Here is a 43,480-nt window from a genome sequence, read left to right on the forward strand (position 1 = left end):
CTAATGTGCCTGAATATTGTGGTAATTCCAGAAATTTACGCTCGAATGAATAACCAAATTCAGCAACTAAATCATCAACTGCAAACCCTAAGTCAAAGTAATTGCTAAAAGTATATGAGCGATTTGGGTCTAACAATGGCGGGCGGCTCATTGAATTCCTCCAATCAAATAAATTCAGTCAAAATAATTCATAATTAATAATTACTAATTTATAACTATTACCCCACGCATAAATACGCTTTCTTGAAAAATGATGCCAAAATAATTAATATTTAATAATTATTAATTATATTCATAAATCAAGGGGCTTGTACCTGAAATTATGAATTATGAATTATAAATTAATAATTATTTAGTCATCTTCAGATGACTTTTACTATGAGCAAGGAACTTCAGTTCCTTGCTGGACATCGGTTTTTAAGTTAAATTAACATCGATGTATAGCTGTACACCCCTACAGCCGATTATTATGTTGCAAAGATTTTTTGAATTGGTATATAGCGCTTGGCAATCAAATGAAGTACAGAAATTGGTAGGGGCGCAAAGCTTTGCGCCCCTACCAAGTACCTCACTAAAACGGGAAATGCTATAAGTTCAAAACCTTAAAATTTCTCGCTCGTAGCCTTCTGGTGTTGGTTCAATTTCCCAGACTAAGCCTTCTCCTGGCTCTAGTTCTACATCGACATAAAGCCGATCGCTCGCTTGTGTTGCTGTATCCTCATTATTAATAAAGGGTTGCAAATCTTCGGTTAATAGTCTGAGTTTAAATCCAACTGGAATGGTTTCATCTGGATTGGCATTTTGCAATTCAAAACGCCATACATTGTCTGTTAAATTACCTCTAGTAAATACGCGCAACTCGTAGGTATAACCAGCGATCGCCAACTGTCGCGACAAACATATATTTGATTCTGCGCTTTCTCGATTCCGCACGCCACTAGGAGCTAATTGCAACCTAGTCGTTCCCCAACCAAGTTGTTGGGCTAAATTTGATACTCCTGTTTGCAACCATTGTTGAATTGACCACTGTGGGGATAACCCTTGGCGGCGTTCGTACAACTGCTGACGCCAACCACCATGTGCTAATAATGCTCCCCAAAGTTCAAAGGGAATGGCTAAACGCGGAAAAACTACTTCTGAATTACCCAGGCGTTCTAGTAGGTTTTCTGCCTGTGCTAAAGGTAACTCTGGTAAAGCTGCCACTGACGCACGTAAAATTTCCTCTGGACAAAGTTGACGAGTAATCCACAAACCATTAATGTCTTTGATTAAGCGATCTTCATCCAAAGAGTAAGTGCGATCGCCCCCATCATAAACCCCTTTGGTTTTCAATTGACGATGAGTTGTGTATCCCCAAACACTCACCCAGCCCCCATTAGGATTAACTTGTACTCCGATATAATAATCAGCAACCCAACTGGGAATATCCACCCATTCCTGGGGTACACGCAATTCTGGTGTGTCAATTGTTGTTGTCGGAATTAATACCAATCGAAACCCTTCACAAGCGATGGCACTTCCATTAACAAATTCCCAAAAGCTAGGTAGTGCAGCTATTTGAGTCGAAAGTTTCGCACTGGGAAATTGCTCCTCTCTCAACCAAGGTAAAAATGCATCTAGGCACATTTGGTTAACTGAGGCTAGCCACCGTGCGCCAGATGTAGAAAAAGCTGCTGATTCCTGGGTTTGAGAAGATAGGGAAATTTCTAGGGTCAGCTGTTCTGGAATTGGGGATACATCAAAAGTCATTGTCAAGACTCCACTGGCGACGAGAGAATAATAGGGCGATAGTGAGCAATTAACCATTCTTCTAGAGAATTGCTCATACTGTCGATTACGTCAGATGTCACAGAAATATGCAGTGTTTTTTGGCTCCACTGCGCTAATTCCATTAGTAAAGTCTTTTTGATTTTAGTTAATTGCCGAGAAACTGTATATTGTTTAACTCCTAGCTGTAGGGCAATATCTTGCTGGGTCAATCCTTGCTTGTAGTAGGTTTGCAGAAGTGCTTGGGCTGCGGTATCTAATTTTTCTAATGCATCGCTTAAAATTCGGTTGATTTCGGTAGTTCGCTGTGTTAAATGTTCTGTTTCTTCTTGAAGAATTATTTCATTTAATACCGATTCTTGAACATCATTTGTCAGGAGATCGAGCAATTCACCTGTTTCTTGTCCGGGTACGGGGACATCAAGGGAAACAGAGGCGGGATATTCATAGAAACGCACGGCTTTAGCAGTAGCAATTAACCAAGATTCCGCATTTTCTGGAGTGCAGGCTGGATGAGAACTAGGCTGACTCAGGCGTTCAGTGTTGTAAAGCTTGGCGATCGCTTGTAATGTTGCATTATCTGGTTTGGTAAGTTTGTGAGCAGTTGCAGCATTATTGGGTGCGTAAACTTGCAAGAAACAATTCCAAGCCAGAACATAACGCGCGATAATTTGTGATGGATAACCCCCTTGTTTGAGAGATTCCACTAATCGCTTTTGGCTGATTTTGTGCAGCAATCCCCAATCGCTACAAATATCGACTTCTTGCTGCTGACGTAACAAATCTTTGATTAAATTACTAAAAGTAAATTCAGCATAAATTTTCAAATTTGAACTTAATTGTGGGTTAAAGCCTCTGAGAACTTTGTCAATGCGAGCGATGGCTGTTTGGAAAAAGTCGGCGATGGAATGTTGACTTAGTACATTCATCTTCATTTTTCTCGCAACCCAATAGCAGACTTCCTGCAAATAAGCTGTTATATGAGCAACAGCGATGGGACTTGCCTGGGTTTGCCAAATACGATGCCAGTAAATAGCCCAAAAGGTTTCAGACTCTTGAAAAGAATATTGTTCTAAACAATTTTGCATACTTCGCCGCAACTTACTATCAGTAATCCAACGGTCAAAAACATCACCTTTAAACAGCACAAATGTGGAAAAAATTTCAATGATATGTTGTCTTGAATACATAAAATTTTTGGTTTGATAAAAATAACTAATAAATTTAAAATACTTTCTAGTACCGAGATTTTCCTGAAATTTAACCTCAACCCAATGTAATTTTCTTCTTAGCCAAACCGTGTTGCTTTATAGTAGAGTGCATTATGTCTATGTGAGATTATTGAGAAAAAATTATGTTTCTTGCATAAATATAATAATTGGAGATGATATCTAATGTGTGCCAAAGTTACATATTTTATGATTAAGACCGTCATTACTCATTTGCCTATTGCCTAATGCCTATTGCCTATTGCCTATTGCCTAATGCCTATTGCCTAATGACTAATGACTAAATTGGTAGTTTTAAAATTTGGTAAAGGTAGCTTTGATGCTGGGTTTCCAGTTACTCTCCAAATTGGAGAAGAAAATAGCCGTGCTGAAACTGAAGTTATCGGCGAACTACCGCCAGACGAAGAATTACCGGTAAATTTTAATTGTTGGCAGACGATTTATCGAAACCTAGATTTTTCTGCTCGTCCCAAAGGACTACCAAAACTCCAAAAAGTAATTTCAACCGATGGAGAGTGTTTACAAGCGGCACAAAAATTGCGCGATCGCTTGAATCAATGGCTGCAATCACAAACCTTTCGCAATATCCGCGAGAAGTGGCTCGAAAAACTTCAGAAACATGACCAAATTCGAGTAATTTTACAAACGGAAGATTATCAACTTCAAAAGCTTCCTTGGCATCTTTGGGAGTTAATAGAACGCTATCCAAATGCAGAAATCGCTTTAGCTGCCCCTAGCTATGAGAAAGTTAGCTTTTTGCCAAAATCGGCGACAAAAGTTAAAATTTTAGCATTATTAGGTGATAGTCATGGAGTCGATATAGCTACAGATCGTCAACTTTTAGAACAACTACCTGATACAAACATTCACTTTCTTGTAGAGCCATCTTGTGAAGATTTAACAGATAATTTATGGCAACAAAATTGGGATATTCTTTTTTTTGCAGGACACAGTTCAAGCCACACTACAGGAGAAACAGGCCAAATTTATATTAACCAAACAGAGAGTTTGACAATTAGTCAGTTAAAGTACGCTTTAAAGCAAGCCGTCGATCGCGGTTTAAAGTTAGCAATCTTTAACTCCTGCGATGGCTTAGGACTCGCAAGGGAATTTGCTTCTTTGCAGATTCCGCAGTTGATTGTGATGCGCGAACCCGTTCCAGATAGGGTAGCGCAAACATTTCTCAAACATTTCTTACAAGCATATTCTCAAGGCCAATCTCTTTATCTAGCAGTCCGTATTGCCAGAGAACGACTGCAAGGGTTAGACGGACAATTTCCCTGTGCCAGTTGGCTACCTGTGATTTACCAAAATCTCGCAGAGATACCGCCAAGTTGGGATGAGTTGGGGATGGGGCATGGGGCATTGGGCATGGGGCATGGGGTATTGGTTACTTCTGCTTCATCTCCCTCATCCTCCACACAATCAACTAACAAAGTCAAACGCTCAAAATTTCATCTTCTTTGGCTCATCTTTATAAGTTTAATAACTGGTGGTTTAGTTGTGAGCGTGCGATATTTGGGAATGCTGCAAAAATTGGAGTTGCAAGCATTCGATAGATTGCAGCAGCTACGCCCACATGAAGAGCCTGAGTCTCGGTTGTTAGTTGTGACAATTACTGAAGAAGATGTGCAATCACAGTCTCAAGAAAGACCCCAAGGTTCTCTTTCAGATGAATCTTTATTGAAGTTGTTGAAAAAATTAGAAGCCTATCAACCGCAAGCAATTGGATTAGATATTTACCGCGATCGCCCTGTCAAATCAGACTTACCAGAACTCCAAAAACATCTGTATAATAACAAACATTTAATTTCAGTCTGCCGAGTTAGCGATCCTCTATCCGAGCATCCCGGAATTAAACCTCCTCCAGAAATATCCCTAGAACGCTTGGGTTTTAGTGATTTGGTATTCGATGCTGATAACATTGTCCGTCGCCATTTACTAGCATTAACTCCACCCCCTTCTTCACCTTGCAAAACTTCGTATAGTTTCAGCGTTCAATTAGCATTGCGTTACTTGGCTGCTAATAATATCTCTCTCAAATTTACGAGCGATGGTGCTTGGAAACTGGGCAAAACTACTTTTAAACCGCTAACAGCACACACAGGAGGATACCAAGGAATTGATGCTTCGGGACACCAAATTTTATTAAATTACCGTTCTCATCATTCGCTAAAAACATTTGTGCCCCAGGTAACGCTCACAGAAGTAGTAACAGGAAAAGTTAACGCTAGCACAATCAAAAATAGAATTGTTTTGATTGGTACAACAGCCCAAAGCTTTCAAGATTATTCATCCACACCTTACATTACAAATGAAGGTGCTATCGAAAAAATACCCGGTGTTGTCTTGCAAGCACAAATGATTAGTCAATTGTTGAGTGCGGTTCTTGATGAGCGATCGCTGTTATCAACTTGGTATCTTTGGCAAGAAATTATCTGGATTTTAGCATGGTCAGTAACAGCTAGCCTACTAGCTTACTACATCGAACGGCTATTTTATTTAACTATTGTAACTGGAATTACAATCGCCAGCCTCTACGGGATATGCCTGATATTTTTAATTAAATTGAGTATTTGGATACCCCTTGTTCCCCCAATTATCAGCTTTATGGTTACTCTTATTGTTACTACTTATTTTATGAAGAATTATCTAAATTTCTCGAAACCTGCACAGATTTTAGTGATTACTAAAAACAGAGATAAATAAACGTTAGGAAAAATGAGGTATGAAAAAATTTCTTCAGCGGCTAACTTCAATTACTACATTCATCATTTTGATGAGTTACCTGAATACTTCCCTAGCAGTAGCAGAAAAATCCAACCCAATTAATTTTAATCCACCTCCCCCACCAGCCGATCGCGGCGCACCTGGAAACCGAGGAGAAGGAGCTTCACGGGGAGAGTGTACTCAAACTGGTGTACCTTTAACTGCTCTCGTACCTAGCTACGAACAGCAATTGCAACAAGGCACAAATCAAACAGCTACCATTACGGAAGTGTGGGGATTAACTAGTAAAGAACAACCTAGCTTTTGGTTTTATATTCCTTATGAAAAATCTTCCATTAAAACCATTGAGTTTGTTTTACAAACTGATAAAGATACAATAATTTATCGTCAAAATATTACAGCACCTCCAGTACCTGGAATTGTGCGAGTGCAATTGCAAAATCAAAAGAGTATTCTGGAAGCTAACAAACCTTATCATTGGTTTTTTAAGGTTAGAGTTGCTTGTGACTCTCAACCAGCAACATCAAATTATGTCGAAGGCTGGGTACAGCGCGTAAATTTAGATGCATCATTACGCGAACAAATCAAAAAATCTTCGCCACGTCAGCAAGCAGCAATTTACGCAAAAAATGGCATTTGGTTCGATGCTTTGACAACCATAGCCGAACTCCGTTTGGCAAATTTGGATGATTCACAACTGACTGAAGATTGGAACAATCTACTCAAAGTAGTGAAACTAGAAAAACTGGCAACAAAAGTTTTAATTGGAACTAATCAATCCCAAATTTGACATCCAAAATAATCTGATTCCCAGAGCGATCGCTGATTGCTAATTCGAGTAATTTGATTATAGAATAATATTTTTTAGCAGAATAAGCAATTTCAAATTTACTTTTTTAGCAAAGCGATCGCAGTCATATCCGTTGTGCTAGACTAACTCATACTGAATATAGTAATTGAAACATAGTTGAGCGTCATAAACTGAGCCTCAAACCCCGACAAACAGACACTTTCAACACTATTGCCTATTGCCTGCTATTATTAACTAATTAACCAATAAAGCTGATATTCTTCAATTAAAAATGTTCCACTCTTAGAAGACATCTTGAAAAAGAAGTAATAATCTCCTGATTCCCAAATACTAAATTCTTGCTCCTGTTCCTGAACCTTAACTGTAGAGCCACCGTTGGGAATAGTCATATTAGCAACCTGTGTTTCAGTCTGTGCATTCATCAAAATAATTTCCAGCAAGCAGAAATCGTTGAGTTCAGCAGAATAACGAACCTTGAATCGGATTCTACCTCCATCTCTGAGGGTTTTTTGAATAAAAAATTTTTCCGTTTTCACGTGATTCCCAGACAGTTGAACGCCTTTACCTTGTGTTAACGTTTGAGTTTTCCTATGGTTTAATGAAGTCATAATTTTTACTCCTCAGAAAAGAAATTCACTTGAAAAATAGCGCTACTATGGAATTTGTGAACTTAGCTTCAAGGTAATCAATAGGCAAGAGATATCGTCACAATAGGTAAACATTAACTACCTGTTGTCTACTACCTTAATACCTATATAATTTGTTTCCAAATTAAATCGGATTCCTGTAATTGGGAAGCCGATAAATGTCTTTTGTGTTGCTAATTTTTTATCTTCTCATCATTGCTAATAAAACGCAATGCCAGTTAAGACACTAAAAAACTAGTCAAAAAGACAGTTAAGACAGTTAGGACATTTAAGACAGTTAAGGCATAAATCGATGATTTGCTAATGACCAATGTGGTTAATTGTCAAGACAAAATAGGCAGATTTTTTTGCTAAATTCATATAACAATGAAAGATTTTTAGGAAAGAACTTTGGTTAGCAAATAGTATATTTTCTGAGGCAAAGTAACAGATACTACTAAACTTATTGTCAAAAATATTTATAATTATTTAATGATTTTAGCCGAAAACTAAATTATTAAATAAAGGAATAGGGACTGAGGGAGCAGAGATGGGGAAACAAAGGGACAAGGGAGACAAGGAAAGTAACTCCTCACTCAACAGTCATCAATCAACACTTTCAACTCCCAGTGTCATTAAATTGTCTATTCTAGATTCTCCTCACATGAGATACCAAGTTGGCGGTAGCCTCCACACCAACGATCCCACATACGTCGTGCGTCATGCAGACAAAAAACTTTATACAAATTTGAAAGCTGGTAATTTTTGCTACATATTTAATTCTCGCCAGATGGGTAAATCATCCTTATTACAGCGAACTAGTCATCGCCTTAAAGAAGAAGGCTATAAATGTGTTTACTTAGATTTAACGCAATTGGTGAGTGAGGGTATCACACCAGCGCAATGGTACAAGAGCATCATTATCAGCTTGTTATACGGCTTAAATTTGGCAGAACAGGTTAAATTTAAGCAGTGGTGGGAGATGCAAGCAAGTCTTTCTCCTGTGCAAAAACTATATCGGTTCGTTGAAGAAGTTTTATTACCAAATATTAAGAACTATTCTCAAACAGACGGTAAAACTAAAGGCATTTTCATCTTCATTGATGAGATTGATAGTGTGCTGAATTTGAATTTTCCTGTTAACGACTTTTTTGCCTGGATTCGTTATTGTTACGAACACGCACATAACCCAAATTTCCCATGTCTGGGATTTGCATTATTTGGGGTAGCCAGTCCGTCGCGCTTAATTGCAGACAAACACCAGACACCTTTTAATATTGCTACGTCTATCGAATTATTCGACTTTGAATTAGATGAAACTAAACCATTGTTAGAAGGGTTGAAGACAGCGATCGCCCAACCAGAAATTGTATTGCAAGAGATTATTTACTGGAGCGGTGGGCAACCTTTTTTAACTCAGAAACTTTGCCATTTAGTGATGCAAACTGCTTTAAAGGCATCAACTGGTAAGATTGATTTATCTCCAAAAGCCGAAGCGTGTTGGGTAAAAAAATTAGTGCGATCGCGCATTATCCAAAACTGGGAATCACAAGATGAACCGCAACACCTCCGCACTATTCGCGATCGGTTACTTTTCTTCAACCAACAACAAGCAGGACGATTACTAAGTCTTTATCACCAGATATTGCAAGCAGAGGAAGCACAGGAACACAGAAAAAATTACAGTCACTCTTTGCCCTCTACCCACAGTCCCCTCTGCTCCCCTACCTCTTCCAGTGCGCTATACCCAACGCCTATTGACGATAGCCCAGAACAAACAGAGCTTTTACTATCGGGATTAGTCCAGAAGCGCAACGGCTATCTGAAAATCAAAAATCCCATCTACCGCACTATCTTCAATTCTGAATGGGTGCTAACCTACTTAAACAATACTTCCACAACTAAAGTTGGATTTTAAAATCATAACCACATAAACTACAAGTCCCTGCCAGAAGCATGACCCCACAAAAGTAGTACTGGCGTCAGAAAAAGACTTGATTTTGGATAGTCTTCTGTGATAACCTGCTTTTGCTTTATAAAATACGGTTTATCGATAAAGTTACTGTATTTAATATAAAATATTGTATTTTTGATTTGACAAAGGGATACTTGACAGGATTCTAAAACTGTTTTGAGAGAAAACTCATGGTCATTACAGAAAGACGTAAACTTGGACGTTCACAACTAGAAGTTTCACCAATATCTTTTGGTGGTAACGTTTTTGGGTGGACAATTGATGAAAATACTTCATTTGAAATATTAGATAAGTTTGTAGCCGCAGGAGGTAATTTTATTGACACAGCCGATGTTTATTCTAAATGGGCAGCAGGAAATCAAGGTGGAGAGTCAGAAACAATTTTAGGAAAATGGCTCAAACAGCGCGGTCATCGCGAACAAGTGGTGATTGCAACTAAAGTTGGTAGTGATATGGGTGTTAAAGGCAAAGGACTTTCTCGCAAACACATCCAAGAAGCTGTCGAAGACTCATTGCAAAGATTACAAACTGATTATATCGATCTCTATCAATCGCATATTGACGATGAAAGTACTCCCCTTGAAGAGACTCTTGAAACCTACAGTGAATTGATTCGTCAGGGAAAAATACGTGCGATTGGTGCTTCCAACTATAGTGGTTCTCGTTTGCTACAGGCATTAGAAATTAGCCGCAAACATAGTTATCCTCGCTACGAAAGTCTTCAACCCCGTTATAACTTGTATGACCGAGATAGTTATGAACAGGATTTACAACAAATTTCCCAAGAACATGAAATTGGTGTAATTAGCTATTCTTCCATAGCTAGTGGTTTTCTATCTGGTAAATACCGCTCAGAACAAGATTTATCTATTAGTGCCCGTGGTAATTCCATAAAAAAATATTTAAATCCTCGTGGTTTTGCAATTTTAGAAGCAATAGACCGCGTGGCAAAGTCATATAATTCTACTCCCACCCAAGTTTCTCTAGCTTGGCTGATTGCTAATCCCACCATTACCGCTCCTATTGTTAGTGCAACAAACCTCGAACAACTCAACGATATTATCCAAGCTGCTAATTTGAAACTCGATGCAGGCGCTATTAATCTTCTCAATCAAGCCAGTTCTTGATTAGTTTTTGATAATTTATAATTCAGAACTCAGAATTTATAAAACTTTATTTGGTTATGGCTAAAGCTTGAATAAAGAATAAGATTTAGATTTTTTATTCTTTACCAATAACAAGATTTCAAACGACTAAGTAGAACAGCGTAAAAAAACCAAAATATGTAACTAAAAGTAAAGTTGCCCAAAAAACTCTTCCCTTCTGCCTTCTGCCTCCTGCCTTGTCATAACGACAATTTTCAACACCGACCTACTTAATATTCAATAGTTAAGCCTGGAAAATTCAGCTTGAGTTTTGACTAATGAGTTCTGAATTATTCTTGAATAAATACTTAAAAATATCACCATAAAAAAACAAACGTGAAATTAGTTTTTGCAGCTTTTAATCAATTCCCAAGTAATCTAAGAAATTTATGAATACAGAAACTTTTCACATATCGCCAGCACAGAACGTAATTACAGCTGATGTTTTAGTTTTAGGTGGTGGCCCAGCAGGCACTTGGGCAGCCCTTTCTGCCGCCAAACAAGGTGCCCGTGTCGTCCTAGCCGATAAGGGATATTGCGGTACCTCAGGAGCAACAGCTCCATCCAATACTGGCGCGTGGTATCTTCCGAAAGGCGTAGAACGTGATGCAGAAATTGAGCGTCGGCTGTCGAGGTCAACAGGACTTGCCGATCGCCATTGGTTGCAGCGTGCGATCGAACAGGCAAAAAAAGGTTTAGATGACTTAGGCAATAGCGGCTATCCCTTTCCTTTTGACGATGAAGGCAATCCCTACCGTGCTAACTTACGGGGGCCGGATTATATGCGCTTCATGCGGCAAAGAGCGATCGCAGCTGGTGTACGCATTCTAGACCATCATCCCGCACTAGAACTACTTGCGGCCGATGGTGCGATCGCTGGTGCCGCAGGTATCCATCCCCGCAGTGGGAATCGTTGGGAAGTTAGGGCCGGTGCTGTGGTACTAGCTACTGGCGGCTGCGCTTTTCTCTCTCATGCACTGGGTTGCGACGGCAATACCGGCGATGGTTATCTCATGGGGGCTGAAGCAGGCGTCAGACTATCTGGCATGGAGTTTTCCTCCCAATATGGCTTGGCACCCGCTCATACTTCAGTAACCAAGGGGCTAACATTCTCCTTCGCCAGCTTTTATCTTGAAGACGGCTCACCTTTGCCAGAGACTGGAGAAGATCGAGCTGTACGCATCGCCCGCCAGCTGATAGCAGGTGAGAAAGTATATGCCCTAATGGATCGCGGCAATCCCGTTGAACATGATTGGTTGCGCCAGGGTCAGCCCAACTGCTTTTTACCATTTGAGCGCATCGGATTAGATCCATTTAAACAGCGCTTCCCAGTCGCACTACGTTCAGAAGGTACTGTTCGCGGAGTCGGCGGGCTGGAAATCATCAACGATGATTGCGCTACAACAGTGCCCGGACTTTATGTTGCTGGCGATACAGCCTCTCGTGAAAATCTTACAGGGGCTGTGTCAGGGGGAGGAAGCCCCAATGCGTCCTGGGCTATTGCTAGCGGCACTTGGAGTGGTCGTGCAGCAGCCCTTTTTGCAGCCTCTCTTGGCGACAAAGCAGACACACGCTTAGTTCATGGTTTAGGCAAGGCGGGTTTGCGTCCCCGCAAACATCAGATAGAAGATGGACTGATCTCGGAAACTATCGGTGCTGTTCAGGCTGAAACTTTGCCGCTTGAAGTCAATTTCTTTCGTTCTGGAGCCAGGATTGAATTGTCACGCCAACGCCTGGATGCAGTATGGCAGGATATTCGCGATTATCTCGTAGGCGAAGGCCGCAATGCCGTCCGGGCACGAGAAGCAGCAGCAATGACAGCCACAGCTCGCTGGATCTGGGCGAGTGCAGCCGCACGTCAGGAAAGCCGAGGAATGCACCGACGCACAGATTTCACAACAACCGATGTGCAACAAACACGACGAATTTTGACTAGTGGTATCGATGATGTTGTGGTTGTTGCCCAAGAAAATCAGTTGAAAGAGGTAGCGTAATGATCGAAATTGTAGATAGCGATCGCTGTATTGGATGCGATATCTGCGTGAAAGTTTGCCCACGCGATGTATTCGATTCCGGAGACGACGGATTAGCCGTAATTGCTCGGAAGTCAGATTGTCAGACTTGCTTTTTGTGCGAACTGTATTGTCCTGTGGATGCTCTTTATGTGTCCCCTCACGCCGAACTGGATGATGAAGTTGACTCAGAACAGTTAATCGCCCAAAACTTACTGGGAAGTTACACCCGTAACATGGGTTGGTCTCGCGGCAAAATGGGAGGAACTGACAAAGATCCAACGCGACAACTGAGGATTTTGAACAGGGTAGGACGGGAGAATACACAAGAGGCAGGGGGGCAGGGAATAGGCAATAGGCAATAGGCAATAGGCAATGGGCAGGCGTTTGGATACAACATATGGTAGGTAGCACAGCTGTGCTAACCTACGAATTTACTTAGGGGTTAGAACTGGAGAATTGAGAGAGTTTACCTGTGAATACACGTTCTGCTGGGCCTGTCATGTAAACTCTTTGGTCGATTTCTGACCATTCAATTTGTAACAAGCCACCTGGTAATTCTACGGTGGCAGTGCGATCGCATTTTCCAGTTAACACACCAGCCACCAAGGAAGCACAAGCGCCAGTACCACAAGCCAGGGTAATCCCTGCGCCTCGTTCCCAGACGCGCATTTTCAAATAGTCGCGGCGCACTACTTGAATAAATTCAGTATTTGTGCGTTGGGGGAAAACTGGGTGATGCTCAAATTTGGGGCCTATGGTTTCTAGTTCAATTGCGGCGACATCTTCCACAAAAGTAATACAGTGAGGATTTCCCATACTTACGCAGGTGACTTCCCAAGTTTGCCCCGCCACTTCTAACGGCTGACTAATTACTTTTTCTGGGGCGGGTGTCAGGGTAGTGGGAATTTCAGCAGCGAGTAACCTGGGTAAACCCATATCCACCTTCACTTGACCATTAGGCAGGATTTGGGGTGTAATCACACCAGCCAGGGTATGAATGCGATATGAGTCTTGATTGCGGGATTCACCCTCTAACTCTGCCAAAAATCCAGCTAAACAGCGAATCCCATTACCACACATTTCCGGTTCTGAACCATCAGAATTGAAAATCCGCATGGTGTAATCAGTGCCGTTTTCTCCAGGTAGGGCAAAAATTACACCATCAGCACCGATACCAAAATGGCGATCGCACAACTTGATGGCTTGCTCTGGAGTTACTATAGGCAAAGAAGACGAGCGATTGTCAATCAGAATAAAGTCGTTGCCTAGACCATGATACTTAGTAAATTCGATTGCCATTTCCAAAATCAATAAATTATATTTGTGTTTTGTCATTGGTCATTTGTCCTTTGCCATTAGTCATTAGTCATTTGCCATTAATGAATCACCAATGCCCAATGCCCAATGCCCAATGCCCAATGCCAAATGCCCAATATCCAATGACTAATGACTATGATTACTGAATTTGACACCTCTTTGCCTAGTATTAGACAAGTTCAAATCCTGATTAAACAAACAATACCAGCAGAGTTCAAGTTGCTGACTGGCGATATAATCACAGGGAGGGTTTTATGGCAAGACCCACATTGTGTATGTATTGTAGATGAAAACAGCGAGCAAACCACCGTTTGGAAACAAGCGATCGCTTATATTAAACCAAAAAGTTAAGACTCAGGCATAAAAATTACAACTCATCACTTCTAGTTGAGAGGTGAAATTAGTCTTTGACATTAACTGTCTGGGAACGCCTAAATTACTGGGTAGCACTAATACTGCTCCCAGTAATTTATTCTTGCCTACTTCGGGCTAGACACAATCTAAAATAACCTAAATTTAATCGCATTTTCCTTATCTGTTTCTCGAAATCTAAAAAATTTAATACAGACTTGCATTTGATCAAACATAAATTGGTTTAATACTAACCAAAATAATTTAAAATTATGCAGCAAAATCAATGTAAATATTCGCTCAAATATTCTTTTTTAGGAAGCATAATATTATTAGTTACTTTTAATTTAGAGCCATCTACTTCTTATGCTACAAGCAATATATTTATTTTAGATAATTCAGGTAGCATGGGTTGTGCCCGTGATACAAAATTTTCCGATAAAGTTGATAAAATTCATCCAGATAGATGTGAAAGCTCAGTCAAATATCCTGTTGATATAGGTCGCCTATCAATCATCGAGCAAGTTGATAAATTAAGTATCAGTAATTCTGAAGTTGCTCTAATTGAGATGGGGGGAGTGACTACAACAGATCCCAAAGAATTAACTCAAATTAAAAAAGAAACATGTCAAGTAAGGACAGCCATTGAATTAACAAAAAATATCACTTATTTCAAAGACCAAATCAACAACAAAGAACTAATCATTCCTAATCATAGTGGTTCTACAGGAACTGGTAAAGCTCTCGATCTAGCATGGAAGATGGTCAAGGATAAGCAAGGTGAGCGTCGATTAGTCATCATAACTGATGGCGAACCCAACTGTGGTGTACCAGTATGTGAAGTTGTGGATGGTATAGATAAAGAAATCAAAGCCGCACCTAATAAATTTAAGATTTTAAAAGAAATTAGAATTTTATATGGAGCAAAGCCAGAAGAACTCAATGAAGATAAAATTAAGAAAAGTTATAATTGTCAATCAGTACCTTTAAATAAAATTGCAACTCAAGTAAACTTTCAAAAAATTAATATTTCAAAAAAAACAAATTCTAATCCTCAGTTTATTAACCTTATTTGGCTATTATTACTTTTGCCATTCATTTTTGCATTTATTATATTTAAATTCAGCAAATTTTTTAGCGATATTCGTCAGGATACACTGATATTTATATTAGATGCTTCTCAAGAAATGTCTACTGAAGTGGATGTTATTTGGGATGGCTCAGAGAAACATATCAGAAAAATTGATATTGCAAAAATGATAATTGAAAAACAAATATTTGGTGCTCAAAATAAATTTATAAAAATAGGACTAGTTATTTTCGGCCCAAACTATAATTCTAATCCATATATTATAAAACAACCTGCTTGTAGCCAACACCTTGAAATTATTAGAACTTTAATTAAAACTTTTCCTGAAGGAGAAGCACCACTAGCCGATGTCTTAGAAAAAATATTAAAACAAGAAATACTAGAGCGCTATTTTGATGATATAGCTAAAGAAATACTTAGGGAAGAAATACTAAAAGAAGAAATTAAAAAAGAAAGACAAAGAGAAACACAAGAAAAAGAAAAGTTAAGGAAAGAAATAGAACAAAGAATAAAAGAAGAAATACTACAGGGACATGCCGATAATATCTCCCAAGAAGCATTAGAACAAAAAGTAAACGAAGAAATAGAACAACGCTACACTGCTAGGATTTCCCAAAAAGAATTAGATCAAAAAGTAGGAAAAAGCCTAGAAAAAGAAATACAACAACGCTATTCTAATAAACCTATTAAAAAACTTATATCTCAGATAAAAAAAACTAGCGTACCTCATATTATTTTACTTACAAGTAGCTACGATACTTGTGATGGTAGTCCTATCTTGATTATCAAGAAACTTCAAGAATATATTAACTTTTATATATATATTATTGATTATTCAGAAAAAGATTCTCTTACTAGCTCTAGTTTAGAAATATTTGCCAGGTCAAGTGAAAAAATTCGTTTATTTAGATATGACGAACAAGACTATTTTGATGTAGTTGTAAAAACAGTTGATTTATCGTTTAACAAAAAAGACAAAGCGAAGAATTTAACTAAGTCAACTGATAAGAGCAAAATTATAATAAAACAACAAAATAATATTCGCGGATGGCTGATTGTTGAACCAGGAGTTCAGCAACTTGAGAACCACAAGCTTGCCAGACGTGATGATAATCTTTGGGGTGAAAATGACTTAAAAGCTGGTTCTTATGACTTGTATATAGAATATGTAGATTCTTCTGTGGCTAAGACAAAAACTAGAATAACTATTGAGAAACTGGAAAGACTAAAGAAAGAATACAAGGCTAAAGAAGAGGCGTGGGATATACGAAATGAGAAAATAAGAACATTAGGAAACAGTCAGGCATATATGGCAGATCCTAGTCAGAAATTTCAGTTAGAGCAACAAATTAAAGAAGAAGAAAAAAAGCAAGAAGCATTGGCAGAAGAATTAGACAGAATTGATCGGGATATAATAACTTTTAAGTTTAATTCAATTTATCAAAATTATTCTTATGCTGAGAGTTTTGAAATTAAAGAAAACGAGACTAAAATTGTGCCAATACCAAAAAAAGATTACAAACCCCTTCAGGGTACGGAACAGGCAAAAGGGAATGGGGAACAGCCACTGCCACCGGAAAAACGCGATCGCTAGTGGTAGGGTGCATTATGGAGGCAAGTCCTAACGCACCGAAATCATTAACAGTGCGTTACGCTGCCGCGATAACGCACGCTAACAAACTACCATCAAAGCGATGGGATATTTTTTAATTGGAAGTCCCTTACAGGGATACTGAACTTGTGATGCCAAATAACTGTTCCAATTGACTCAGACCTGTCAAATTACCGCACAACAATACTTGGTCGCCGACTCGCAAATCCATGTTGCCATCAGGATAGCGGATAAATTTGCCATCACGCCGAATTGCCTGCACTTGTACGCCATATTGTTTGGTAATATCCAAATCTGCAAGAGTTTTAGCTAGTATTGGGGAGTCAGTGTTCACTGTCACCCATTGACAAGCGCTATTTTCTCCGGGGACAGCTGCTTGTCCCTTAGCGAATTCTGCTAAAGCTGCCAGTTCTTCATCTGCTCCCACCACCAGCAAGCGATCGCCTTCTTCCAAACGAGTTTGATTACTGGGATAATCGATTTCATCCCCGTTAGCTCGGCGAATTGCCATCAAACTGGCTCCTGTTAAGTAGCGCATATCTGCTTCTTCTAAACTCATGCCAATTAAAGGCGAACCAGATGGTAGAGGATACCAACGCTGATTTAAATCCTGAGTTGCTTGGCGCAAATCCTGGGCAACTTCAGTAGCAGAACGTTCTGGTCGTAATTCTAAATAATGATCCTTGCGGATTTGCTGCATTTCCCGTTGGATTACAGGCTGGGAGAAGCCTAAGCTAGTTAATAAATGAGTCACCATTTCTAAACTCGCTTCAAACTCTGGTTGCACAACTTCCCTGGCTCCCAGTTGATACAGCACTTCAATATCTCTATTGTGGGTAGCGCGAACAACTAAATCTAATTCTGGGCACAATTCCAAAGCACGTTTCAAACAAAGACGACTACTCATAGGGTCAGGAAGTGCGATCGCCATTCCTTTGGCATGATTGACTCCGGCAGTTTCCAGAACGTGTAAACTCACACAATTGCCATAAACATAAGATACCCCAGCTTCGCGCAACTGCTGAATTCTACTTTCTGATTGATCGATTACTACCACAGGTAGGTCGTGTTGCTGCAACAATTTCACTAAATTTTTGCCCACTCGCCCATAGCCGCAAACCACCACATGATCTTTTGAAGGTAAATCTTCTGACATATCCCGTGGCTGCTCTTCTGCTAAATAGGGTTTCAACCAGGGTATGGATTCGGCGAAGTTAAATAAAAATGGCACTAACCGCAAAACAAATGGCGTTAGCACGAGGGTAACTGCTGTGGTTCCCAAAATCAGTAGATATATCCTTCGGGACACTAGCCCCAAAGACTGCCCTTCACTGGCGAGAACAAAGGAAAATTCCCCAATTTGTGCCAGTCCCAAACCAGCGATTATGGCTGTTTTCAGAGGATAGCGAAACAGTTTCACTAGGGGCGTGATAATCAGAAACTTCCCGACAAAAACTATTGCCACCAGCACTAAAATCAATTCCAGGTTCTTCCACAAAAACACTGGGTCAATTAACATCCCAATGGCAGCGAAAAACAAACTGGCAAAAATATCTCGCAATGGTTCCACGTAAGTCAGGGTTTGGTCGGCGTATTCCACCTCAGAAATCATCAACCCGGCGACAAACGCCCCCATTTCAATGGACAGCCCCAAATGCTCTGTCAGCAAGGCAATGCCCAAACATAAAGCTACAACGCCTAACAAAAATAGCTCTTTGCTTTCAGTACGCGCTAACAGTCGCAACAAAGGCGGTATCAGCCAAATCCCCGCTGCGATTGCGCCGGCGGCAAATAAAGCAATGTACCCCAGTGCTGTGAGTACGGCGATGCCAATAGTTTCTGCGGGTTGGTTGAGGGCTGGTAAGACTGCCAACATCAATCCCAACGCCAAATCCTGCACAACCAAAATACCCAACATTACTTGTCCGTGGGGCGTTTCCGTTTCATTGCGCTCCATCAACGACTTGAGGACAACCGCCGTGGAAGACAACGAGAGGATGCAGCCCAAAAACATACCCTTGGCAGGTAACGTTCCCCAGGCACCCGTTAACCCGCATACCGTGACGGTGACCAAAATTGTTAAAGCAATCTGGAGTCCACCGCCACCCAGAGCGATCGCTTTTACCTTTTTGAGTTCGGCAAAAGAAAATTCTACACCCAAAGCGAATAATAAAAACGCCACCCCGAACTGTGCCAGAGTCTCAACTTGAATAACTTCTTTAATCACTCCCAGTCCGGCTGGGCCGACGATCATCCCGCCAATGAGATACCCTAGCAGCACAGGTTGTCGCAAAAGTGCCGCTAAAAGTCCGCCACAGGCTGCAACCGCCAAAACTGAAACTAAATCAACAATTAACCTAAAATCTTCTTGCACCAGTTTAAAAAAATTATTAAAGTTTATTAAAACTAGGATACAAACTTTTATATATCTCAGGATAGTTTATTTTGGGCATGGGGCATTGGGCATGGGGCATTTGTACTGAGCTTGTCCTGAGCGTAGTCGTTGGCGCAGCCTCTCGTAGAGAAGTATGGGGCATGGGGTTGAAGAACGAAACCTAACTGACAATTTTTGATTTCTAAGTATAAAAGGTAGATTAATCCAGTTCAAATACTCGTTAACTTAATATTTATATTTCACGTATTCAGTGTTTATCCAGCTAGGTGCAAGATATCAGTTAAGTAGAACTTCTGTCATAAAATCGAGCCATGCTTTTTTGGATACGCAAGTTTGCCTCTCCTGAAGCCAATTCTTCCAATGTCAAACAGGTGAGAGCGATTAAAATCAAAGTTTGGCGATTAATATCTGTTAATTGGTGTGAAGTAGTTGTGTCGGTTCGGTCTAAATCAGCATCAAAACGCTGCAAATTTTCTGCGGCATTCTTCACTAAAATCTGTAATATCTGAAAAGCTCCATCTGATAGTGGCGGTTGACCCCGATAATTTTGCAGTCTCCCTCCCTCCCGATAATTTGGAAACGACTCCAGCCCCAAAAACCGCAAGAACCAGTCAGCCCGATAATGTCCTATCCCCGCCACAATGCCTCTGTAGTCGGCAATCAATTCGTCAAGCAGGTTGTTACGCATTGAATTAAACAAGCGACGGGTGAAGTAATGAGTACATTCATGTTCCAGCCGAATTGTTAGCGATAGACGCCGCCATTCGTCTTTTGATAGTCCCATGTCGCTGGCTGAAATATTGCTATAATCACCGTCACTCAAAATTATGAACTCATCCTGATAAAGTTCCTTTTGTGGGATGAGCCGTTTAAACTCTGCTGTCCATTCGGCTTCAGAGCAATTAACAAAATTTTGTTGCCATTGTTTGCGGTAGCGACGAACTCGATCCCAGTTGTTGAAACCAGCAACTATGCAAGCTCCCATAGAAGCAGGGACTAAACTCGGTTCATTCCGCATTGTTAGCGCCTGTACCAAAGATACAAAATCTTCCCGGTTTTCAGTCAGCAAAACTGGAATGGCTCCTGCTAAACTTTGATGCACCGTTAATTGCAGTTTTTCTGGTTGCTTTAAAAGCAAATTAGTTGCTTGAGCCATATCATCCACCGATACACCTTTACGGGTAGCAGAACGATATGCCTCAGTCTGGCTGATACCTTCTTGGATGGGAAATCTTAACTGAACCAATACGCGTCTGAGTGCTGCAAAAGCTCCGATCTCATTCCCAGCAGTTACATATTCCTGCCAAACAGCTATATGGGGTTTTGATGGAAGCGGAAACTTGAGGGGAAGTTTTAAACAGCTATGGTCAAAAATATTTTGATTGTAGGCAAGCAGCTCTTGTGTCTGTTGGGGATTAGCGCCGTAGTCGGCTAGTATACTAGCACGAAATTCCTGTTGGTTCAAGAGCGATCGCCTCCCATAATTACCTTTTCTCGTTCAGCAAAAATCTGTCCATTACTCAAACGCCGAAATCGATTGAGCACGAGCGGAATGTACGTTCTACTTCTAATACTAGCGATCGCGTGCGTTTATACCTAGCATCAATCGGTTAATCTGGCACTTGTTTTTTATCCTCATCTATGCAAATCTCATAAGAGAGTACAATAAATCTACCGATTTACCGTAGAATTACAATCAGGTACAAAAATAAAATTTCAGTGCCTACGACAAAGGTTCTAGAAAACTATGTCTGAACCACGCTATGGGATTTGGATTTTTGTTTACGGCAACTGCGGTGTGATGACCCATCCTCTTGAATTTCGTGATGCTAGTTACTCACGAGCCAAGAATTTAATCCAATTGGCCCAAAGGTGCGGGTTTACCACAACTTTAATAGCGAACGCTGTTGTTAATTGAAATAGGCGATCGCATGAAATTTTACATCAATACTAAACGTCGATTCTTTTTAATAGCCTTTACATCATTTGCGGCTTATACAGTATTTTATAGCTGTAGTTCACCTCAAAATAATTCTGCTGCTAAAGGGGACGATCGCACCTGTATTTTAAACTTGATACGGAGGACTAATGAGCAGATCGAAGCAATTAAAACTAGGTGCTTTTATGCGCCCGGTAAGCATACATACAGGCGCTTGGCGCTATCCTGGGGCTTTGCCTGACGCTAATTTCAACTTTCCAGCGCTGAAACGATTCATCCAAAAATTAGAGCAAGGCAAGTTTGACGCATTCTTCATGGCTGACCACTTAGCGGTGCTGAATATGCCAATCAACGCATTGAAGCGCAGCCACACCGTCACATCCTTTGAACCTTTCACCCTGCTTTCTGCCCTTGCCAGCGTCACCGAAAACATTGGGCTAGTAGCCACCGCTTCCACAACCTATGACCAGCCTTACCACATCGCTCGTCGCTTCGCGTCTCTCGACCATATTAGTGGCGGTCGCGCTGGCTGGAACATCGTCACCACAGCTAATCCAGACGCAGCGCTCAACTTTGGATTAGAAGAAGAAATAGAGCATGATGAACGCTATCGGCGGGCTAGAGAATTTTATGATGTTGTCACGGGTCTTTGGGATTCCTTTGCTGACGATGCGTTTATTCGGGACGTGGAAGCAGGGATTTATTTTGACCCCAAAAAGCTTCACGTTCTGAATCATCAAGGAAAATATCTCTCGGTGCGAGGGCCATTGAACATTGCCAGACCTGTCCAAGGCTGGCCGGTAATCGTTCAGGCAGGCGCATCTGAAGCCGGACGGCAACTAGCAGCCGAAACTGCCGAGGCTGTGTTTACACCTGCTGGTAATCTGGAAGGTGGCAAAGCTTTATTTGCAGACATTAAGGGACGGGCGCGGGCAATTGGCCGTGACCCAGACAGTATAAAAATCCTTCCAGGTGCTTTAGTCATCGTGGGGGAAACCGTCGCCGAAGCACATGCCAAGCGTCTTCATTTGGACAGCCTAGTACATTATGACAGTGGAATTGCTAGCCTCAATAGTGCGCTTGGCTACGACGTTTCTGGTTTTGATCCCGATGGACCCTTGCCAGAAATCCCACTGACTAACGCTGGTCACTCTTCACGAGAAAGAGTAATAGCCTTAGCGCAACGCGAGAACTTGACTATTCGACAACTGGCGCAACGCATTGGCAGTTACGGGGGACTGGCCTTCGTCGGTACACCCCAAAGCATCGCCGATGAGATGGAGCAATGGCTGAGTGAGGAAGGTTCTGACGGTTTCAATATCATGTTCCCTTTTCTTCCTGAAGGATTGAATGATTTTGTCGATAAAGTTGTGCCAGAACTCCAACGGCGTGGGATTTTCCGCCAAGAGTATGAGGGCAAGACGCTACGCGAAAATCTCGGACTGTCACGCCCTGCTAATCGCTTCTTTGAGACTAGTTTGCTGTAAGCTGCGATCGCATCATGAGGCTTCTAGCGATCGCTCTTCCGGAGAGTGACACAAGAGGGGTAAATAGGTGTAATAAATATTTTTAATGTACTCAAGCTAATTTTTAGCGTAGGCGCAGCCCCCCGCAGGCATCACTTTTTTACCCGACCTCACAAAATCGCGTTGCTCCCCATTGGCTCGCTTGTGTTGAAAATCTCCTTCATGATTTGTTATTAGCCGGTTTTATAGTCACCTTTTAAGAGGAACTTGTGTGAAGCTGTAAGAGAGTGAACAATCAAACTGTGTTTTACTTATTAGTTCTGATTTGTTTTTTGTAAATATGCCTTCAATTACCTATAACCGCACCGATAGCCAGCAGCCACAAAGCATTACCATTCAAGGTTATGTTATCCGTCCTGGATTACACATTCTCACTTACGAGCAACTCAAGTTGCTGCGAGAGCAAACACAGCACCATTCTCAGCTTGAATATCTAGTGAGCCAAGGTGTTATTAAGTTGACTGGTTAATAGTCGCCAGCATAAAAATCCTAACAGGCTACATCTAATTCCCAGGGCATCTGCATCATGTCAATAAGACTACTATATTCTCAATAGGCTGGAAAATTATCTGATTAACTCCTACTTATTAAGGACGATTTTAGCGTTGGTGTAGCGGTCGTAGACATCGCATTGAGTCTTGCAAAGCAAATCCGTTAAATCCTGATTTTTTCGTTGGTTCTTAATCTTGGCTGCGATCGAGGGTAATTTAGAGTTGGGTCGATGGGGGGTATTATCCGGCGCACCTCCCATTTACATCGGGACGTGCAATTAGCACAAGGATTGATAAATAGGTATAATATCATGTCCGGTTGATTAGTTATGATTAAATCTCACGCAAAGGCGCAAAGGCGCAAAGAAGTCTGCAAAGTTTTTATCGTAAGTAATTAGACGAACCTGATATAATTTGTAGCAATTAAATAAGTAGCGATCGCTTGTTGGATTGCACGCAAAGTTTCAGTCCCCTTACGGGGTAATAGTCTGTGGAAACTCCAGTCCGCCGCGACTGCGACGGGTATTTTGAGGTGCGCCAAACATCATACGCCGATTACTGAGGATTGTCGATAGCCCCCTCATCTTTTCCCTTAAGAGCTTTTCGAGCTAACTTGACGTAAGTTTTGACCGTCTCAGATTTCATTTGCAAGTCTTGGGCGATCGCCTGCAATGACTCTCCATTATCCCGACGAGCCAGGATTGTTGCCCAAGTAACGGCAATCTTATCGGTACGATCGCCGCCCTTGCGTTTGCGTTGGGCAGTAAATATTTCTGTGAGTTCTTCAATCCTTTGAGCCAACGTATCCGCCATCAACTGTTCGGCTATAGCTGACTTTTGTTGTGCCAACCAGCCAGAGCGCGTTTGTCCCAAGCCAAAGGTAGTTTTATGACCTGTTCCGCAATATGGTGCAAGCCTGAGCAAAGCATAGAATAGCTGGGTGAATTCAGTATTTGTTAAAGCTTGTTTGTTCAAACCCAAGGAAATCGCACCCGTAAAACCTGTGACTGACCCTTGCTTGCCTGCTGACACTTTCATCGATTCCAAACGGTGCTGATGAATAATGACAGTTTCATCAATCCATGTAAGAAAAATGTCTTGTTCGACTGGCTGGTGCGAAAAGTCATTCCAGCGCCGCAGATAACTGTGGAACAGATTTTCGGGAACTGGTAGAGGGAAATGATGACCTTTGCGGCGAAAACTCGTTGGCGAAACAAAACTGAGATCTATTACAGATTGTTCGCTTGGCGATCGCAGCAATTGTGCATAAGTGGTTGGGGCATGAGCAATACTCACCTGCTTGATTTGTAAGGATGCTCCTCTTAAGTCGATAACTTTTGGTAAATTGGTTATCCACTGTTTGAGAAACAATGCCACCCTTTGAGACAACCCGTTGATATGCCAATGATAGATTTGGTTGGCTACTAATTTCAGTTGCTTGCCGCTAGGAAGCAGTTGCCCTTCTAGTGCGGAGATAGTAAAAGCTTTTTCCGACTCGCCATCATGGAGATAAGCTGATAAATCTGGGTCAACTTGTCGCACTTGGTCGAGAAACCAAGCATGAAGTCCAATTGTGTACTGCGAGTAAAGAGCTGCCGTTGCCGTTGCCTCCAAATCAAACACCAAGCCTACTAATTCAGTCTCATCTGCCCAAGTCTGAACTGGGGATGTGAGCGTTGATTTGACTCTAGGCTTGCGTTTGGGGGCGGTGGCTGCTCTAGGCATTGATTGATTTGGGTCGAAGAATGTTCAATATTTTAGGCGATTTCTATCCCCCTGTGGGGAACATTGGGAACGGGCAGAAGGCAATCCGGGAGTAGGCGATCGCTTGTTTCAACTCTAGTGAGGGGAATTGGTCAGTAGAAAGCTGATTGAGGAGTTTAGCGATCGCTTATCGTTGAAAGTTGCGTGGAGGGAAGCTAGTCAGAGTTTGGAAGTATTCATCAATCATGATTGATAAAATTAGGACTTACGCACTGAAGCCTGAAACCTCGATCCCCCCTAGCCCCCCTTAAAAAGGGGGGAATTCTAAAGCCCCCTTTTTAAGGGGGTTGGGGGATCTGAGTGCGTATGGCAAATGCTGGTGATTTGAGGAGGAGACTGCTTTTCAGCTTTTATTAGTTTTTTCAAAATCTGGCGATCGCTTCAGCATAACAAAACAAAGGTAGCTACTAGTTGCAAAGCAGTTACCTCATGAAAATATTTTTGATGAGTTTTAGTCCCCTTGCGGGGAGGTGGTGAAAACTGAAACAACTGTTCAATCACCATACTAGAGGAGTGTTTCAATCCCCTTGCGGGGAAAACACTGTTTCTCTAGTCATTAAAATCGTAGCTTGACATTTTTGATTAGTCAAGCTATTATCAGTAACTCTCAAAATAACTAATACTCACTCAAATTGAGCGAGAACAATTTCCTCTTGTGGGAAATCAGCTATTATTTTTAGATTTCCACCAAGAGCTTTGATATAGCGGGAAAGAGTGGAAACTTGAATGTCTTCTTGGTTTTCTAACTCCGAAACCGTAGATTCAACAGCACTGAGTTTTTTTTCCAAGTCATCCTGTGTCATCCCCAAAGATTCTTGCAGCTCAATTAAAGCAAGATGAAGTAGCGCGATTTGAGCGCGAGTTTTATTTCTTTCCCTTCGCTCCGGAGTCATCCGGTTTCGCAATTCACTAAAAGGCTTTGTCTTCATATCAATCCTTCATCCTCTAGCTCTTTTAGCAATTCGTCGTAGAGTCTATCAGCTTTTGGTACATTCTCCTCATACCAGCGGTCGTTACCTTTTTTGTTACCTGCTAAAAGGAGTACCGCCATCCTACGAGGATCGAAACAATACAATATTCGGTATGGTTCTCCCTTATGTTGTACTCGCAGTTCTCGCATATTTTTATGACGAGAACCCTTGATATCTGAGCTATAGGGAGAGCGGAGATTCACACCTTTTTCTTCAAGCAACTCTACTACAAAATCAATAGAGTCTTGCTCTGCTTCATTAAGCGTTAAGTACCACTGCTCGAACTCTTCTGTGTACTCTACTTCGATTGCCATGTGTGATAATTGCCTATTTATAAAAAACTGCCTGCTGTATGTTGGTTGAAAAGTTGATTCAGTTGAGCTTGACTCTAGAAGAGGGGGTGATTCACCCAAGTATGTGGTTATTTGTGAATTCATGTTTTGTTCCTAGAAAGATTGCTGGCTAAGATAGCCTTACTTTATATACTATTAGGCTTAAGAAGAAGTTAGTGGTAAGAATTCATTATTAATCAATAAATTTCCCACTTTTAATACTTGCATCACCCTTCAGAGCAGTAACACTAAGGGTGTGAACAACAGTAAACACATCACATTCTACAAAAATTACTGTATTTCTGAAATTTCCATCTCGTAGTAAGCACTTCAGTGCTTAATCCAACTTATTTTAATCCCCTTCCGAGGTAATGGTAAGTATAACGGGTTTTGGATAGATGCTACCCAAGAACAAGACGAGTTTCCATCCCCTTGCGGGGTAAGAGTAACTGTAACCCATGAATATCTTAGTTCTGAATCCCAAACAATTAGAGTTTCCATCCCCTTGCGGGGTAAGAGTAACTGTAACTTATTCACCCTCCTTACCTACTTTTAGTATTAAGTTTGAGTTTCCATCCCCTTGCGGGGTAAGAGTAACTGTAACGACTTATCTTCTCTCTTGGACAAGGTATTGGAAATCAACGTTTCCATCCCCTTGCGGGGTAAGAGTAACTGTAACAGAAGAAGACTATCAACAAGCATATTTACAAGCTAGGTTTCCATCCCCTTGCGGGGTAAGAGTAACTGTAACTGTAATTAAAGCGATCGCTAAGGAGACAACTCATGAATTGTTTCCATCCCCTTGCGGGGTAAGAGTAACTGTAACTAGCCTATCTCTGGACAAGTCAAGCTCACCCAAGAGGGTTAATGTTTCCATCCCCTTGCGGGGTAAGAGTAACTGTAACAAGAATCTGAATCAGAGAATCTATTAGCTGTAGCGTGTTTCCATCCCCTTGCGGGGTAAGAGTAACTGTAACTTAATAGTCATGACCCTTTAGTTAAGAATTTTAGTGGTTTCCATCCCCTTGCGGGGTAAGAGTAACTGTAACGTTACAATCAACGGTGCTGAAGTTGTTACTGAAGCATCGTTTCCATCCCCTTGCGGGGTAAGAGTAACTGTAACCCCTCGCTTTGAAACCCTTAGTACCTATGGATTCTAGAGGCGGTTTACGACCGATACCAATTTTATCGCTCTCCCGTCAGAAAAATATGGAGAAAAAATCTCTGAAAGCCTTACAGGATAAGCAAGCGGCCGATTCCACGAAAAAATAGGGTTTCAGCCATTTGGCGAATCGGCCGCACAATAGATTTTCCGTTCAAGAGTAGTATGGAAACCTACCCTTGCAACTACTATATTTATTTACTTTTCAAGGTTCTGTACTCTATCAAGCCTAAATAAAGCACGTAAGATTTAATAGAAAATTTGCAATTTAAACAACATAATTTACATACACATTTTCGTCAAGGCTTGCCTATCAAAAACTTAAAACATCAATACTGAGTTAAATTACAAACTTGACACTTTTAACGCTCCCATCATCCTTAACAGATAAAATTTTCACATTCACCATCTGTCCTTCTTGGAGAGAAGCAGCTTGCTTCGGTTCCTTCTCCGTTAACTTAATCGTTCCCAAAATTTCATAGGTGACTTTGTTTCCATTGATTTTGGTAACTTTAGCTTCGATAATTTGCCCAACTTGAAAGTCTTGCGCTTGGGCTACTTTAGCAATTTCCGCTTGACGTGCTGACTCGACAACAGGCGTTGTGGGAGTAGAAATTTCCCCAATTGGGACACCAGCATCTTTGTAATAACGCATCAGGCGAGATACCCAGCCTAAAATTTGCAGCATGGTATGAGCATCGCTCACACCTTTAAGATAATCACTACAGGCTTTCTCGATGCTGCGGTAATAATCTGTGGTTCTACCACTGTGTCCAATTTGCCTACCATTACTGACTAGGGTTTTCAGGTAAGTGAAAAATCGGGATGTTGCATTTGGTTGTTGAACGGAGGCGCGCAGATAAGCAACTGCTTTTCCCAATTCGTTGACATCTGTATTTTCTTTGACTAGGGTTTGAGCGATCGCATGGGCAATTTCCCACTGTGCATCTGTTAGAGATTCTGAGGAGAATTCAGCTATTGTCATGATTAGTACATTCCAGATGGGGGTTCGCGGTCGGTTGGATAACGCAAAATAGCAGCGAGTTCTTCTAGTTGCTGTTTTTGAATCAGGCGTGAATGTGCTGCTTGAATATTTTTTTGGATGAATTGTTGTAATTTTTCGCCAATCAGTTCATCAGATTGATTGAGATTATAGGAAGAATAACGCTGTTTGAGGTTTTGCGGCTGATGGATTTTGTCAATTTTGATAGTCATTGTTCCCATACCTATCGGTTTACCACCGCCCACTTTTAAAGCCATAGGATATTTAGCATCTTGTCCTAAGACAATTAATAAAGTTCCTAATTCTTCGGCTGTCAAATTTTTAAATTGTAATTGAGTGGTAAAAATATATTCCCTACCAGCTTGTTGTACAGGGATGCCCGAATTTTGACCTTTATCAATTGCTCTAATAGTGTTGTAATAAAACTTACGTCCGGCAACTTTACCTCGAACAAAGTATGCACTACGTTCATCTGGGTGAGGACGATACAACGAAGGCATAAACCCTGTAGAAAAGCCCATACTTTCACACTTTGCATCGTTAAAATCTATCAAACCTTGCCAATCTAATGCACCGAAAACTCTACTCGCGGGACAAAGTTGTTCTTTATGGCGACAAGGTAAACGTTCTTGAGGAATTTTATCTCTATATCTATTAGTAATTACTGCTAAAGTACTATTAGTAATCGCCTCATATACAGACCGGATGCAACCTTTAAGGGAACTCCCTTGAATAGAGAGTTTTTGCTCAACACCCTGTACCATTGTTTTAATTAAGGGAATACGGTTGTTACCAATATCGCTACCCATAACCACCACCCCAGTAGAGACGTGAAGAGATGTCTGCACTTTCAGGCTGAGGAATAATGTACCATGTAGGCGATCGCTCAAATATTTGTGATGTCCAGCCGGACGCTGTAAGTTAGGGCGTTCTTGCGGAAACGAAACGAATTCATAAGGTTTTGGCGGAAGTTCTGGTGATGAACCCCCACCACTAGGACGGTTAGGTTTACTAGGTGGTTGAGGTCTTGATGGACGATTTGCAGTCATAATTATTGTTTAATTGTCAAAGCGACAAAATGAACTGTAGAGGTTTGTTTATCGATAAAATAACGCTGGGCGATATCTGATTCTTTCTCAGGAAATCCTTTAGGAAAACGGGTTTCTGTGGGAGAATGTAAATGAGCATTTCTGTCTTGAGTTTCCCAATCTTTACCCACAGGTTTAAAATCAGAGTATTCACCCGCAACACTCAAAAGCAAAACTTCATAACTATTTTTGTGTTTGTACTTCCACCTCAATTCACAATTTTGATTAAACATCTGTCCCTCAAGCATAGGGAAATCATCTTTTGTAGGTTCTTGTCTCCAGTTATTGCTAACTTTATGATTCCAACGTAAGAAGTAGTAACTAGGTTCAATTGTAAATTTTTTAATTAAATTTAGCAATTCTGCAACTGATAAAAGTTCTTGTTTCACACCAACAAAAGCTGTCATTTTGACACCCCTAATAAATTACTCCAAGACCGAACGGCTCGTTCAAATAAATCTGTAACAGTACCATTTCGCCAAGTAAGTTGCACTCCAAAGCCTAAATCCATTTCTTGTGCAGCAACAGGAGTATCTTGATAATCTGGTTGAGAGAAACCATATAATTGTGCATCTTCAGGTTCTAAAAACTCTCCCGCACCTAAAAGGAAAGTATTAGACCATTGTTTTTGACTTCCAATAGAGTGAATTTGTCGTTTATCTTCCGACAAAACACAACCAGGATATTGCACAACTGCTGAGTTGAATTTCACCTGTACAGTACCCAAACCGCGAGATTTTGCAAAACCTAAACCGAACCAACCATCATCTAAATCTCGTAATACTAAACCAATTAAACCCAACTGTGAAAGAGTGAAATTTTTTAAATGAATTTTGGTATGAAATTCACCAGCCGTGCAAACTTGATAATTAAAAGGCCCAACTGCTACAGAACCAAATACTCTATCAATTGCGACACCATTACGTTCTTCAATTTTGAGAGGCTGAGATTTATCTGGATAAGCATCTTCTATTCTTAATCTGCTGGCGATAGAAGTATTACCAAATATTTGCGAGATAAAGCATGATTGATTGTAAATTACAGCACCTGGATGAGGATGTTTATCTTCAGGTTTCTTGTTCTTTTCGTCATTTTTCCATTTTGTTAAATAGAAGTTGGGATTGTTATCTTGATTTGTTTCATCCAACAAGTTACTAGCCCAAATCTTTTGACTATTTAATTTGGGACGTTGTTCACCTCCTATCGTTCTAACAATCCTTTCTGCATGGGCGCGGATTGCACCTTTTAAACTACTCCCAGGTAAATATATAGAACGCCCCCCAGCATGATAGGTTTCGACAAATTCCATATCTGGCTTTGTGGGGTCTGCTCCTTCTTTACCTGATTTAATAAGAATCGGCCCGTCAGGAATTAGGGTTAAATCAATAGTGCAGTGGTTAACAAATCTTTTGTGCATAGTTAGATTCAGTTGAAGAAATATTGCAGATTAGGCAACGACTAAATTATTGAGTTGCAATTCACATTGTTGAAATACAAAATTAACAGCCGCAAATAATTTATCGAGTTCTTGAATAGTATAAAAAGTGCTATTTCTGGTAAATATTTGTGCTTCTAGCTTGCCAAATTGCCAGCGATCGCCATTGGAAACAATACCATAAATCACTATTTGATATTCTCCATTCAGTCTTTGAGCAGCAATCATTTCTGCCAAACATTGCGCCCAGCCAGTTTCAAAGTTATCTTGCTTGGCTTCGACTAATATGAAATATGGCTTGTCAAATACGACTTTCCCTAATGGTGAACGTTTAGCCAAAATATATTCAGGAAAGCCGGATAGTTTTTCGTCATAGTTCAGAGAATAATGACTCCACAAAATAAATTTACTGCTATATAGTTTCCAAACTTGTTTTAATATCGGTGATATCAAATTTTCACATATAGCAAATTCAGAACAGTCAACAGCACCTTCTCGCATCGTAAATTCTAAATCTTCACGAAAGTAATCAGGAATATTGAAATTAACTTCACCAATAAAATTTGCTTCAGTATAGATGACTTGAAACTCTTTAATAACTTCACCGATAGTTTTGAAACTGCTGAAAGCCATAATTACCCTCCTGAAGCAATTGATTTGGTTGAATTTTGACCTAACTTGTCACTTAAATGATTTATTAAACACTGTGTCCAAGTATTTTTGAATTGCTTACCATCTTCATAGATTGATGTATCGCTAGTATCTTCATTGACTAATGTCTGCAAATATTTCAACAACTTTTCTGGGTTGTTATCAACATCAATCCATGTCATCTTGTCAATATCTAGTTTAACGACACCCAAGCCACGCGATCGCCCTCCACCCAGAGGTATTTGTTCGGTTTCAAATTGGTGTAAACCAATCATCAATAAACCCAATTCCCAAGGTTCTGCATTTTCGACTACAGCCTTAAACTCAAAGTGTGTTGCTGCTGGAACTACTTGAAAATCGTAGAGTTTCCCATCGGCGGCGGTTTCAGTGTCTCTGTCTATAGCTACACCGTCTCTTTCTTGGTATTGTTCAAACCAAGTATTAGGGACTACTGTTAAATCTCTGACTTGGAATTTGCTAGCAATCCAGGGTGAACCAAAGAGGCGAGATGGTAAATCAGTATGCTTAAGAATTTCTTCAGTTAAAGCTTGGTCATTATCGTAAGTCTCTTTTAACTGTTTGATTTCTTGAGATGTAAGTGACCATTCATCCTCAATAGCTGGATTTGCAACGAGTTTGCGATTATTTCCTACAATACCTCTGAGGAAACTTTCGAGGCGCGATCGCATTGCACCTTTGAAGCTAGAACCTGGAATTAATGGATTACCCAAACTATCTTTAATTACAGGTAAATCCGATCCAATTGGTTCACTAGAACGACCTGCGCTGATGCATAATGCTGTAATTGTGGTGAGTGTACCTGTGATTTCTAAGCGATTTTTGAATGTATCAAACATAATAATTTATCTGCTTTTAATTCCTTCACTTCGTTCAACATGAGCATGAGTACCGTAATATCGCAGTGACAAATTACTCCCTACGATTTTGCAACTAACTCGCAGGCTGAGAGTAACGCGAAAATGGTCAATGACGGTATTTGTGTAAGTTTCTAGTTGTACACCACCATCACCTTTAAGGGGAGCCATATCACCATTATTTTTAACAAGAAGATATGATACTTTAGCGATAGTTTCCTGCAATTTCAATCTTTCTTTTTTATCTGTTATCTTCTTGTAGTCTTTTTCAAAAGAAGTTTCATACTTTATTTTGGGAAAATTTAACAAATCTTCAGCTAGAAAATCTTCTTTACTACGATTCCAAATTAATCTACCCCAGGTAGTTAATATTGCTTTGTCATCAACTGGAAATATCAGAGTTTCTGGAATTCCCTGAAGTTCAGATATATTAATCCATGCTCCTTCTGCCATTAGTGCAAATTGAATAGGTTTAATCACTGAAGTATCAATTTTGATCGGCAACCGAGGAATAGTAATAATTTCATTACTCCCTTCAAATATGTAAATAATTTTATCGGCATAGAACATACCAATAGTATTAGCAAAGCCCTGAATAGCTTTGAAGCCACCAACTAAATTAAAGTAAATTTCATAACCGCTATCTTCATAACCAGGAATTGTATCTTCAAACCAGTTAAGAAGTTCATCAATACCATTACTAAAAGCTTCATTACTGCTTGTTGAAAATTTTTCATGTGGGGAAATAACGGAAATATTTAACCCCTTTTGACTTAAAAATAATTGCAATGCTTCTGCTGCTATCTTGTCTTGAGCAGTATCAGTAATAATTAACCAATGGATATCTTTTTCACCTTGACTTAATTGATTATTATATAGTCCATATATGCCATTAAGTTCTGCACTTGCTTCTCGAATATCATCAACGTCACCCTTAAGTTTAGCATTGGCTCTATCTTTTAATGTGGCAATGATGTCTACAACATCTTCATAATAATTATCAATTTCTTTAAGTGTACAATTTGCTGTATCTCGTAAACGAATAGCCCAATTTTCTTCATATTCTCTATCAATTTGATTTGTGAGCAGACTTGTACCTACTGTAGAAATGACTAACTTAGGCATAGAATTACACTCCAGTAAACAATTAAACGTTAAATTCACCGTCACGCTTATACTTTAAATGACGAGCGCCATAGCCCAAATAACGACGGGTTAGCTCTAGTAAAATTGCGTTCACATCTTCAGCCTTAGCTTCTTGGGCAATCTTATTAGCACGTTCCTTAATTCGTGTCTCAATATCTTGAATTATTTTTGCAGCTAGAGAATCTTTACCTCTACCCCATTTTTTATCACGCCCAACTTGATAGCGTAAGAAATTTTTGATCACTTCTGTACTTTCAGTTGTGTCAGAAACTCTGAGTAAATTACGAAATTGTGATTCTTCTAAGTCACCATAAGATTTTTTGTCATCTAAAGCATCCTGAACCCAAGTTACTAACATATCTTCAGCCTGACGGATGCCTTTTTGAATCTTAAGTTGTTTCTGTTGTTCTAATAAGTTACTCATACAGCATTTTCTCTCAAAACTAAATGAAACTCATTACAAACCTGCAATTGTCCAAAACCTTCATAAGTGCGATCGCCTAATCCTTTTATTTCTAAATCCTCTAAAGCTTTTATCCATAAGTTTTCTTCAGCCGTACTGAATAAATACACAGAACCCTTATTTGTAATCAACTCCATATCTTTCATTAATCCCCAAGCAGAATTCCAGCCAGAACGATAGTCATAACTACTATAAGCGGCGTGAAGTTGCAGGGAAGAATCACTAACACTGGTGAATTTCTGAAGCATTTCTTCTGAAATTACAGTTGTATATCGCCAGTTTTCAGTTAAGATAGCATCGGCTTGTAAATCTAGGGTAAAATAGGTGCGATTTTTTGGCAAATCTTGTGTAGAATTGCCAAAGATATTGTTCCATTCATGCCAGCGATCGCGCAATTTATCATTAAACAGTTTTATTTGGTTAGTAACTCTTGGCTTAATTTCTAAAGGTGGCTGTGCTGTAATCTTGACTCTTCCTAATCCCCGTGAAGTTGCACCACCTAAACGTAGGTCTTCTTGGTGAGAATCAATAAAGGTTTGTAGAGATTCTGCTAATTCATCTGATACGAAAATACTCCCTGTATATATGATAGGTTTTTCTCGGTTATCTTGGGATTCATTTAAAACTTCAATGCTGTAGAGAACTCGTTCTTCTGAAGTCACTCTGCGTCGATTTATCCCAACCCGCGTTAACAATCGAGTATTGGCAGAATTGCTGTAATATTTATTTTGAATTTGGTAAAACCCAGTGAATGTATCAACTCTACCACCATCTACAGGACAATTTGGATCGTAAAGATGACCATAACCTTCAGCACAGAAGCGGTCAATCAAAGTATCAAACACACCATTATGTTTAGGGTCATTTGATTTTGGCCTGAAACCTGGCTTATTTTTGGAACTTAATGCAGTAGCAGGTACAACTCTCACATCTGACTTAACTTTAAAATTTGCAGGATAGGCATTTTGAAAAATTGCCGGATTTTCACCTAAAAATAGTGTGTGGAAATCATCACCATCACTAATAGATGTATTAGCACTTCTCAGGATTTGAGCAGCGATCGCTCCACGAATTACAGAACCAGGAATATAACTATCTGCCTCACTGACTGAGCCACCTGGTTTCTGTCGTCCAATTGCTAAAGGAGATAATGCCTTAATTTTTAAATTAATCCGTTTCATTGCACACCCCCTTTTGCCAAAAAATCCCAGGCTGCTTGTTCTAATGGTAGGTTAGGAAATTCCCAATGCAACCAACCCAAACCGGCTGATTTACTACTACCTAAAGCATGAATGTGTCGCAGTCCAGCTAAAATTAACGCCCCTGTATAGACTGGTGCACCAGATAAATGAATATGCCCCGTAAACCTGAGTTGTGTATTTGCTGGAGATGTTTCTAAAAAGTAGAGTTTTTGTTCTTCACCAGTGCGACGACGGCGATTAATTGTGACACATGGACGCAAAACTTCAGGTAAATTATCTGGCTCTTCTGTGCAAATTAAGTCATCAAATATCACTCGTGATGGCAAAACTGGATTCCCAAATATTTGACAAATTAGACAATGATGCTGGTCTTTATAACCGGATATTTTATATTCTGTACGCTCAAAGTTACCAGTTAAACCTGCCCTTTGAGGACACATAGTTTGCGGATTGGGAGAATCACAAATTACCCATTTCAACCCTCTCGCAATTTTTTCGCACTCATGGCGTAAGCGTCCTTTGAGTTGAGAAGCAGGAATTAATAAGTTTTTTTCTGAGTTACGGACAATTGGTTTATCTGCAAGTGAACCAGAAGAACCACCTGCACCAATGCATAAAGCCGTGTCAATTACAGCTGTAATTTCGTATGAAGTGATGGGGTTGGATAATTGTTGCAGATTAATCAAGATTTAGCCTCCGTTGTCAATAAATGAGTATCAATAGCATCATTATCCTCATCGAAGGAAGCAACAAAATCATACAAATCTATTATTTCTCGCCAAATTGTTTCGTAGAATGGATCTTCTGGATTTTTAGGGTCAAGCTTTCCGTCGTCATACATCCACGGCGCTAAATTACCTCCATTATTTTCGTCTTTAGGCTGACACCAAGCTTCTTCAAACTGTTCTTTTAATTCGTGTTTTCCTTGCTTAAGTCGCACTCTAAAATAGCGATAGTTGAGAATAGCAGTGTGTTTACCTCGTTCTAACAAATCCCGAATTTGGTAAAGTTGCGATTTAGGAAACTTGGCATTTTTCAAAGTTTCTATTGCACTGATTAAGCCTCCTAATTCATATAATGTGTAAGGAGCAGCATAAAGCTTTAACTTTTGTGTGAGTTTTTTTGTCAAGCCCTCTTCACGAAACTCCTTAATGTTGGATGAAATCATAGTTACTGATTTCAGAGTTAAAAAATCAACTGTCCCACCACAATATCCAGCTTTCTTCAATTTCTTGGCACGGTCTTTGGCTGATTTGAGTAACTGTTCCATCAAATCTTTAGCGTAATAGATGGGGGTGTTATATGACGTAATTAGTACACCTATAGATGTGCTAAGTAGACATTGCGAAGGTTCAGCTTCAGTTGGTTTGTAGCGATGGCATTTTTTAAAATCTACTGGTTTATTTGGCGGTTTAATTTTATAATCACCAACAATATATTTAACTTCTCTTTCTGCTGTTTCTTGTTCAAATAATGGCACTTGTTTGAGTAGGATTTTTTCAAATTTTTCGCCGATAATTTTAGCGATTTGTAAGGCTTTATTAGCAGGTACAATCAGGATAATGTCATCGCCACCAATGGTAATGATTTCAAAAGGATGGACTAAATCACCATTATCGAGAAAAGATTCTTCATCATTGAGGTTTTGCAACTTTTGAGGATGCAAATGCTCTGCCAATGCTTGATAAACAGCGTATTCTGTCGCTAATTCTACATCTTTACTGAAATCTTTATAATCCTGTGGCGTTTTAATTTTTTTCTGAATATAGCCACCCATATTATTACCATCAGCATAGATATAGGCAATGAAACCTTTACTTGCATTGGCAATATGGCTGAGATTTTGGGCAATTTCAACCTCATTATATTCAAATTCTGTGTAGTATTTTTGTTGAAGAGTAGGATTCTCTTTGAGAAATGAATTAAATTTATCTACCCAGCCTTCAACTCTGATACTTTCCCAAGTCAATTGAGAGTTTCGATACCATTGAGGTATATCTGGATTTCCTTTCTTAGCTCCATAACCAACTAAATGTTTACGCGCTGAAGCTTCAGAAAAGCTCGATTCTCTAGGTAGTTCTGGTGGTTGGACAATCATCACAGCAGATCTACGTTCTCCCTCATCACGCATCAAATAAGGATGGGTTTCAAACATGGGAGGGTAACGGCGACTGGGACGACTGGATAAGTCATGACCACTGCGACGTTGATTAAATAAAATTGCTAATTTAGTTGTCAGTTCATTAAAACTTTTGCGTTCTGCAAAAGCATCTTCAACAGAAACAGCAGATTCAGTACACCTTTCCGTTTGAGAATTTTCTAGATTCTTCTCTAGATCGCCAAAGTAAGCTTGTACTAATGGTTTTTTATATTGCTGACGATACCAATCTAACCATAATGTATTTTCAATCGGCTGTCGTAGCAAGCCAAATCGTATTTCTAGAAGTCTAAATGTATCCCCAACCGCACAGGAGTTAGCAGTTAATGTTTCTTCTGTATAACGTTTTTCAATAGCATTTGCTAAATCATTAATATATGCAGATGGACAAAAAGCGAGAATATTACCGCCTGTAGAATAAATAATAAGTTCAGGAATTAATACATCTGAGAGTTTGTAGTCAACATAAAAATTAGCATCTAGCCATTGTCGAACTTGATTACACTGAGCATTATAACGATTAGGATTATTTTTATCAGGTTGATAATTTTGATTGAAAAATGCTGGTAAATCCACCTGATTTATTCTGTCTAATAAGGTAGATGCACCGCGAATATCTTGAATTTTAGCTGATTCAAATACATATTGTTTAATTTTAGTTGCACCACCGTAAACTAAGCCAATGCGAGTAGTTTGATGCCATAAATCAGGATATTTATTCTTTAATTCATCTAGAGTTTTCGGAAAATAATCTTTATCAATACCTTGTAATTCCTGAGCCTGCTTCACTAACGCCTGAACTTCCTCTGGTACTTCTTTCCCCTGATTCAAAGCCTCACGCATTTGCCGCAACACTTCCAAGCTATACTTAGGCTGTCGCTCATCACCCCAAGCCAAACACCAAGCGATCGCAGTTGTAATAAAATTTTTATTCTGCATCTCTACTTTTTCCATTTGTGCGTACTCCTGCAATTACTCGCCTTTACAAAATCCCACCAACAACCGCGCTAAAGCCTGCACCATTGGACGTTGCGATACATCCTCACCTCGCTTTAATCTATGAACACTACCGCATACAATTGGTAATTCCGTCTCAACCACATCATTATTCCCGTGAAAGTCGCTGAAAATTATCGCAATAACTTGCAATTTCAACTCAGCACACAACTTTTCCCAAGGCGCAATCTCTGACTCATCTTTCACCAAAATTACTGCATGGGAAGCTTCCGCCATAATCAAGCGGTTCTCGTCTGATATTTTCCCCCCAATATCAAAGACGAATATCGGAGTATTTATCCCTCTAACCTCCTGCGCCTTGAGTTTGGCGAACTCTGGGGTAAATCCTGCTTTGTATTGGGCTTTCAACTGGGCGGCTAAATCAGGATCGCGCCTAGCGGTTTCGCTGTACCAAGAACCATCGCCGTCAGGACAACCGGAAATAAAGTACGATTCTGGCGCGTCGGGAATTTGCAATAGTGCTTGTTTTAATCCATCCCGTAAGCAAGTCTTACCAGTATTAGCAAAGCCACATAAGACAATTTTTAAGTTAGTTTGCGCTTGGGACTCTCGCACCACATCTAAGGTATTTCCTACTCGATAGTCTGGATGTCTGCTAATGGTAACTACATATCTATCAAGCCCTTTATCTCCAATCTTCGGATCGAAGATGGCGATCACATCATACAATTTCCCTAACTTATCCCCTAATACTTGACTAACTAATACAGATATCCGCCCGTTGATTTTAATCAGCGAACCTCCGGGTATCTCTCCCGTAGCAATCATTTCATCTAGTTTTTTTGCTACATCGCAAACAATACGATCGCCTGTAGCTTGCGTACTGCCAAATCCTACTTTGAGAATGTCACCCTCTAACTCTATACGATAAGTAGTCATGATTATTGCAGGTTTATAAAACCAATCTACTCCTCTGGCTGCTTCGCCCATCAAATATCAATCAATTAAGTCTCCCAATTTATAACTAGGATTGTGTGTGATACAAATCACATATTTACCTAACTTAGGATCGTAAAAAGCAACTGCTCCGTATATGTGAGCCAGCTTGTGTGCTAAAACAAATGCTACAGGTATAGAAATGGGCCCATTAATCTTGAGTAGCTGGCCTCCTGCTAATTCACCTGATGCTGCCATTTCCTCTAACCGAGCTGCGGCATCACGTACAATCCGATCATTTTGAGCAGGTTCGCCAAAACTCACTCGTAATAGGTTGTCTTTAATCTCAATCTTGTAAGTAGACATTACCATTACCTTGATTTACTTGGTACATCATACACGCCGTTGGAAAACATATCTTCCAAAAGGATGTATCTTAAAGAAAGTTATTTATCGAGATTCGGCTGTGTCTGAATTAGTATTTCAAGACGTTCCTCAAGTTGAATTACTGCAATGGTTAGCACGCGGTTCGCTCAAGCAAAAACTGTTGCGGACAATTCGATTGTGGGTATGGTTGCGCTCTCTGTATGGCGATGCTCAAGAACGTTTAGCTTTAGACGATTCGTTTACTTATGCCGAATGGCGGGACACATTTTTTAGTTCTAGTCATACTAAAGGAGAACAAATTCCCAGCTTGCACGATCCTGATTGTCCTTGTGCTAAAACAACCCAGCAGTGGTTGTTTAACGAAAAAACAGGCATTGTTGCTCACCAATGGCAAGAATCGTTAATAGCTCACACTGGGATAACAGATTCTAGAAAAGTATTAAAGCGAAGATTGTTTGGTATAACTCGTCGTTCTTTACAAGGTGATTTAGAAACCTTAGCAGATTTGGGTTGGTTGTCTTACAAAAATGAAAAATATTACCGTGTCAGCGAGTTTCCACAACGTCCAGTTACACCAAAAGATGAAGCTGAATCTAACAAACTGAGTGTTTATGAATTAAATTTCCTTCACGATGATTTGGTGGGGTTTGCTCAAAATCATTTTCAAAAAATTAACGGAGTACAACGCTTTTTTTTGAAAGTAGACTATGTTGTACCTCGTAGTACCTTGGACGCTGTTGAAGATTGCCAGTACCAGTTAAAAGAGCTTTGGGCAAAAACTCCAATTCCACCAATTAAGCTAACTTACACAAGTGCCAAAGTTGGAAATAAACTTGATTGCATTGTTTATCCAGTCTGTATTTACTATGTACAGAGGGCAGTTTATTTGTGTGCTTACGGCGAAAGCCCGGATAAACAAACCGAATGGTATAACTTCCGGCTTGACAGGATTCAAAAGATGATTGCTTTGAGTTGGGATAACTCCGAGTTGCCTTTAAATTTACGCCAACACTATCAAAAGCATAGTTTACCCAGCCCAGATTACATTGCTTTAGAAATGTCTAAAGCATGGGGATTCGATTTCTATTTACCTTTGCAATTAATGTTGTTGCGGTTTGATAGAGATTTTGGCGATCGCTATGTTAAAGGAACTGAACGCCATGAAACTTTTGAAGAAATTTCTTACGAGCAAACACAAAAATTAATTAAACAAAAAATCAAACAACCAGAACAACAGACTTTGCTCAATATTCTGGCTAATCGTTCACCTCAAGATGCTTACTATCAAGTATTTATTCGTTATCAAGACGAAAAATATAGAGATAACAACGTAATCATGCGTTTACGTGCATGGCGGCCTAAATGCGAAGTTCTCTTTCCTTACGAACTAAGACAAAGTATTGCCGCCGATGTAGCCAAAGAATTTCACCTTTACCATCAACATTGATTTTTCCTATGAATACATTACAGTTAACACCAAAATTTGAAGAAGCATTAGTCTATGCAACTCGTCTTCATGCTCACCAAACACGCAAGATTAGCGGCGTTCCTTACATCGCTCACTTGCTGAGTGTGGCCGCACTTGTACTAGAAGCTGGCGGAAGCGAAGAAGAAGCGATCGCTGGTCTGTTGCACGATGCGGTAGAAGACCAAGGGGGCAAATCCACTCGTGAGGAAATCCGTCAACGTTTTGGTGAAACAGTCGTTGCAATAGTGGATGGCTGTACCGAATCTGACACATACCCAAAACCACCTTGGGAGGAACGCAAGAAAAGGTATTTGGAAAACCTGCGTCATGCTTCAGCCTCAGTCCGGCGGGTGTCTTTGGCAGATAAGCTGCACAATGCAAGGTCATTATTGGCTGATTTACGACAACATGGCAGCAGTATTTGGAAAGAGTTTAAAACTGGTAGGGAAGGAACTTTATGGTTTTATCAACAGTTACAGCAAGTCTATAGTGCAACTGGTTGTGACTTGATGAGTGAGGAGTTTTTACGAGTCATTGAACAATTGTATAACCAAAGCTAATTACTTGCGAAAAGCAGAGAAGTGGAGATGGCGCTCTTACGGACTGTAGCTTCAGAAGGCAGTCCCAATGAAACTTGTTTCATTGTGACTGCCTTTCTTTGTGAAATTACTGAAATCCCAACATATTTATGCTGCGGCAGCGGTGTTCAATTGTTTGATACAGTGATGCTTTGTCGATTGCTAGCCTTTTTATGCCCCTGGTATCGCTTCCTCAATCAGTTCACCCAAATTTACCCCTCACCGCTCTTGCACCCATGCAAGATGTGACAAATCTAAAGTTTATGAAGGTCATTGCCCACTACGGCAGTCCTGATTACTTCTTTACTGAGTATTTTCGCGTCAATGAAACTTCAAGGCTCAATCCCAACATTCTGGCGGCAATTACCGAAAACAATACAGGCCGTCCCGTTTTTGCTCAAATGATGGGTGAAAGCATTCCCGACTTGGTAAGAACAGCAAAACAACTCTGCGCTTATAATATTGCAGGCATTGACTTGAATATGGGTTGTCCCGCACCCAGAATCTATCGTAAACAAGCTGGGGGTGGATTGCTCAAAGAGCCGGCAAAAGTAGATCGCATTTTGGCTGAACTCAGACAAGCAGTCCATGACAGACCTTTGACTGTCAAGATGCGTCTAGGCTTTGAAAATGGCGATACTTTTTTTCAAATTCTAGATATCATCAATCGCTACAGCATTGATTTGTTGAGTTTGCATGGTCGCACAGTTTTAGATCGCTATCACGGCTCAGTCAACTATAATTTAATTGCCGAAGCAGTCAAACGGGTTAATTGTCCAGTCCTTGCTAACGGCAATATCTACTCAGCGGCACAAGCACTATCGGTACTTTCCCAAACAGGTGCGGCTGGTGTGATGGTAGGACGCTGGGCAATTGGCAATCCCTGGATTTTTCATCAAATTCGCCAAGCCTTGCTCTGTGAGACGATTACCCCTGTTCCTTTAACAGAAGTACGCCACTACATTGACCGTTTATACCAAACTCCAGAAGCACCCAATATTCCAGAGCGTGCGCGTTTAGGCTACCTCAAACTGTTCCTCAACTATATTGCCTTGAATGTTGACAGCCAAGGTCATTTCCTGCGCCTGATGCGACAAGCACAGACTGAAGTTGAACTTTTTAAGGTTTGCGATCGCTTTCTTGTTGCTGACACTACACAGACTTTAGCCTTAGCTCCTTACTCTGGTATATAAATTATGTCTACTGGCTGGGGCTATATAAAATTATGGCGTTGCTGAATAATGGGATGATTTAGGCTGACGCGGGGACACGGGGACACGGAGACACGGGGACTATATCTTGATGCAAATTCTCAAATTATCCCGCAATTATGCAACGCCAAAATTATTTATTCTCCACAGGTGTCATATCATGTCCGGGTAATTAGTTATGATTTCGGTAATCATTAGACCCCTCCCCGCTTGCGGGGCTACGGTGTACACACAAGTCTCTTGCCCTGCACCTTTGTTGCATCGCCCTGCACCTTTGTTACATCGCCTTGCACCTTTGTTACATCGCCTTGCACCTTTGTTGCATCGCCCTGCACCTTTGTTGCATCGCCTTGCACCTTTGACGATCCACAAGACCTTGCCAAACCTCGCGGTAAGCAAGATTGGCAATTGCAACCCCACAGTATTTGGTATCCTCGCACTAGTGGTTCGTCGCATTAATTATGAGGGGTAAAATAACGAACCGCAAAGGACGCAAAGAACGCTAAGGAAGAAGAAAAGAAGAGAAATCGAAAATGAGTTTACCTAGCAAAATTAATGCGATAGACTACTAGTGGTCTATCGCATTAATTTTGCTGGGTTGGGTAAATTTTTGAAAGCTTAACTCTAGCGTCTTCTGTACGAAAACGCCAATCCACACAAACTTTATTTGTATT

At 40.3% G+C, this 43,480-nt stretch carries 38 protein-coding genes and 1 CRISPR repeat array (1 of these 39 cut by a window edge); of the genes, 14 read left to right on the forward strand and 24 right to left on the reverse strand.

All coding sequences use genetic code 11. From position 1 onward, the window contains the following. The 3 genes from H6H03_RS09815 to H6H03_RS09825 form a co-directional block, all read right to left on the reverse strand. Positions 1 to 151 carry the beginning of a hypothetical protein gene (locus H6H03_RS09815; protein WP_190954937.1) on the reverse strand. The gene continues 464 nt to the left of window position 1, outside the view, so only the first 151 of its 615 coding nucleotides appear in the window; its start codon is at positions 149 to 151; its stop codon lies beyond the left edge, outside the window. A gap of 443 nt (positions 152 to 594) precedes the next feature. Further along, positions 595 to 1,749 carry a DUF1822 family protein gene (locus H6H03_RS09820; RefSeq protein WP_190954938.1) on the reverse strand — a complete coding sequence of 385 codons (1,155 nt, stop codon included), beginning with the start codon at positions 1,747 to 1,749 and terminating at the stop codon, positions 595 to 597. A 2-nt stretch (positions 1,750 to 1,751) separates the two neighbouring features. Further along, the gene (locus tag H6H03_RS09825) at positions 1,752 to 2,957 is read right to left on the reverse strand and encodes a sigma-70 family RNA polymerase sigma factor (protein WP_190954939.1); all 1,206 of its coding nucleotides are present in this window, start codon (positions 2,955 to 2,957) and stop codon (positions 1,752 to 1,754) included. Between the two features lie 315 nt (positions 2,958 to 3,272). Here H6H03_RS09825 and H6H03_RS09830 point away from each other — a divergent pair, with 315 nt between their 5' ends. Beyond that, positions 3,273 to 5,705: a CHASE2 domain-containing protein gene (locus H6H03_RS09830; protein ID WP_190954940.1), complete on the forward strand. Its 2,433-nt coding sequence runs from the start codon at positions 3,273 to 3,275 to the stop codon at positions 5,703 to 5,705. Positions 5,706 to 5,724: 19 nt separating this feature from the next. Continuing rightward, a complete protein-coding gene (locus tag H6H03_RS09835; protein ID WP_190954941.1) occupies positions 5,725 to 6,516 on the forward strand; it encodes a DUF928 domain-containing protein in 792 nt (263 codons plus the stop codon). 251 nt (positions 6,517 to 6,767) lie between these two features. Here H6H03_RS09835 and H6H03_RS09840 read toward each other — a convergent pair whose 3' ends face one another. Continuing rightward, on the reverse strand, positions 6,768 to 7,145 hold the full coding sequence (locus H6H03_RS09840) for a hypothetical protein (protein WP_190954942.1): 378 nt from the start codon (positions 7,143 to 7,145) through the stop codon (positions 6,768 to 6,770). Positions 7,146 to 7,713: 568 nt separating this feature from the next. Here H6H03_RS09840 and H6H03_RS09845 point away from each other — a divergent pair. The 4 genes from H6H03_RS09845 (at position 7,714) to H6H03_RS09860 (ending at position 12,660) form a co-directional block, all read left to right on the forward strand. Further along, entirely contained in the window at positions 7,714 to 9,081 is a 1,368-nt protein-coding gene (locus tag H6H03_RS09845; protein ID WP_242057756.1) for an AAA-like domain-containing protein, read from the forward strand. A 227-nt stretch (positions 9,082 to 9,308) separates the two neighbouring features. Continuing rightward, positions 9,309 to 10,265: an aldo/keto reductase gene (locus H6H03_RS09850; protein WP_190954943.1), complete on the forward strand. Its 957-nt coding sequence runs from the start codon at positions 9,309 to 9,311 to the stop codon at positions 10,263 to 10,265. A gap of 407 nt (positions 10,266 to 10,672) precedes the next feature. Next, entirely contained in the window at positions 10,673 to 12,277 is a 1,605-nt protein-coding gene (locus tag H6H03_RS09855; protein ID WP_190954944.1) for an FAD-dependent oxidoreductase, read from the forward strand. After that, complete coding sequence (locus tag H6H03_RS09860; RefSeq protein ID WP_190954945.1) at positions 12,277 to 12,660, forward strand: 4Fe-4S binding protein; 384 nt, start codon at positions 12,277 to 12,279, stop codon at positions 12,658 to 12,660. Before H6H03_RS09855 ends, H6H03_RS09860 begins: the two co-directional genes overlap by 1 nt. A gap of 73 nt (positions 12,661 to 12,733) precedes the next feature. Here the strand turns inward: H6H03_RS09860 and dapF are convergent, their stop codons facing one another. After that, a complete protein-coding gene (dapF, locus tag H6H03_RS09865) occupies positions 12,734 to 13,597 on the reverse strand; it encodes a diaminopimelate epimerase (protein WP_190954985.1) in 864 nt (287 codons plus the stop codon). Between the two features lie 153 nt (positions 13,598 to 13,750). On the opposite strand from dapF, the gene H6H03_RS09870 reads away from it, so the two are divergent. Together H6H03_RS09870 and H6H03_RS09875 are read left to right on the forward strand one after the other, a co-directional pair. Beyond that, entirely contained in the window at positions 13,751 to 13,966 is a 216-nt protein-coding gene (locus H6H03_RS09870) for an Hfq-related RNA-binding protein (protein ID WP_190954946.1), read from the forward strand. A gap of 272 nt (positions 13,967 to 14,238) precedes the next feature. Continuing rightward, the gene (locus tag H6H03_RS09875; protein ID WP_190954947.1) at positions 14,239 to 16,650 is read left to right on the forward strand and encodes a vWA domain-containing protein; all 2,412 of its coding nucleotides are present in this window, start codon (positions 14,239 to 14,241) and stop codon (positions 16,648 to 16,650) included. A gap of 127 nt (positions 16,651 to 16,777) precedes the next feature. Here the strand turns inward: H6H03_RS09875 and H6H03_RS09880 are convergent, their stop codons facing one another. Next, positions 16,778 to 19,042 carry a cation:proton antiporter domain-containing protein gene (locus H6H03_RS09880; protein WP_190954948.1) on the reverse strand — a complete coding sequence of 755 codons (2,265 nt, stop codon included), beginning with the start codon at positions 19,040 to 19,042 and terminating at the stop codon, positions 16,778 to 16,780. 301 nt (positions 19,043 to 19,343) lie between these two features. Further along, on the reverse strand, positions 19,344 to 20,528 hold the full coding sequence (locus H6H03_RS09885; RefSeq protein ID WP_190954949.1) for a DUF7005 family protein: 1,185 nt from the start codon (positions 20,526 to 20,528) through the stop codon (positions 19,344 to 19,346). 623 nt (positions 20,529 to 21,151) lie between these two features. Between H6H03_RS09885 and H6H03_RS09890 the strand changes: the two genes are divergently transcribed. Together H6H03_RS09890 and H6H03_RS09895 are read left to right on the forward strand one after the other, a co-directional pair. Continuing rightward, a complete protein-coding gene (locus H6H03_RS09890) occupies positions 21,152 to 22,489 on the forward strand; it encodes an LLM class flavin-dependent oxidoreductase (RefSeq protein WP_190954950.1) in 1,338 nt (445 codons plus the stop codon). Between the two features lie 319 nt (positions 22,490 to 22,808). Continuing rightward, positions 22,809 to 22,997, forward strand: coding sequence for a hypothetical protein (locus H6H03_RS09895; protein ID WP_190954951.1), 189 nt, complete (start codon positions 22,809 to 22,811; stop codon positions 22,995 to 22,997). A 416-nt stretch (positions 22,998 to 23,413) separates the two neighbouring features. Here H6H03_RS09895 and H6H03_RS09900 read toward each other — a convergent pair whose 3' ends face one another. The 17 genes from H6H03_RS09900 to H6H03_RS09980 all read right to left on the reverse strand — a co-directional run bounded on the left by H6H03_RS09900 (position 23,414) and on the right by H6H03_RS09980 (position 39,528). Beyond that, positions 23,414 to 23,560 carry a hypothetical protein gene (locus H6H03_RS09900; protein WP_190954952.1) on the reverse strand — a complete coding sequence of 49 codons (147 nt, stop codon included), beginning with the start codon at positions 23,558 to 23,560 and terminating at the stop codon, positions 23,414 to 23,416. A gap of 14 nt (positions 23,561 to 23,574) precedes the next feature. After that, positions 23,575 to 24,744: a CRISPR-associated endoribonuclease Cas6 gene (cas6, locus tag H6H03_RS09905; RefSeq protein ID WP_190954953.1), complete on the reverse strand. Its 1,170-nt coding sequence runs from the start codon at positions 24,742 to 24,744 to the stop codon at positions 23,575 to 23,577. 662 nt (positions 24,745 to 25,406) lie between these two features. Continuing rightward, on the reverse strand, positions 25,407 to 25,712 hold the full coding sequence (locus tag H6H03_RS09910; RefSeq protein ID WP_190954954.1) for an XRE family transcriptional regulator: 306 nt from the start codon (positions 25,710 to 25,712) through the stop codon (positions 25,407 to 25,409). Beyond that, the gene (locus H6H03_RS09915) at positions 25,709 to 26,068 is read right to left on the reverse strand and encodes a type II toxin-antitoxin system RelE/ParE family toxin (RefSeq protein WP_190954955.1); all 360 of its coding nucleotides are present in this window, start codon (positions 26,066 to 26,068) and stop codon (positions 25,709 to 25,711) included. Before H6H03_RS09915 ends, H6H03_RS09910 begins: the two co-directional genes overlap by 4 nt. A gap of 438 nt (positions 26,069 to 26,506) precedes the next feature. Then, a CRISPR array of direct repeats spans positions 26,507 to 27,209; the repeat unit is 36 nt; unit sequence GTTTCCATCCCCTTGCGGGGTAAGAGTAACTGTAAC. Between the two features lie 379 nt (positions 27,210 to 27,588). After that, the gene (locus H6H03_RS09920; protein WP_190954956.1) at positions 27,589 to 28,233 is read right to left on the reverse strand and encodes a hypothetical protein; all 645 of its coding nucleotides are present in this window, start codon (positions 28,231 to 28,233) and stop codon (positions 27,589 to 27,591) included. 2 nt (positions 28,234 to 28,235) lie between these two features. After that, the gene (locus H6H03_RS09925; RefSeq protein WP_190954957.1) at positions 28,236 to 29,300 is read right to left on the reverse strand and encodes an RAMP superfamily CRISPR-associated protein; all 1,065 of its coding nucleotides are present in this window, start codon (positions 29,298 to 29,300) and stop codon (positions 28,236 to 28,238) included. Positions 29,301 to 29,302: 2 nt separating this feature from the next. After that, complete coding sequence (locus H6H03_RS09930) at positions 29,303 to 29,746, reverse strand: hypothetical protein (protein ID WP_190954958.1); 444 nt, start codon at positions 29,744 to 29,746, stop codon at positions 29,303 to 29,305. Further along, the gene (locus tag H6H03_RS09935) at positions 29,743 to 30,756 is read right to left on the reverse strand and encodes an RAMP superfamily CRISPR-associated protein (RefSeq protein ID WP_190954959.1); all 1,014 of its coding nucleotides are present in this window, start codon (positions 30,754 to 30,756) and stop codon (positions 29,743 to 29,745) included. The genes H6H03_RS09930 and H6H03_RS09935 overlap by 4 nt, the downstream gene beginning before the upstream one ends. Positions 30,757 to 30,786: 30 nt before the next feature. After that, complete coding sequence (locus tag H6H03_RS09940; protein WP_190954960.1) at positions 30,787 to 31,407, reverse strand: hypothetical protein; 621 nt, start codon at positions 31,405 to 31,407, stop codon at positions 30,787 to 30,789. A gap of 2 nt (positions 31,408 to 31,409) precedes the next feature. Next, positions 31,410 to 32,282: a type III CRISPR-associated RAMP protein Csx7 gene (gene csx7, locus H6H03_RS09945; protein ID WP_190954961.1), complete on the reverse strand. Its 873-nt coding sequence runs from the start codon at positions 32,280 to 32,282 to the stop codon at positions 31,410 to 31,412. Between the two features lie 6 nt (positions 32,283 to 32,288). Then, complete coding sequence (locus H6H03_RS09950) at positions 32,289 to 33,425, reverse strand: putative CRISPR-associated protein (protein WP_190954962.1); 1,137 nt, start codon at positions 33,423 to 33,425, stop codon at positions 32,289 to 32,291. A 22-nt stretch (positions 33,426 to 33,447) separates the two neighbouring features. After that, entirely contained in the window at positions 33,448 to 33,870 is a 423-nt protein-coding gene (locus H6H03_RS09955) for a hypothetical protein (protein ID WP_190954963.1), read from the reverse strand. Continuing rightward, positions 33,867 to 35,090 (reverse strand): type III-D CRISPR-associated RAMP protein Csx10, encoded by a 1,224-nt coding sequence (gene csx10 / locus H6H03_RS09960; protein ID WP_190954964.1) that lies wholly within the window; start codon positions 35,088 to 35,090, stop codon positions 33,867 to 33,869. The genes H6H03_RS09955 and csx10 overlap by 4 nt, the downstream gene beginning before the upstream one ends. Continuing rightward, positions 35,087 to 35,797, reverse strand: a complete 711-nt coding sequence (locus H6H03_RS09965; RefSeq protein ID WP_190954965.1) for an RAMP superfamily CRISPR-associated protein — start codon at positions 35,795 to 35,797, stop codon at positions 35,087 to 35,089. The genes csx10 and H6H03_RS09965 overlap by 4 nt, the downstream gene beginning before the upstream one ends. Then, complete coding sequence (gene cas10, locus H6H03_RS09970) at positions 35,794 to 38,223, reverse strand: type III-B CRISPR-associated protein Cas10/Cmr2 (protein ID WP_242057755.1); 2,430 nt, start codon at positions 38,221 to 38,223, stop codon at positions 35,794 to 35,796. Before cas10 ends, H6H03_RS09965 begins: the two co-directional genes overlap by 4 nt. A gap of 18 nt (positions 38,224 to 38,241) precedes the next feature. Beyond that, complete coding sequence (locus tag H6H03_RS09975) at positions 38,242 to 39,165, reverse strand: CRISPR-associated protein Csx3 (RefSeq protein ID WP_190954966.1); 924 nt, start codon at positions 39,163 to 39,165, stop codon at positions 38,242 to 38,244. 57 nt (positions 39,166 to 39,222) lie between these two features. Further along, positions 39,223 to 39,528 (reverse strand): CRISPR-associated protein Csx3, encoded by a 306-nt coding sequence (locus tag H6H03_RS09980; protein WP_190954967.1) that lies wholly within the window; start codon positions 39,526 to 39,528, stop codon positions 39,223 to 39,225. A 100-nt stretch (positions 39,529 to 39,628) separates the two neighbouring features. Here H6H03_RS09980 and H6H03_RS09985 point away from each other — a divergent pair, with 100 nt between their 5' ends. From H6H03_RS09985 to H6H03_RS10000, 4 genes are all read left to right on the forward strand, one after another. After that, positions 39,629 to 40,996 (forward strand): TIGR03985 family CRISPR-associated protein, encoded by a 1,368-nt coding sequence (locus tag H6H03_RS09985; protein WP_190954968.1) that lies wholly within the window; start codon positions 39,629 to 39,631, stop codon positions 40,994 to 40,996. Between the two features lie 8 nt (positions 40,997 to 41,004). Beyond that, positions 41,005 to 41,577 carry an HD domain-containing protein gene (locus tag H6H03_RS09990; RefSeq protein ID WP_190954969.1) on the forward strand — a complete coding sequence of 191 codons (573 nt, stop codon included), beginning with the start codon at positions 41,005 to 41,007 and terminating at the stop codon, positions 41,575 to 41,577. A 191-nt stretch (positions 41,578 to 41,768) separates the two neighbouring features. Next, on the forward strand, positions 41,769 to 42,788 hold the full coding sequence (locus H6H03_RS09995; protein ID WP_190954970.1) for a tRNA dihydrouridine synthase: 1,020 nt from the start codon (positions 41,769 to 41,771) through the stop codon (positions 42,786 to 42,788). Between the two features lie 196 nt (positions 42,789 to 42,984). Beyond that, a complete protein-coding gene (locus tag H6H03_RS10000; protein ID WP_190954971.1) occupies positions 42,985 to 43,278 on the forward strand; it encodes a hypothetical protein in 294 nt (97 codons plus the stop codon). The last annotated feature ends 202 nt before the right edge of the window (positions 43,279 to 43,480 follow it).

Origin of the sequence: Nostoc paludosum FACHB-159, assembly GCF_014698835.1 — a bacterium.
GTDB lineage: Bacteria > Cyanobacteriota > Cyanobacteriia > Cyanobacteriales > Nostocaceae > Nostoc > Nostoc paludosum.

Excerpts from the sequence above, each read along its gene's own strand:
- H6H03_RS09950 (WP_190954962.1), bottom strand. The coding sequence starts at position 33,425 with ATGCCTAAGTTAGTCATTTCTACAGTAGGTACAAGTCTGCTCACAAAT.
- csx7 (WP_190954961.1), bottom strand. The coding sequence starts at position 32,282 with ATGTTTGATACATTCAAAAATCGCTTAGAAATCACAGGTACACTCACC.
- H6H03_RS09850 (WP_190954943.1), top strand. The coding sequence starts at position 9,309 with ATGGTCATTACAGAAAGACGTAAACTTGGACGTTCACAACTAGAAGTT.
- H6H03_RS09895 (WP_190954951.1), top strand. The coding sequence starts at position 22,809 with ATGCCTTCAATTACCTATAACCGCACCGATAGCCAGCAGCCACAAAGC.
- H6H03_RS09890 (WP_190954950.1), top strand. The coding sequence starts at position 21,152 with ATGAGCAGATCGAAGCAATTAAAACTAGGTGCTTTTATGCGCCCGGTA.
- cas10 (WP_242057755.1), bottom strand. The coding sequence starts at position 38,223 with ATGGAAAAAGTAGAGATGCAGAATAAAAATTTTATTACAACTGCGATC.
- H6H03_RS09820 (WP_190954938.1), bottom strand. The coding sequence starts at position 1,749 with ATGACTTTTGATGTATCCCCAATTCCAGAACAGCTGACCCTAGAAATT.
- H6H03_RS09990 (WP_190954969.1), top strand. The coding sequence starts at position 41,005 with ATGAATACATTACAGTTAACACCAAAATTTGAAGAAGCATTAGTCTAT.
- H6H03_RS09980 (WP_190954967.1), bottom strand. The coding sequence starts at position 39,528 with ATGTCTACTTACAAGATTGAGATTAAAGACAACCTATTACGAGTGAGT.
- H6H03_RS09955 (WP_190954963.1), bottom strand. The coding sequence starts at position 33,870 with ATGAGTAACTTATTAGAACAACAGAAACAACTTAAGATTCAAAAAGGC.
- H6H03_RS09995 (WP_190954970.1), top strand. The coding sequence starts at position 41,769 with ATGCCCCTGGTATCGCTTCCTCAATCAGTTCACCCAAATTTACCCCTC.
- H6H03_RS09925 (WP_190954957.1), bottom strand. The coding sequence starts at position 29,300 with ATGACTGCAAATCGTCCATCAAGACCTCAACCACCTAGTAAACCTAAC.
- H6H03_RS09940 (WP_190954960.1), bottom strand. The coding sequence starts at position 31,407 with ATGGCTTTCAGCAGTTTCAAAACTATCGGTGAAGTTATTAAAGAGTTT.
- H6H03_RS09840 (WP_190954942.1), bottom strand. The coding sequence starts at position 7,145 with ATGACTTCATTAAACCATAGGAAAACTCAAACGTTAACACAAGGTAAA.
- H6H03_RS09860 (WP_190954945.1), top strand. The coding sequence starts at position 12,277 with ATGATCGAAATTGTAGATAGCGATCGCTGTATTGGATGCGATATCTGC.
- H6H03_RS10000 (WP_190954971.1), top strand. The coding sequence starts at position 42,985 with ATGATTTCGGTAATCATTAGACCCCTCCCCGCTTGCGGGGCTACGGTG.
- H6H03_RS09975 (WP_190954966.1), bottom strand. The coding sequence starts at position 39,165 with ATGACTACTTATCGTATAGAGTTAGAGGGTGACATTCTCAAAGTAGGA.
- H6H03_RS09915 (WP_190954955.1), bottom strand. The coding sequence starts at position 26,068 with ATGGCAATCGAAGTAGAGTACACAGAAGAGTTCGAGCAGTGGTACTTA.
- H6H03_RS09875 (WP_190954947.1), top strand. The coding sequence starts at position 14,239 with ATGCAGCAAAATCAATGTAAATATTCGCTCAAATATTCTTTTTTAGGA.
- H6H03_RS09845 (WP_242057756.1), top strand. The coding sequence starts at position 7,714 with ATGGGGAAACAAAGGGACAAGGGAGACAAGGAAAGTAACTCCTCACTC.
- H6H03_RS09825 (WP_190954939.1), bottom strand. The coding sequence starts at position 2,957 with ATGTATTCAAGACAACATATCATTGAAATTTTTTCCACATTTGTGCTG.
- H6H03_RS09835 (WP_190954941.1), top strand. The coding sequence starts at position 5,725 with ATGAAAAAATTTCTTCAGCGGCTAACTTCAATTACTACATTCATCATT.
- cas6 (WP_190954953.1), bottom strand. The coding sequence starts at position 24,744 with ATGCCTAGAGCAGCCACCGCCCCCAAACGCAAGCCTAGAGTCAAATCA.
- H6H03_RS09870 (WP_190954946.1), top strand. The coding sequence starts at position 13,751 with ATGATTACTGAATTTGACACCTCTTTGCCTAGTATTAGACAAGTTCAA.
- H6H03_RS09935 (WP_190954959.1), bottom strand. The coding sequence starts at position 30,756 with ATGCACAAAAGATTTGTTAACCACTGCACTATTGATTTAACCCTAATT.
- H6H03_RS09930 (WP_190954958.1), bottom strand. The coding sequence starts at position 29,746 with ATGACAGCTTTTGTTGGTGTGAAACAAGAACTTTTATCAGTTGCAGAA.
- H6H03_RS09920 (WP_190954956.1), bottom strand. The coding sequence starts at position 28,233 with ATGACAATAGCTGAATTCTCCTCAGAATCTCTAACAGATGCACAGTGG.
- H6H03_RS09855 (WP_190954944.1), top strand. The coding sequence starts at position 10,673 with ATGAATACAGAAACTTTTCACATATCGCCAGCACAGAACGTAATTACA.
- csx10 (WP_190954964.1), bottom strand. The coding sequence starts at position 35,090 with ATGAAACGGATTAATTTAAAAATTAAGGCATTATCTCCTTTAGCAATT.
- H6H03_RS09830 (WP_190954940.1), top strand. The coding sequence starts at position 3,273 with ATGACTAAATTGGTAGTTTTAAAATTTGGTAAAGGTAGCTTTGATGCT.
- dapF (WP_190954985.1), bottom strand. The coding sequence starts at position 13,597 with ATGGCAATCGAATTTACTAAGTATCATGGTCTAGGCAACGACTTTATT.
- H6H03_RS09910 (WP_190954954.1), bottom strand. The coding sequence starts at position 25,712 with ATGAAGACAAAGCCTTTTAGTGAATTGCGAAACCGGATGACTCCGGAG.